Origin of the sequence: Veronia nyctiphanis (assembly GCF_004116385.1) — a bacterium.
In the GTDB taxonomy this organism is placed as follows: Bacteria; Pseudomonadota; Gammaproteobacteria; order Enterobacterales; family Vibrionaceae; genus Veronia; species Veronia nyctiphanis.
Genome location: NZ_PEIB01000024.1, coordinates 1 through 57,671 on the forward strand (window position 1 = coordinate 1; position 57,671 = coordinate 57,671).

The 57,671-nt window shown below is 42.0% G+C and carries 60 protein-coding genes and 3 pseudogenes; 35 read left to right on the forward strand and 28 right to left on the reverse strand.

All coding sequences use genetic code 11. The features are described from left to right. Positions 1-199 (reverse strand): IS66 family insertion sequence element accessory protein TnpA (gene tnpA / locus CS022_RS16645; protein ID WP_145964521.1); only part of this gene is annotated, 199 nt, incomplete at its 3' end. A gap of 194 nt (positions 200-393) precedes the next feature. On the opposite strand from tnpA, the gene CS022_RS16650 reads away from it, so the two are divergent. The 4 genes from CS022_RS16650 to CS022_RS16665 all read left to right on the forward strand — a co-directional run bounded on the left by CS022_RS16650 (position 394) and on the right by CS022_RS16665 (position 2,958). Then, positions 394-699, forward strand: coding sequence for an NIPSNAP family protein (locus CS022_RS16650; RefSeq protein ID WP_129123221.1), 306 nt, complete (start codon positions 394-396; stop codon positions 697-699). 202 nt (positions 700-901) lie between these two features. Then, positions 902-1,774 (forward strand): alpha/beta fold hydrolase, encoded by an 873-nt coding sequence (locus CS022_RS16655; protein WP_161569655.1) that lies wholly within the window; start codon positions 902-904, stop codon positions 1,772-1,774. Between the two features lie 58 nt (positions 1,775-1,832). Continuing rightward, a complete protein-coding gene (locus tag CS022_RS16660) occupies positions 1,833-2,447 on the forward strand; it encodes a LysE family translocator (RefSeq protein ID WP_129123223.1) in 615 nt (204 codons plus the stop codon). Between the two features lie 40 nt (positions 2,448-2,487). Continuing rightward, the gene (locus CS022_RS16665) at positions 2,488-2,958 is read left to right on the forward strand and encodes a GNAT family N-acetyltransferase (RefSeq protein WP_129123224.1); all 471 of its coding nucleotides are present in this window, start codon (positions 2,488-2,490) and stop codon (positions 2,956-2,958) included. A 153-nt stretch (positions 2,959-3,111) separates the two neighbouring features. Here the strand turns inward: CS022_RS16665 and CS022_RS16670 are convergent, their stop codons facing one another. After that, the gene (locus tag CS022_RS16670) at positions 3,112-3,468 is read right to left on the reverse strand and encodes a YibL family ribosome-associated protein (RefSeq protein ID WP_129123225.1); all 357 of its coding nucleotides are present in this window, start codon (positions 3,466-3,468) and stop codon (positions 3,112-3,114) included. 504 nt (positions 3,469-3,972) lie between these two features. Between CS022_RS16670 and CS022_RS16675 the strand changes: the two genes are divergently transcribed. Next, the gene (locus CS022_RS16675) at positions 3,973-4,851 is read left to right on the forward strand and encodes a LytTR family DNA-binding domain-containing protein (RefSeq protein WP_129123226.1); all 879 of its coding nucleotides are present in this window, start codon (positions 3,973-3,975) and stop codon (positions 4,849-4,851) included. A 126-nt stretch (positions 4,852-4,977) separates the two neighbouring features. On the opposite strand, the gene CS022_RS16680 is transcribed toward CS022_RS16675, so the two are convergent. After that, a complete protein-coding gene (locus CS022_RS16680; protein WP_129123227.1) occupies positions 4,978-5,715 on the reverse strand; it encodes a CPBP family intramembrane glutamic endopeptidase in 738 nt (245 codons plus the stop codon). Between the two features lie 1,012 nt (positions 5,716-6,727). Between CS022_RS16680 and CS022_RS16685 the strand changes: the two genes are divergently transcribed. The 21 genes from CS022_RS16685 (at position 6,728) to CS022_RS16785 (ending at position 23,566) form a co-directional block, all read left to right on the forward strand. After that, positions 6,728-7,303, forward strand: coding sequence for a DUF998 domain-containing protein (locus CS022_RS16685; protein ID WP_268967907.1), 576 nt, complete (start codon positions 6,728-6,730; stop codon positions 7,301-7,303). A 919-nt stretch (positions 7,304-8,222) separates the two neighbouring features. After that, positions 8,223-8,744: an NAD(P)H-dependent oxidoreductase gene (locus tag CS022_RS16690; RefSeq protein WP_129123229.1), complete on the forward strand. Its 522-nt coding sequence runs from the start codon at positions 8,223-8,225 to the stop codon at positions 8,742-8,744. A gap of 266 nt (positions 8,745-9,010) precedes the next feature. Then, complete coding sequence (locus CS022_RS27785) at positions 9,011-9,343, forward strand: hypothetical protein (protein ID WP_328590401.1); 333 nt, start codon at positions 9,011-9,013, stop codon at positions 9,341-9,343. A 499-nt stretch (positions 9,344-9,842) separates the two neighbouring features. After that, a complete protein-coding gene (locus CS022_RS16700) occupies positions 9,843-10,127 on the forward strand; it encodes a 2TM domain-containing protein (RefSeq protein ID WP_235869569.1) in 285 nt (94 codons plus the stop codon). Between the two features lie 308 nt (positions 10,128-10,435). After that, on the forward strand, positions 10,436-10,804 hold the full coding sequence (locus CS022_RS16705; protein ID WP_129123231.1) for a VOC family protein: 369 nt from the start codon (positions 10,436-10,438) through the stop codon (positions 10,802-10,804). Then, positions 10,804-11,064 carry a hypothetical protein gene (locus tag CS022_RS16710; RefSeq protein ID WP_129123232.1) on the forward strand — a complete coding sequence of 87 codons (261 nt, stop codon included), beginning with the start codon at positions 10,804-10,806 and terminating at the stop codon, positions 11,062-11,064. The genes CS022_RS16705 and CS022_RS16710 overlap by 1 nt, the downstream gene beginning before the upstream one ends. Beyond that, positions 11,061-11,294 (forward strand): DUF1772 domain-containing protein, encoded by a 234-nt coding sequence (locus CS022_RS16715; protein WP_129123233.1) that lies wholly within the window; start codon positions 11,061-11,063, stop codon positions 11,292-11,294. Before CS022_RS16710 ends, CS022_RS16715 begins: the two co-directional genes overlap by 4 nt. Positions 11,295-11,756: 462 nt before the next feature. Continuing rightward, positions 11,757-12,131 carry a hypothetical protein gene (locus CS022_RS16720; RefSeq protein WP_129123234.1) on the forward strand — a complete coding sequence of 125 codons (375 nt, stop codon included), beginning with the start codon at positions 11,757-11,759 and terminating at the stop codon, positions 12,129-12,131. A gap of 333 nt (positions 12,132-12,464) precedes the next feature. Further along, positions 12,465-12,938: a GNAT family N-acetyltransferase gene (locus tag CS022_RS16725; RefSeq protein WP_129123235.1), complete on the forward strand. Its 474-nt coding sequence runs from the start codon at positions 12,465-12,467 to the stop codon at positions 12,936-12,938. Positions 12,939-13,038: 100 nt separating this feature from the next. Continuing rightward, positions 13,039-13,710, forward strand: coding sequence for an HAD family hydrolase (locus CS022_RS16730; RefSeq protein WP_129123236.1), 672 nt, complete (start codon positions 13,039-13,041; stop codon positions 13,708-13,710). A gap of 104 nt (positions 13,711-13,814) precedes the next feature. Beyond that, entirely contained in the window at positions 13,815-14,411 is a 597-nt protein-coding gene (locus tag CS022_RS16735) for a DJ-1/PfpI family protein (protein WP_129123237.1), read from the forward strand. A gap of 520 nt (positions 14,412-14,931) precedes the next feature. Next, on the forward strand, positions 14,932-17,547 hold the full coding sequence (locus CS022_RS16740; RefSeq protein ID WP_129123238.1) for a chitinase N-terminal domain-containing protein: 2,616 nt from the start codon (positions 14,932-14,934) through the stop codon (positions 17,545-17,547). A gap of 263 nt (positions 17,548-17,810) precedes the next feature. Next, a complete protein-coding gene (locus CS022_RS16745; protein WP_129123239.1) occupies positions 17,811-18,209 on the forward strand; it encodes a hypothetical protein in 399 nt (132 codons plus the stop codon). Between the two features lie 181 nt (positions 18,210-18,390). Beyond that, positions 18,391-19,272 carry a DUF1996 domain-containing protein gene (locus tag CS022_RS16750; RefSeq protein WP_161569656.1) on the forward strand — a complete coding sequence of 294 codons (882 nt, stop codon included), beginning with the start codon at positions 18,391-18,393 and terminating at the stop codon, positions 19,270-19,272. A 248-nt stretch (positions 19,273-19,520) separates the two neighbouring features. Next, complete coding sequence (locus CS022_RS16755; protein WP_129123241.1) at positions 19,521-20,018, forward strand: GNAT family N-acetyltransferase; 498 nt, start codon at positions 19,521-19,523, stop codon at positions 20,016-20,018. Between the two features lie 82 nt (positions 20,019-20,100). Then, positions 20,101-20,640 carry a DinB family protein gene (locus CS022_RS16760; RefSeq protein ID WP_129123242.1) on the forward strand — a complete coding sequence of 180 codons (540 nt, stop codon included), beginning with the start codon at positions 20,101-20,103 and terminating at the stop codon, positions 20,638-20,640. Between the two features lie 176 nt (positions 20,641-20,816). Beyond that, on the forward strand, positions 20,817-21,005 hold the full coding sequence (locus tag CS022_RS16765; protein ID WP_129123243.1) for a hypothetical protein: 189 nt from the start codon (positions 20,817-20,819) through the stop codon (positions 21,003-21,005). Between the two features lie 102 nt (positions 21,006-21,107). Next, a complete protein-coding gene (locus CS022_RS16770; RefSeq protein ID WP_129123244.1) occupies positions 21,108-21,557 on the forward strand; it encodes a GNAT family N-acetyltransferase in 450 nt (149 codons plus the stop codon). Positions 21,558-21,731: 174 nt separating this feature from the next. Beyond that, positions 21,732-22,262, forward strand: a complete 531-nt coding sequence (locus CS022_RS16775) for a chloramphenicol phosphotransferase CPT family protein (protein WP_129123245.1) — start codon at positions 21,732-21,734, stop codon at positions 22,260-22,262. Positions 22,263-22,365: 103 nt separating this feature from the next. Next, on the forward strand, positions 22,366-22,872 hold the full coding sequence (locus CS022_RS16780) for an AAA family ATPase (protein WP_129123246.1): 507 nt from the start codon (positions 22,366-22,368) through the stop codon (positions 22,870-22,872). A 373-nt stretch (positions 22,873-23,245) separates the two neighbouring features. Beyond that, positions 23,246-23,566 carry a RidA family protein gene (locus tag CS022_RS16785; protein WP_161569657.1) on the forward strand — a complete coding sequence of 107 codons (321 nt, stop codon included), beginning with the start codon at positions 23,246-23,248 and terminating at the stop codon, positions 23,564-23,566. A gap of 267 nt (positions 23,567-23,833) precedes the next feature. Here the strand turns inward: CS022_RS16785 and CS022_RS16790 are convergent, their stop codons facing one another. The 6 genes from CS022_RS16790 to CS022_RS16805 are packed head-to-tail and all read right to left on the reverse strand — an operon-like array spanning position 23,834 to position 30,717. Further along, positions 23,834-24,430: a hypothetical protein gene (locus CS022_RS16790; RefSeq protein ID WP_129123248.1), complete on the reverse strand. Its 597-nt coding sequence runs from the start codon at positions 24,428-24,430 to the stop codon at positions 23,834-23,836. A gap of 1 nt (position 24,431) precedes the next feature. Then, a complete protein-coding gene (locus tag CS022_RS16795) occupies positions 24,432-25,865 on the reverse strand; it encodes a hypothetical protein (protein WP_129123249.1) in 1,434 nt (477 codons plus the stop codon). Positions 25,866-25,873: 8 nt separating this feature from the next. Beyond that, positions 25,874-27,868, reverse strand: a complete 1,995-nt coding sequence (locus CS022_RS25465; RefSeq protein ID WP_201746308.1) for an ATP-binding protein — start codon at positions 27,866-27,868, stop codon at positions 25,874-25,876. 32 nt (positions 27,869-27,900) lie between these two features. After that, the gene (locus tag CS022_RS25470) at positions 27,901-28,410 is read right to left on the reverse strand and encodes an AAA family ATPase (protein WP_201746309.1); all 510 of its coding nucleotides are present in this window, start codon (positions 28,408-28,410) and stop codon (positions 27,901-27,903) included. 8 nt (positions 28,411-28,418) lie between these two features. Further along, positions 28,419-29,690: a protein kinase domain-containing protein gene (locus CS022_RS25475; RefSeq protein WP_201746310.1), complete on the reverse strand. Its 1,272-nt coding sequence runs from the start codon at positions 29,688-29,690 to the stop codon at positions 28,419-28,421. A 43-nt stretch (positions 29,691-29,733) separates the two neighbouring features. Continuing rightward, positions 29,734-30,717, reverse strand: a complete 984-nt coding sequence (locus CS022_RS16805; RefSeq protein ID WP_129123250.1) for an FHA domain-containing protein — start codon at positions 30,715-30,717, stop codon at positions 29,734-29,736. Positions 30,718-31,317: 600 nt separating this feature from the next. On the opposite strand from CS022_RS16805, the pseudogene pyrC reads away from it, so the two are divergent. The 4 genes and pseudogenes from pyrC (at position 31,318) to CS022_RS16825 (ending at position 34,371) form a co-directional block, all read left to right on the forward strand. After that, a pseudogene (gene pyrC / locus CS022_RS16810) lies at positions 31,318-32,345 on the forward strand (dihydroorotase). A gap of 158 nt (positions 32,346-32,503) precedes the next feature. Next, positions 32,504-33,126 (forward strand): annotated as a pseudogene (locus CS022_RS16815) (MarC family protein). A gap of 314 nt (positions 33,127-33,440) precedes the next feature. Continuing rightward, positions 33,441-34,052, forward strand: a complete 612-nt coding sequence (locus CS022_RS16820; RefSeq protein WP_129123251.1) for an FMN-binding negative transcriptional regulator — start codon at positions 33,441-33,443, stop codon at positions 34,050-34,052. Positions 34,053-34,077: 25 nt separating this feature from the next. Further along, positions 34,078-34,371: a hypothetical protein gene (locus tag CS022_RS16825; RefSeq protein ID WP_129123252.1), complete on the forward strand. Its 294-nt coding sequence runs from the start codon at positions 34,078-34,080 to the stop codon at positions 34,369-34,371. Positions 34,372-34,415: 44 nt separating this feature from the next. Here CS022_RS16825 and CS022_RS16830 read toward each other — a convergent pair whose 3' ends face one another. The 7 genes from CS022_RS16830 to CS022_RS16860 form a co-directional block, all read right to left on the reverse strand. Next, complete coding sequence (locus tag CS022_RS16830; protein ID WP_129123253.1) at positions 34,416-34,949, reverse strand: GNAT family N-acetyltransferase; 534 nt, start codon at positions 34,947-34,949, stop codon at positions 34,416-34,418. Positions 34,950-34,985: 36 nt separating this feature from the next. Further along, entirely contained in the window at positions 34,986-35,324 is a 339-nt protein-coding gene (locus CS022_RS16835) for a cupin domain-containing protein (RefSeq protein WP_129123254.1), read from the reverse strand. A gap of 151 nt (positions 35,325-35,475) precedes the next feature. Further along, positions 35,476-35,694 (reverse strand): DUF6434 domain-containing protein, encoded by a 219-nt coding sequence (locus CS022_RS16840; protein ID WP_129123255.1) that lies wholly within the window; start codon positions 35,692-35,694, stop codon positions 35,476-35,478. A gap of 147 nt (positions 35,695-35,841) precedes the next feature. Further along, positions 35,842-36,147 carry a hypothetical protein gene (locus CS022_RS16845; protein ID WP_129123256.1) on the reverse strand — a complete coding sequence of 102 codons (306 nt, stop codon included), beginning with the start codon at positions 36,145-36,147 and terminating at the stop codon, positions 35,842-35,844. 70 nt (positions 36,148-36,217) lie between these two features. Beyond that, positions 36,218-37,327 (reverse strand): MBL fold metallo-hydrolase, encoded by a 1,110-nt coding sequence (locus tag CS022_RS16850; protein ID WP_201746311.1) that lies wholly within the window; start codon positions 37,325-37,327, stop codon positions 36,218-36,220. A gap of 323 nt (positions 37,328-37,650) precedes the next feature. Beyond that, positions 37,651-38,382 carry a 5-oxoprolinase subunit PxpA gene (locus CS022_RS16855; protein ID WP_129123257.1) on the reverse strand — a complete coding sequence of 244 codons (732 nt, stop codon included), beginning with the start codon at positions 38,380-38,382 and terminating at the stop codon, positions 37,651-37,653. Positions 38,383-38,481: 99 nt separating this feature from the next. Further along, positions 38,482-39,195 carry an SDR family NAD(P)-dependent oxidoreductase gene (locus CS022_RS16860; RefSeq protein WP_129123258.1) on the reverse strand — a complete coding sequence of 238 codons (714 nt, stop codon included), beginning with the start codon at positions 39,193-39,195 and terminating at the stop codon, positions 38,482-38,484. A gap of 132 nt (positions 39,196-39,327) precedes the next feature. On the opposite strand from CS022_RS16860, the gene folM reads away from it, so the two are divergent. Next, on the forward strand, positions 39,328-40,041 hold the full coding sequence (gene folM, locus CS022_RS16865) for a dihydromonapterin reductase (protein ID WP_129123259.1): 714 nt from the start codon (positions 39,328-39,330) through the stop codon (positions 40,039-40,041). A gap of 18 nt (positions 40,042-40,059) precedes the next feature. Then, positions 40,060-40,422 (forward strand): dihydroneopterin triphosphate 2'-epimerase, encoded by a 363-nt coding sequence (gene folX / locus CS022_RS16870; protein ID WP_129123260.1) that lies wholly within the window; start codon positions 40,060-40,062, stop codon positions 40,420-40,422. 72 nt (positions 40,423-40,494) lie between these two features. Here folX and glgA read toward each other — a convergent pair whose 3' ends face one another. Continuing rightward, entirely contained in the window at positions 40,495-41,976 is a 1,482-nt protein-coding gene (gene glgA, locus CS022_RS16875) for a glycogen synthase GlgA (protein WP_129123261.1), read from the reverse strand. Beyond that, positions 41,969-43,191: pseudogene (gene glgC / locus CS022_RS16880) on the reverse strand (glucose-1-phosphate adenylyltransferase). The gene glgA and the pseudogene glgC overlap by 8 nt, the downstream one beginning before the upstream one ends. Before the next feature lie 415 nt (positions 43,192-43,606). On the opposite strand from glgC, the gene CS022_RS16885 reads away from it, so the two are divergent. Continuing rightward, positions 43,607-44,731: an amidohydrolase gene (locus tag CS022_RS16885; protein ID WP_129123262.1), complete on the forward strand. Its 1,125-nt coding sequence runs from the start codon at positions 43,607-43,609 to the stop codon at positions 44,729-44,731. A 69-nt stretch (positions 44,732-44,800) separates the two neighbouring features. Here CS022_RS16885 and aroG read toward each other — a convergent pair whose 3' ends face one another. Further along, a complete protein-coding gene (aroG, locus tag CS022_RS16890; RefSeq protein WP_328590404.1) occupies positions 44,801-45,853 on the reverse strand; it encodes a 3-deoxy-7-phosphoheptulonate synthase AroG in 1,053 nt (350 codons plus the stop codon). A gap of 573 nt (positions 45,854-46,426) precedes the next feature. Here aroG and CS022_RS16895 point away from each other — a divergent pair. Then, positions 46,427-46,996: a hypothetical protein gene (locus CS022_RS16895; protein WP_129123264.1), complete on the forward strand. Its 570-nt coding sequence runs from the start codon at positions 46,427-46,429 to the stop codon at positions 46,994-46,996. Between the two features lie 40 nt (positions 46,997-47,036). On the opposite strand, the gene CS022_RS16900 is transcribed toward CS022_RS16895, so the two are convergent. Further along, the gene (locus CS022_RS16900) at positions 47,037-47,471 is read right to left on the reverse strand and encodes a hypothetical protein (RefSeq protein ID WP_129123265.1); all 435 of its coding nucleotides are present in this window, start codon (positions 47,469-47,471) and stop codon (positions 47,037-47,039) included. Between the two features lie 403 nt (positions 47,472-47,874). Continuing rightward, positions 47,875-48,174 carry a DUF6916 family protein gene (locus tag CS022_RS16905; protein WP_129123266.1) on the reverse strand — a complete coding sequence of 100 codons (300 nt, stop codon included), beginning with the start codon at positions 48,172-48,174 and terminating at the stop codon, positions 47,875-47,877. Positions 48,175-49,178: 1,004 nt separating this feature from the next. Between CS022_RS16905 and CS022_RS16910 the strand changes: the two genes are divergently transcribed. Beyond that, positions 49,179-50,141 (forward strand): TDT family transporter, encoded by a 963-nt coding sequence (locus CS022_RS16910; RefSeq protein WP_235869570.1) that lies wholly within the window; start codon positions 49,179-49,181, stop codon positions 50,139-50,141. 75 nt (positions 50,142-50,216) lie between these two features. On the opposite strand, the gene CS022_RS16915 is transcribed toward CS022_RS16910, so the two are convergent. From CS022_RS16915 to CS022_RS27385, 7 genes are all read right to left on the reverse strand, one after another. Beyond that, complete coding sequence (locus CS022_RS16915; protein WP_129123267.1) at positions 50,217-51,098, reverse strand: AAA-type ATPase lid domain-containing protein; 882 nt, start codon at positions 51,096-51,098, stop codon at positions 50,217-50,219. Between the two features lie 88 nt (positions 51,099-51,186). After that, on the reverse strand, positions 51,187-53,331 hold the full coding sequence (gene sctV / locus CS022_RS16920) for a type III secretion system export apparatus subunit SctV (protein ID WP_129123268.1): 2,145 nt from the start codon (positions 53,329-53,331) through the stop codon (positions 51,187-51,189). A 1-nt stretch (position 53,332) separates the two neighbouring features. Next, on the reverse strand, positions 53,333-53,857 hold the full coding sequence (locus CS022_RS16925) for a hypothetical protein (RefSeq protein ID WP_129123269.1): 525 nt from the start codon (positions 53,855-53,857) through the stop codon (positions 53,333-53,335). Then, positions 53,785-54,525 carry an HrpJ domain-containing protein gene (locus CS022_RS16930; RefSeq protein WP_129123270.1) on the reverse strand — a complete coding sequence of 247 codons (741 nt, stop codon included), beginning with the start codon at positions 54,523-54,525 and terminating at the stop codon, positions 53,785-53,787. The genes CS022_RS16925 and CS022_RS16930 overlap by 73 nt, the downstream gene beginning before the upstream one ends. A 150-nt stretch (positions 54,526-54,675) precedes the next feature. Beyond that, a complete protein-coding gene (locus CS022_RS16935; protein ID WP_129123271.1) occupies positions 54,676-54,903 on the reverse strand; it encodes a hypothetical protein in 228 nt (75 codons plus the stop codon). After that, entirely contained in the window at positions 54,900-55,562 is a 663-nt protein-coding gene (locus CS022_RS27380) for a hypothetical protein (RefSeq protein WP_268967908.1), read from the reverse strand. Before CS022_RS27380 ends, CS022_RS16935 begins: the two co-directional genes overlap by 4 nt. Before the next feature lie 11 nt (positions 55,563-55,573). Next, the gene (locus tag CS022_RS27385) at positions 55,574-57,019 is read right to left on the reverse strand and encodes a secretin N-terminal domain-containing protein (protein WP_161569658.1); all 1,446 of its coding nucleotides are present in this window, start codon (positions 57,017-57,019) and stop codon (positions 55,574-55,576) included. Positions 57,020-57,671 lie beyond the last annotated feature (652 nt).

The following is a 57,671-nucleotide window of genomic DNA, read 5'->3' on the forward strand; positions in this document are numbered from 1 at the left end:
TCTTCAGACGTGTATTTTCTTCTTCTAAAGCCTTTAATCGTCGGGCATCAGAGACGTCCATACCTTGGTATTTTTTACGCCAAGTATAAAACGTCGCATCAGAGATGTTGTGCTTGCGGCAGAGCTCTTTAACGGAAACACCGGCTTCTGCCTCCTTGAGAATGGTAATGATCTGCTGTTCGTTGAATCGCTTTTTCATGTTCATCTTCCTCACTGATTGATGAACATTACTAAGTTAACGATGGATTAGAAAGCGGGGGCAGGTCACTGAAGGCGAAAAGATTAAAGACTTGCAAACGATCGCAAATTTGACCCTTTATTTAGTTTGAACATATTTTGTTCGATTAGTCTGTTACGCACGAATAGGAAATGTAGATATATAGAGTTCTATAAATGGTTACTTGCTATCTTAGGTATATTATTGATCCATCAAAGGTTACTGATTTTGAAGAGTACGCCAAAATGTGGATTCCACTCGTCACTAAGTTTGGTGGACAACATCACGGTTACTTCTTGCCTTCAGAAGGCGCCAATAATGTAGCACTTGCGCTATTTTCATTTACTAGCCTCGCGACGTATGAAGCTTATCGCACCGATTCATTGAAAGATTCAGAGTGCATAGCAGCATTTCAATTTGCTGAAGATACAAATTGCATCATCAGTTACGAGCGCAGCTTCTTTAGACCCGTCTTCGATTAAGACTCGCAAAGAAAGAGCTAACTTAGACTTTTATGACGCAATTTTCATGGAAGTAGTGTGGTTCAAACGTTGCAATTAGTTGGGTGCAATAAGCACCTGTTATTCATACGTCGTATACCCTAGGGCTTATATGTTGAAAACGAAGTATATATTTTTGTTCATTTTTATCATGACGACATTCAGTTTGTTTACAGTTTATGAAATGAACAATGAAGATAAGTCTGAACTTGAGCAAGCAAGAAGCAACTCCGGCGTATCACTAATAGAGTCAGAGAAAGGGGCTACTCGATACCAAGTTTTTGGAGAAGAAAACAGCCCAACAGTTGTTCTAATTCATAGTTTTAATGGTTTTTTAGAGTCTTGGGACTCGAATATTAATGCCTTGGTAAACGCTGGTTACCGCGTTATTACTTACGATCTTTTTGGACGAGGTCTCTCTGACCGTCCACACGTTGACTATGATCTTTCGCTTTTTCGACACCAGCTCGATGGCGTATTAAAGGCAGTCGGAGCTACAAATGTTCACCTTGTTGGTTCATCGTTTGGAGGTGTCATTGCGTCTGATTTTGCCTACCACTATCCTGATAGAGCTATCAGTCTTGTTCTTGTGGGGCCAGCAGGCTGGTCTGCTCAGGAAGGGAGAAACCCACTTCTTGATATACCTCTTCTTGGTGATTTGGCTTTTCATTATTTTGGCCAAAAGATTCTTAGGCCAAAAGTCGAAGCATACCTATTTAACCAATCAAAGTTTTCTGACGTTGTTGAACAATGGGCGAACTATGCAAGTTACCCGGGTTTTACACGTTCGGCACTTTCTACGCTAAGACATTCTCCCGTTCTTGATTACTCTAACGGCTGGATACAATTAGGAAAGCTAGGGAAGCCAACACTATTCATATGGGGTAAGCAAGACGTTAGCTTTCCTTTTGCTAACACGGAAAAGATCCCAACGCTTATCCCGCATGCGAAAATCATCGGAATCGAAGATGCCGCGCATTGGGTAAACGTTGAGCAAGCCCAACAAGTCAATGAAGCAATAGTTTCATTTTTATTTGCCAGTGACAGCAGTTCGTAACCTCACTGAAAAGCTGAGATATTTTCTGATTCTGTAGCTTAAGGCTTAAGGAAAATCTATGACAATTTCGTCCAGCATTGCTCTTTTCATAGCAATGCTCCTTTCAGCTGCGATCCCCGGCCCTAGTGTTTTAGCCGTTGTTTCTAGATCAATGGCATCGGGAAAAGTAAATGGGTTGCTGGTGGTTGCCGGAGTATTGGTTGCAGACTATATCTTTATATTTCTCGCTTTAAGTGGGCTTTCTGCAATCGCTGACGTTTTGGGCGAATTTGCGAGCTTCATTAAATTCGTTGGTATCAGTTATTTGTTTTGGTTGGCGTTTGTTACGTGGAACTCTAACCCGATACCTACTGATAAAGCCAGTAATAGTGACAAACAGAGACACTCTAGTTTCTTTGCAGGTCTGCTAATGACGCTGGCTAACCCAAAAGCCATTCTGTTTTATATGGGTTTCTTCCCCGCTTTCATAAATATTGAGTCCATCGGTATCTTCGATATGTTTTTAATTATTTTAATATCAACTGTTTCGGTTGGTAGCATATTAAGCTTCTATGCTGTGCTGTCAGCACATGCAGGAAACCTTTACGAGAGTAGCTTCTCTCAGCGTTTCCTGAACAAGCTATCAGGTGGAGCCTTCGCAACATGTGGGGTTGTGCTGGCTACAAAAACCTAACAATCATGGCCCCTGCTGTATTTTGTTTTTGGAGAATCATGTGAAAGTAAGACTGGCAACCAAGGAAGATTCTGAAACTTTACTCGCTCTCATTCAGCTAAAAGCTGGATTTGATCGAAACATGAAAGGGTTCAATGGTGAAGTTTCTACAACGGTAGAGAAGATTGAACGCACTCTATTTGGAGATTTACCTTTTGCACATGCCCTTCTGTTGGAGATAGAAGGTAAAGCGCAAGGGTTTGCCCTTTTCCACTATCGGTACTCCTCATTCAGTGGTGATCCCTCTATTTGGCTGGATGATCTTTTAGTTGTCGATGAGCAACGCTCCAAAGGCTTGGGGCTGGCTCTGATGAAAGCCATTAAATCGCAAGCAGAGTCGACATTGGCTTCTCACATCGCTTGGACAGCGAGCCCACACAATACAGGAGCGCACCAATTCTATGAAAAGTTAGGTGCCGAAATAGAACGGATGGAGGGAGCACGACCCTTCTTTCGTTGGTCAGTTTCTTAATAAAAAGTCATTCATCAAGATAAAAACTTTGTGTGTCTAAGAGACAACAACAAAAATCAACTGGAACAAGTACTTTTGGGGTAAAGAATGGTAGAAGAAAAGGAGTTGAGCATTGCCTTTCAAAACGGTCAGGAAAGGCAATGCCCTTGGAAATCAGAATTGCTTTGGCGCAAAGCCAGTAACCACTTCTAGCTTCAGCTCTTTACCGAGTTTAGTAAGTGGGTGAACGACGACAAGACCTCGAACAGACTTTTTCAGTTTGCCCATATCTGCCTGCTCTTGCTTCGTAATCTCACGAGAGAAAGGCATATCAAGCAGGGCTTTACGTTCTTTATTTAGCGTATAGCTTTGCTTGTGAGTGAGTTGATTGACCTTTTTCGTCAAATCTTCTATCTCATCAGTGAATTTCGTCACCATTGGATCGTCACCACGAGATCTGGCGGCATTAAGCTTTACTTGGCTTTTGTTCAGACGGTTTTTCAGTTGTTGAAGTTCTTGTTTAATGCTCATGGTAATCGACCACTCAGATTGACTTGGGCGCGGAGTGTACCACAAGCAATGAAAGATGGTATACCCAGAGCCATTAGGCCGTTTGCGTTTTATGAATGTCCTGAAACGCAAAACATAAATGTTTGACGCCGTTGGGTGACTAAAATCCCTGTGATTAGGATTGCTTTCTGGGTTAACTTTTGAATAATTCGCCTTGCCAACAATATAACTGTCCCAGACCAGGTCTATTTGGTCGAAAGCATTCGAATAGCCGTCATTTAATTCAATAAGGGAAGTTGGAATAACTCTATTTCGCACTTTGACGTATATTCAACAGTGATGTAGCGATCGTCATGACGAGTAATCATTTACTCAGACTTGTTTGTGTTTCTCCGCAATTATTATTAGTTGTTTGTCTATTTTCTAATTAAAGAGCACTAAAAAGAGTAGACTTCTCATATCGCTCGACGGCAACATCGCCGGCACCGACGTAGTTGGTTCTCTTCATGCCTCAGAAAATGATTGGTGGCCACTACTATCTCAGCGATGACTCAGTCTATTTTTACAACAGGTTATCAATTGAACCATACAAAAATAAGCCTCAAACGCTTACCCAAGCGTCTGACCCAGTACATCCCTCCTGTGAAAAATTTAATGGCAATTATTTTGGTCGGTGTGGTGTTAGGGGTTTTAGGCCCTTTGGGTAGCCATGAAATTCCCCGCTCAATATCGATCGTATATTGGGTCACAACTTGCTTTGTTGGTTTTGCAATCTACCAACCCATAATCGCCATAAGCCATCAAAAGCTATCTCCTCTCATAACACGAGTTTGGATAAGAACTCTTATTGCCTGTATTCCAGCAGGTATATTCATGTCTGGCGCTGTTTTGATACTCGTGCGGTTATTCTTCGGCAGTCATGTGCTAAGTGGTATAAGTTTCCAAGTCGTATTATTTAATACAGGGTTTGTTGGCGCCACCATTGCATTACTCCACGAGGTGTTTGAGGAAAAGGGACGTCAAATAAATCAATCCGCGCGACATTTAGAAACCCTTACCGAGCAAAAAAATCTAGAAACAAGCTCTGGCTATGAGGAATTCATGGCCAACATTCCGGTTGAAAAGCGCGGCACACTGTTGTGTTTGGAAATGGCCGATCATTATTTAACGGTACATACCGACAAAGGCCGTCATATGATGCTGATGCGGTTAAAAGATGCTACTGCATTGTTGAGGCAGTATCCGGGGTTGCAAACACATCGTTCTTGGTGGGTTGCTCACGATGCAGTAGTGAAGGTAGTAAAAAGTGGTAGAAAGTTTCACCTTGAGCTGAGTAATGAACTCAGTGTGCCAGTGTCCAGAAGCTTCATCGATAACGTAAAAGCGGCTGGATTGGGACAATAAAAAAACCAGTACAGTAACTTATATCGCTACTTTTGCCCAAGATATATTGGTTATTCATCAATAATGTGCGGCACCCGATATTTGGTTCGGATGCCGTATGCGTTGCTATGTCGCGGTGTTTATCAGTTATGGTACCAAAACTAAACTGACGTTAATGAAAAAGTGAGTAACGATCAAAAATTCCAGCCTTTTCATTTTCATCAAAATAAACGGTATGCCGAAGGCACATCCACCCACAATGTAATACAACGACCGGCCTAAGTTGTCAGGCTGACCATGAATAAGTAAGAACGACACTAATGTAATTGGCAGGATGAACCAAGGATTATCAATGACACGTTTTAGTCGCGTAAATGCAAAACCACGAAATAATACCTCTTCCGTGATTCCAGTTGTCAGCGCCATAACTATCATGAAAAGTCGTTCATTTGTTGATACGGCTGCGAAGTATATTGATTGCGAACTTCGTGGAAGATCGTCAGCATAATAGATATTGGGAAGAACAAACGCTGCCAGAACCAGCATCCCGAGCACACCAATAAACCAATATTTCCTCTCTACATACCACGCTAAGCTAACCCCAATACTGCTCCATGCTTCCTTGTTTTTATAAAGACAGAACCAAACGAATAAAAACGGTACCCAGTGATAAACAAAGTTTCCAAGCCAGAAGCTCCACCAGCCCAATCGCGGTAAGTCTCCGAAAGCACTACAAGGCCAGCCTTCAGCGACCAGCGGGAAAATAAACTCCGAAAAGAAATCCAAACTATAGAGCAGTGGATAGAGAACAAGCGATACGACTAACGCTAACACCGTATACTTATCAAGCTCAGTTTTCACACCAACAGTTATCTCTTGTGTCATCCCTTTACAACCTCTTATTAAATTATCTCGATAACTAATTAAGCAGCATCCCAGCAAATAAGTGCCCGGCCGCCCTTTCTGAATGAGCAGTAAAACTAACTAAGCAAAGTTCATCCACCGAAGCTTCGTGATTGGAGACAGAAACTTCGTGAATGGGCGCGTTCTGGTGGTGTTCCCATTGACGAATCGTGAAATGACCAACGCTTTAAATGCAGATGAAATAATCATTAAGAAATGCTTTGAGGAGAAGAGGTTAAAGATATTTGGTTACACGCCTCAATTTTGTGGTCTGCTGTGGGTCACAAGAGTTATGAAGCGCAGAAATTCGTACCTAAGAGTGATTTCATTCCCTTCATGGAACAATGGAATATAATTGAACGCACCTTGTTTCCAAAACGCTCACCACCATTTAATACCGAATCATTCAGCAGCACATATTTCACTTGCTCGACCACTGCCTCGCCACCGATGATGAGCTTAAAGAGGAGTACTCTTCATTTCCTGATCCCTTCCCTGCATGGGGTGGCGTGTGTTCAGTTTAATGAAATGAGTCAAAAATCTCTTAAACTCAGCAAAAAATCAAAAAAAGACACGGTATAAGGTATGTCTTATGCCGTATCTTTTTAGCAGGGTTTGAAAAGTCATCATCCGACTGGCTCGGAAACGAGCGCACTATCCGCCGTTAATTTCAGGCATCAAAACGGTATTTAATCACTATTCTCCCTTATTAATATTCTACGATTTCAGTCAATATCAGCATCCGTGCGTTGTTTACACGCTATGTCTGAAACTCCATCATTACACTTGCGATGAGCATTAAACTACTGTTTATTAAGTAATATTGTGGGAGTCTTATTCATGGAGGTTGTGTTAGTGTTCATAAAATAATCAGCGCTCATTCCAAGTAATATTTCTAGTCTTACACAACAGGTATTGAGCAACCATTTACGCTAACAAGAGGATCAACTCTTTGAATACTCGATACTTACCGCTCGTTTTGCCGTTGTTTAGTTTGCTTTGGTTAACAGGCTCCGTGGCGATTGCGGGACACTTTTACCCAGACTACAGCCATATTGCACAGTTTATTAGCGAGCTGGGCGCAACTGGCTCCCCCTATGGGTTTTATTTAAACTATTTAGGCTTTATACCCACGGAACTGTTCATGCTTGGTTTTGTGGTTGTCAGTTACTCTGCGTTGCCGCGAACAAAGTTGAATATTATTGGACTCATATTTATTACTGTCTATGTTGTTTCCCTTTGCGCCGCAGCCTTTTTTCCTTGTGATTTTGAGTGCCGGCCTGACAAACCAACACTTTCCCACATCGTACACATGGCGATCACTTTACCAGGGTACATTTGCGGAATCTTAGCCGTAGTGTGCATATCATCGGGTTCGCATTCTTGGTCAAAGTCAAACCTACTCAAGGTTGTAGGCTATACGGCGTCAGTATTGGCTGTTATCGCATTTTTCAACCTAAATCCGAGCTCAGAAATAGTAGGTTTGATTCAGCGATTATTTGAACTAACCCTGTATTCATGGTTTATTTTCATGGGGTATTGTTTGAGCAAAAAGGCACAAATGAATTAAGCCATATCGTTAGCTAAATATTTGCTACATTTTTACTTTTCTTCCAAACGTAAATGGTTACTTAGTAGAGCACCCTCAGATTATCCAAGGGTGCTAAACATATTGGTTATTTAGCTATTAATGATATTCTTCGGTGTCTTTTAAACTAATCAAAGACGTCGGTTCAAGCTCAATATAGAATGCTCCTTTCTTTACCCCATTTAAGTACTCAGCGTATATGGAACCCTCAACAGGTGATTCAACATCTATGTGAAGTTGTACCAACTCATTGTATTTATTGTAAAAAACCATACCTAGTCCTTGTGTGTTGTGAAGAACTCTATTTAACTCTCGTGTAAGCAACTCTTATTGACCAATAAGTTAGTCTTTTTATTTTAATTTAGTATGAATATAAATACATATCGAGTCTTTTGCGTGTCTCGTTTATGAGATATTTTGTCTTTATGAGTAGAACGTTTTTTTTTAAACACACAATAATCAGGTGTTTAGATCAAAAAATTCTCAGAGACAAATGATACTGGCTTTGACTTCATAAGAGATCGCTTAGTACGTGTGACTATTGATCGGTTTTTCATTGAAATGCCAGTCATCATTAATGTCGAGCATGAAGGCATAACCTCTATGCTTGTACCTTACGCTCTACAATTTTTGCCAATCACCGTTGGTTCAGGTTGAACACAAGAAATTACGACCTCTGACCCCTTTTTCGATTGTTCATCAACAGAAGGCTCCTTCATAATCCGATAATTTTCGTGTACTTTTACGAAAATTTTATCGTTGTACTTTTTACTTTAAATAGATTGATAAAATATATGAATCGAAAAGAGTAATACTAAATAATTTTTTATATAAAAGGCTTTACCTCAACCCAACTTGAGCTTTTAAAGTGCAGTCAGTGTTAACAAAGGACTTCACTTTCATGAAAAAATTAGTGTTATTTTCAAGCGCAAATAAGCAAGGGTTTACCGCTCAGTTAGTTGAACATGTCGCGCAACATCATCAATTTGAAATCGTTGATGTTGATTCACTCACTATCACGCCTTACAGCTATGAAAACGATTATCCCGAAGATGACTTTCATCCATTAGTAGACAAAATCCTCACGGCAAATGCATTAATCTTTGCTTCACCCGTCTACTGGCATGCGCCGACTGCACCAATTAAAGCACTTATAGACCGCATCACCGAATTAACCGATGTGAGCTCTCATAAACCTAAAGCGCGTGCCCTTGCGGATAAAAACGTTTTTATCTTAGCCACATCAGCCAGCGAACAGCTTTGTCCAATTTATGATGGATTTTTTACTAAGATATTTGATTATTTTAAGATGAATTACGTAGCCAGATTACATGCGAATTGTCGCGATGGTTTCGCAGTCGATGAAAAGGATCTTTCCGAATTTAACCATGCACTCAATAACGCAATGAGTAACATTGACTGAAGGAATTGAACAACTTTCTCTGCGATTAGATTCGCAAACTCTCTCAACACTCATGTTTAGGCCCCGCAATCGCGGGGTCACGGAAAACGTAGGAAACATCTTGCTTTTCAGCCCCGTTTTATTTTCTTGGAGTCAAAATGTATATTCTTATTTTAATTTCAAGCCTTGATCCGAACAGTAAAAGTAGAAAACTCGCAAAAATGTGCGCTGTTGAAATCTGAAAGCTCGGATATAAATCTAAGTTCGTCGACTTAGCTGCTTTGAATGTGCAAAATTTCGATAACAACAAAATCTATCACACAGAGCAGTACAAATTTCTTCATCAAATGACACGTAACGCATCTGGGATAGTTTTGTGTAGTCCAACCTACAACTGGAATTGCTACTCTGAGCTAAAAAATATATTGAGTATGTGGGATCAACGACTCCTGATTGCAGTGTCACTGGCGCCCTGTTCGATAAAGTCATCACTTTCGTCAATTCTGCTAGCTTACCTCACAGCTACATGGCGCACTCTGCTTTGTCAGTTTCTCTGTCTATCGATTTTAAATGCATCATTAACCCCTATAACGTGTACGTGCATGATCGTCATTGGATAAATAGCGGTTTAACTGAAGAACGAAAACCGAGATTAACGAAATCGATGAAAGTAATGACTGAGTTATGTGGACTGTTAACCACCCGGACTTACAAATCAAGTTGGGAAATATAATTTTCTTTTAATCGTCATTATTGAATTAAAATATGTTTCTTTGAAGTAAGTAAAAAATAGAGAATATTGCGATGAAAATCAATATTGATCTTTCCCTCTATTTTATAGGTATTTATAAAAACATCTATTTATATATAATTTATATGTCAAGAATACAAAGGTGATTTTATTTTTGGATCACGCCTGAAGTTTTAAATATCTATTTGAAATTACACTTGGCTTAGTTTCTCTTATTAGTCTAATTCATGGTTTATACAAAATAACTGAATTTGTTCTTTATTGGTGCTGACGAGTCCCATGTAAAAAATGCATAACGTAAATGTAATCAGAAGGCATCATATATACATCTTTTTTAGACCCTTACCTGCCTGAAAATGGAGCCGAAAATGAACGAAGAGACTGAACTAACTGCAGATGAACAAAATGTATTAGAGCAAATCAGAGAAATAAAGGCATTCTATTCTTATTTACTCAATTATGGGTTAGTCATAGCATTACTTTTTCTGATCAACTTCATCGCAATGCCTGACTATATCTGGGCAATTTGGCCTGCTTTGGGCTGGGGTATTTATGTAGCCTGGCACGGCCTAAATGCTTTTGATGTGGTCAATTTCTTTGGCCCAGAATGGGAAAAAAAGCAGTTGGAAAAACGCCTAGGAAGAAAGCTGTAATTGCTCCAGAACACCTTGTATATTTGCTCCAAAAAGATAAACCCTCGACTACACGAGGATTTAACCTTCTCTTCTCTGCATTTCTACAAATAGCTACATCGCTGAAAAAAGACTCAAACACGCATTTAATTCATAGCACCCAACCATGTCACATTGATAAGTAAAAAGGATAACCCACAAAGAGTCTCCCTATTTTTGGAGGCACTGACGTGTTGACGGTCGCAAATCTTTTCTTCTCGCTTTATGAGGCAGAGTCCCGAGACTACATTGGGAACCTTGCAATTCATTTCGCTGCAAAGGAGAAGAAAATGACACCATCAGCAGTTCTTGTTCATGTACCTGATGTTGCTAAAGGGCTTGAATGGTATAAGCAAGCTTTCCCTGACGCAGTGCCAATTTATCTCCCAGAGTTTGATTTTACTGTTCTCAATCTACATGGTGTATATCTGGAAATTGTTCAGGCTGATGAAAAAGTAGGCTCGGGTAAAAATGGTACCGTCATTTATTGGTCTGTTGAAAACTTATCAGTAGCTATCGCTCACTTTGATTCCAAGGGTGGACAACTCTATCGTGGACCAATGGACATCGAGAATGGTCTTTCCATGTGCCAAGTCGAAGATCCATTCGGCAACTTAATCGGACTCCGAGGGCCTAATACTTTTCAGGAGAATAAATAATGATCTTCGATGTCGCCTTAGTTTTATCAGCATTGCTATGTTCGCTTGTTTCGGGGCTTCTTTTATCCTACGCGATACTGGTAATGCCAGGGATTAAGAGTTTTGATGACAAAAACTTCATCAAGACATTTCAGGTGACGGACCGCATTATTCAGAATAATCACCCCCTATTTATGATGATTTGGCTTGGCTCAGCAATTTCAGTCATTGTTTCTATGATTATTGCTTCGACAAATTGCACGGTATCGATTTCTATATGATGCTATTTGCTACAGTCGCCTATATTTTGGGTGTTCAAGGGGCCACATTTGTCATACACCTGCCTCTCAACAATACATTGCAGAGAGTTGATGTCGATAATTCCAGTGACGAAGAGCTAAGTACAGCACGCCTTGCTTTTGAACAGCGTTGGAATCGCTCAAATGAACTCAGAACAACCCTTGCATCGCTTGTTTCTCTGACATTGATCGTGTTGGCGCTAAAACAATAGTGCAACTGTAACTCTCCCCCGGTCCCCTGAAGCTCAATTCGAACAAATACTAAGTAATGTGCATAGGAGAAGGAGATAATTGCGCTTAAGACGTATGAGGTGAAAAAAATGAAGCTGGTAGATAAGTTTCACCTTATTCATTAAGTGAAAAGTGCAATTACTAACATATCGTACATGCCGAAATTAACCTCTCTAATATTCAGAGAGATTGTATTGTCATTTAGACAAATATTGGACTTTGATAGGCTATATATATTAGCAAGTCATTGATTTTATTTTTTTCATAGGTTTAATATACATTTTTGTTGATTTTTCTTATCCATACAGCTAATTTCCGCCATCAAAGCAACAATAATAATAACAATGCACTTAGATGAGTATCAGTCATATTGTCACTCAAAAAGTCTATAATTACATTTGGTAAATTTCTAAAGTTTTTAAACCAAAGTGAAAGGAATAACTATGAAAAAATGCTGTTATAACATCGCGCTTGCTATCAGTTTATTGTTCTCTAGCCATACTTTGGCTTCAGATATTGGAATTACTTGCCAAGAATTTTATGACACCACAAAACAACTCGAAGAATTGCGCGACATGGAGTACAGGGACGATTTAAGTGATGACGAAATTCTACAAGCATGGGAGTTAGCAGGGTATATAGCTGGAGGAATATTTAATATTGCTGAAAGAGTTGGTGATGAAGCATTGCTTCATGATGCACAAAGACTCGCTCATCAAGTAGTCGCCCCGGAAAATTACTATCCTGAAGAAGCTGGTGAAACGTTTTCAGATATCATTGAACATTTTCAACGTCTACTAGAAGAAGGCTGTTATTAGCCCATCCGGTATTTATGTTTACTTTTTTGGTGATGAGTATTTTGTAAAATTTTGAACGTTTGCACATTTTATCCTGATTTCAAGTTTGTATTAAATATTCATCACCTCTTCATCCACCAACTCTATCTAGACAAACTTAACTCACTCTACTTTCTCAAAGGCATCACGTAGATCTTTCATCTACCACCGATTCTCCCTACGATAGTTAAACGTGTAGGGGATCGCAATTTGTTGAATCAATTTATATTGAAGCACTTACAAGTCATATTATTCCAAGTCAAACAACCCATCTGACGTTAAATAAGTTTCTAATCGAAGCAATGTTATTTGCCCATGAGAATACGTGTAGCCACAGAAGAAGATCTCGCTCAAATCAGCGAGCTATGCAAGCAACTCGATGATTACCACTATAGAAACGATCCTGACAACTTTGTTAAGGCCACAAAAGCTCAACTAAATGGTAAAGACGCGTTAGGCAGAAGCATCCATGACCCCGAGTGGCTCATAGCTGTTGCAGAAGATAAAGGTGTCATTATTGGCTTCATAAAAGCATGTGTGTTTGACGTAAAATTAACTTTCTTGCTTCCCAAAAAGTACTGCGACGTGAATACGATTGTCGTGGACCACACATTCAGAAAACATGGCGTGGGCGTAGCCCTCATGGAGGCAGTGAGTTCATGGGCTTCTTCTCAAGAAGTAGATCGCATATCCCTTGAAGTCATGGAATTCAATACTGAAGCAATGGCGTTTTATGAAAAGCTTGGTTTCACAACAAACTCTAGGTATCTGACAAAAGACATCGTGTAACTGTGTGGCAAAGCGCTATTTCGAAACCAGTGATGACTAAAGGCTAATTTCTCTCAACTCACCAGATCACTGTTATAAACAGAAAGATAAAGACATCGACATGAATTATCAAAGATCATCATCAAAAACTCATCATTATTCTGCCCTTTTATGGGATAACGATGGTGTGCTGGTTGATACCGAACGACTGCATTTTCAATCGACCTCAGATGTATTCGAACAAGCGGGCATCAAACTTACGCTACAGCAATACGTGGATTATTTTCTGAAGCAATCCAAAGGGACGTCTAAATTCGCAGCGGCTCACGGACTCAGTGTCGCTGAGATAGCAGACATTAAGGAAGCTCGAGATACACGTTACTCGCAACTACTCGAGAAAGAGCCAATCGTGATAGATGGGGTGCGTGAGACTCTGAACGAATTACGCCCCAACTTTACGATGGGGATCGTGACAAGCTCTCGCCGTCATCATCTGGAGGCAATGCATGAGCGCACTGGCCTACTTGAGTTTTTTGACTTTATAGTCTCGCGTGAAGATTACACCAACAGCAAACCAGCGCCTGATCCGTATCTCGCAGCGATTACCCGCAGTGGCTCTCCAGCCAATAACTGTTTGGCAATCGAAGATGCCCTAAGAGGACTTATTGCAGCCCAAGCCGCAAACTTAGACTGTTGGATTATTCCGACAGAGCTAACTCAAGCAATACCCTTCTCAGGTGAAAAACGAAGACTAAATACTATTTCTGATGCAGCCAATTTGCTTATCCGATGAGTTTTTAACGCATTTATTAAGATGTAAGCCTCTCGCCAGAGCGTGCTTTAAATTGACAAACTTACCTTCTAACGAGTGCATATTACAGAGTGGACGAGGTAGATGTGGACATTGCGATACTGACTTTTGATGGATTTAATGAACTAGATTCGTTTATTGCATTGGGCATCTTAAGCCGAATGCAAGATTCGGGATGGAATGTACAGATCGCTTGCCCATCGCAATCAGTCATATCGAAGAATGGCGTCATTATTCAGGCTCAGCAGCCCCTTGAATTTGCCAACAGTGCTGACGTTGTCTTATTCGGTATCAGCTCACAAACCCGGCACATTCTGCAAAACAGTAACATGCTATCAAGGCTCATCCTAAACACTGAAAAGCAGCTTATCGGCGGCCAATGCTCTGGTGTGTTATTGATGTATGCACTCGGTTTACTCAACCAAGTTCCCGTGTGTACAGACTTAGCGACGAAACCTTGGGCCCGAGAGTCTGGTATTAAGGTGCTAGATCAGCCCTTCTATGTTGCTGGTAATATTGCGACGACCAGTGGATGTTTGTCATCGACATATTTGGCTGCATGGGTAATCAGCAAATTGGCAGGTAAACCCCAGGCTGAATCAGCGATTCATTACGTTGCGCCGGTTGGAGAAGAGGAAAATGCGGTGAAACATTGTCTGTCTGTGGTTAGCGCTTATCTTTAATTTTACCCCGTCATTACGGTAACAACACATGTAACGTATTTAAGGAGACAATCTGTTTCTTTCTTAATTATCTATAACGTCAGCTATTAATAATATGTTAATGGGTTAGAAAATTATGATAAAAATTGTTAATCTATCTTTCCAGAATATTTAACTTGTGTTTAATTATTTCATAAAATACAAAAAATAACATATTTAAACATTCAATAACAATAAAATATTTTATTACTTTTCATTAACTCTTAAACTATCTTTTTCTAATCTATTAATATGCAACATTAATAATGTTATTTTAATAAAATCGTTAATTCAACAGCTTATTAAAAACACACATTTATTTTTTAATACAATTAAATGATTTTATTTACAAAACACCATTCAATTACTCTGTAATTTTCATGATCTGGAAAAATATAAAATAATCAATATCGAAATGATTAATCTTTGAATGTAATATCCTCTCCGCTCCATCATCATAATTCAAAAATAATAACTCTCGAAAATATTACTTAGGAAACTCATGAAATATTTATTATTGCTGTCGGCGATATTCTCGACATTTGCTTTTGCTGAACAGGCACCAGCAAAGCCGAAAATAGGCTGGCTTAAAGATATCTACGCAGAGAATGAAACCCTGACCGTCAACTGGCAAATACCATACGGAAAGAATGGTGATCATTGGTATCTTTTCGATAACTCTGAACAAATTCATCAGGAAAGTCTGATAGATACAGGTAACGCGACACAAACCGGCTCCTTCAATTTTTCCGCCGTTTTTCCGGGTGAACATTACCTACAGGTTTCACTTTGCCATGGTACTGGCAATCATGAAGTCTGCACGCGAAGTGACTTGGCTAAATACATCGTCACCTCTCAAGATAGCGTTAATATTCCGGCCAAACCACAACTTGGCCAGCTCGCCAGCGATATAGAAACTGCAGGTGAACATGATTTAAGTATTAGTTGGAACAAATGGTGGGGTAACAATGGTAATCATTGGAACCTTTATATCAATGACCAAAAAGTACAAAGTCACTCACTCATAAAAAATAACTCGCAGCAACAAAGCGACAGAACTACATACACCATGCTAAACAGCGGTAAATATAACGTTCAGGTTGCGCTTTGCGATAGCAATGGTTTTGAAGAAAAATGCACATTGAGTGACAGCTTCACAGTTAATTTTACTAACACCGAAGCTCGCGCTGACTTTAAAGTTGTCACAAAGGCGTTGACGAGCAAGTTTGATAAACTCGGCGATACCGTCAAGCTAACATCGACAATCACGAACACAGGCACAAAGACGCTTACGAGCTTTGTGCTCAACAACAGTGATATTGTTTCAGATGACGCCTTGCCAGCAAAACTTGAGGCTGGGCAATCTGCTACGTTCATTGCCTCGCACCAAATTAATGCTGAGAATATGGAGAAAAACGAATTCCTCACTAATATTCATCTAACCGCCAGCGAACCAAATGGCCATAGCCTTTCACGCCTGTCTGATGACCCAACAAATCCGGCAGATATCGACAGCGACAACGATGGTTACCCTGATGATCCAGTTGTTATTTTGCGTAAGCAGAAGGTTACGGGCCTTAAATTCAGCGAAATATCAATGGCGTGGGCTGAAATAGTCAACACCAGTGACAAAACAATCGATCTCTCAGACGTAAAATTTATCGCCGAAAACTTTATGGACGGTGCGATAAGGTTTGATCTTCCAAAAAGGAAAATGCGCCCTAATGAGTATCTCGTGATTCGTTTTAGGACTCCCTACTACGAGGAAAATGCTGGACAAAAGGGAAAAAGCATCTTCATCGATAGCATATTTATCAACCAATCTGTTGGACAAGGCATGTTTGCCCTTGAATCTGACAACGAACTGTTAGATTACGTACAAAAAGGCGAAACAGACACAAATATCGCGACAGAAAAAGACTGGCAAGGGCTAAGCATATACCCGCTGGGAAGTATTCCGCGTACGACCGATATTCTCATTCGACGTGGCGATATTGATCATAACGATCGCAGTGACTGGGAAGTGAAACCACTCACCTACTCGACCGTTGGCGGTCCTAACGACGTTTTCGATGACACCGACACCGACAACGACGGCATTCCCGACAGCGCAGAGCGACAAGGCGGCAGTCTGGCAGGCATTTCTTACTACGATTTAGGTGCGCGGGTTGGTCAGCGTGACTTGTTCATCGAGATAGATTGGATGAAGTCTGACGACCCAATGCTTTCGCCAATGTATCCCTCATTGAAAAAAGTACAAAGGGCGTTTGCCAACCAAGGAATTAGCGTTCATTTTGATACCGGAAATTTGTTCGGATCCGAATTCAATTTAGCAGGAGGGGAAGAAGTCCCATTCAGACGTCGCATCAACATGGATTTAAACCCGAGTGACCACGATGCGAATATTTATGAATATAAAGATCGATTTATGGATATCAGACGATCATCAGTTTTTCACTACCTGTTGATTGCGAACACCGAAGACATTAATCAGCGTAATAGTGGTTCTGGACGTGCCGAGATAGGTGGCAATGATTTCTATGTGACGCTCGGCGAGTGGACCTGGGATGAACTCCACGATGCGAAAAAGCGCAAAAACAGACAAATAAATGTGCAAGCAGCGACCATCATGCATGAACTAGGACATAACCTTAACCTGCGTCATGGCGGTTTTGAAAATAGAAACTATAAGCCTAACTACTACAGCATCATGAATTACCTGTATCAAATTAATGGTATGCCAGACGCTCAGGAAAAGAATAATTCAGATCGATATGCATCGGTAGCGAGAGCATTATTGAGCCATGGTCCATACAGCGATCCTAATCAGTTTATTATCGATTATTCGCATGGCCTCAGCCCGGCCATTGACGAAAAGCATATTGACGAAAATGCGGGGATTTTTGGTAACCATATTCCTTTCGATGCAAACTTTGACGGTCATTATGATTCGGATGTAGCGCGAGAACTTAATCGCGACGGCTCACTCGATGTGATTAAGGACCATGATGACTGGAATAGCATTAATCTAGAGTTCCAGATCGATTACACCGAGGGCACGTACTCGCTATTCGATATAAACACCTCAATCTGGTCTGATGAAAGTAGCCTCCACTAACAATCAGTGTCCGCACTCTGGCGACGATAAAGGTTCAGGGTAACTCAGTAAAAGCAGCCTTTGAGTAGGCTGCTTTTTTTGTTCATTACAAATAAACGCCCCAGTACCGCCACATTAATATTGATAGGTTTCACCTTAGATGACCGTGTTGTTTATCAGTTAACAACCCTCTAGCGGGAATTATCTGATACTACTGATGTTGGTTACTATTTTTCACTTCAATCAGGTATGCTTTTTTATACACAAGCAGAAAAGTGTTGAACATGCCTATTACTCATAAGATCAATATTTTATATATCGACGGTGGCGCAGGGTTTACTGTTGGTCTTCTGTTACTGCTCTTACTGGATAGGATAAGCAGTTTATATAATTTACCCGTCTCAGTGGTCATGTTTCTGGGTGTGGCAAATGTATGTTATGGCCTTTATGGCATAACAATCGCAGCTTCACGTTTTAAAAACTCTGCCTCGATTTCATTGCTTGCCATTGCCAATGGTTGCTGGATGGTCATTTGTACTCTCCTTGTTCTTTACCATCTTAAAACTGCTAGCCTCATTGGTTTGAGCTTTCTATCCCTTGAAGCAATCTTCGTCGGTTTTCTTGCTTGGTTTGAATGGGAAAACAGATATGCCTTATCAGAGGTTTGTGCGGCCGAACCCTAACGCCTAATCAACTTCTTACACATTTCTCAGTCGGCCCTGTGTAACTGCATGTTAGACAAAGAGTGGCTCTAATCTCCCTGATGAATCATTCATGATCGTATGAGTTCGATAGTATTGAAGGACATTAAAACACCTACATTGACCATAGAAACAACAGCTGACATCTCTCACTCAGAGTGTATTGCCGATAGATGGCAGCGGTGCCTTCAGAACACATTGTCTCGAATCTCATCAAAGCAATGACGATCCGCTGGTTTATCCAAATCAACCAAACGCCACTCACTCACATGTGTTTTTTGGTAATCCATCGGTCGATGCCTTCACCAAATCGAAAAGTTTAAGACGAGCAACGAAAACCACCTGCGACGGCAATACTCTCAATCGTTCGGCATATTGGGTGCCCGCGCTTTATGGCGCAAATGGTCAACGTATACCTTACATCGAGCCACTTTTTTACTACAAAACGGGTTATCACCTACCCGCAAGTTCCATTCAAACACCACCAGAAAACCTGAGAATGATTGCTGGCCAAGCAATGCCAACCGCGTTGCAGAGTACCCAAGCGGTTAAATTTCGTTGTGCCAGTTGGACTTCAAAACAAGCATGGTTTGATGACGGTGACCCGCTGGATCATATTGCTCATTTCCCTGCCTGCAAAATAGGGGATTTGGTGGAAATGCGGATTGTCTTTCCGCAGTGTTGGGATGGAAAAAACCTTGATTCAGACGACCATCAAAGTCATATGGCCTACCCAAGCGAAGCAAGGCCACCAATAACGGGCAAAGGCGCTTGCCCTGCCAGTCACCCTATCGCGATCCCCGAAATCTCCTATAACTTTGCTATTTACGTTACCGACGAAACCGGTCCGTCGACAGCGTGGCGCTTATCCTCAGATATGAATCCCAAATTACCTGCAGGCCATAGTGCCCACGCCGAATGGATGAACGGATGGGATAACGACATTATGCGAGCTATCGTCGAAAATTGCCTCAAACCCGCTTTCGAATGCAGTGTAGGCTTGTTAGGTGATGGTACTCGTCTGGTGTCAGTGATTGAAGAGTAAGTAGGCACACGCTTCTGTTGTTCAGGCAAACGCGGTTTTGACAAATATTCTCGCAGGGATATTTCCCGCTTGTTTGGTTTATCACTTCCCGATAAAGCGAAATATCACCCTACCAGACTGCTTCGAACTCGTGAATGATGATTCATCGTTTACTCCTCTCAACATTTAACAGCGTTATTGAATGTTAACGTCAGCTGTTATCTTAAAAGCCCAACGGATTGAATTTACCCACGTCGGAGACATCGAGCATGGCAGAAGCAGTAACGACATATTATCTAGAAATGACATCGCCTTCAGACCTGAAGGATAAACCGGATTCGAAGGGCCTGAATGTTGTAGAAGCTGAAATTGATGAGTTCAGACTGAACAAATTTCTCTATGAATACGTCGGCGGACCTTGGCAATGGAAAGACAAGCTGTCACTCCCTGATTCAGCCTGGGTCGAGTATGTTTCAAATCCAAACCTTCGTACCTGGGTCGCTTATTTCAAAGGGGCAATTGCTGGTTACTTTGAACTACATGCTGAAGATGACGGCAACACAGAGATCATGTACTTCGGCTTAGCCGAAGCCTTTATCGGCAAAGGGTTTGGCGGTTATTTTCTCTCTCAGGCAATTCAATCCGCGTGGAGCATTCCCTCAACCAAACGTGTATGGGTTCATACCTGTAGCCTTGACCACGAGTCTGCGCTTAACAACTATCAAGCGCGAGGTTTTACTCTCTATCAAACCGAAAGCGACACCTGAATACCGATTAAACCTTTGAGCAGTATTGCTCGTTGGGGAGTATTCGAAGAAGAACAAACATATTGACGACGGAACGCGTGAAATGGATATCTCTGCAAACTTTAGAATGCTCGCTGTATACAATCAGCGAATGAACAAACAACTTCTAGAGGTATGTCAGCAGTTAACAAACGAACAGTTGCAGCAAAATACCAATGCGTTCTTCCCAAGCGTAATGGCGCACTGGAATCACATCTTGTTCGGCGATTTAATCATGCTTCAAAGGCTGATAGCGGGTCGTTTGGTTGATGTCGAACCCTCGATAATAGAACGGCTACCTATTGCAAAAGCAGTTGATGATCAGTTTGTGGCCGACCTGAAAGAGCTTTCCATATTGCGGCCTTTAGTGGACTCTATCTACGTCGATATTACCCGCTCACTCAAGGTTACAGACTGTAATAATCTCGTTCGGTATACCACGACGGAAGGCAAAAAAATCGAACGTAATCTTGCCGAGTTTTTACAGCACATATTCAATCACCAAACACACCACAGAGGCCAATTAACCTGTGTGTTAAGTCAGTTAGGTATGGACTTTGGCTGTACCGATTTACCCATCATCGTTCCAGAGGGCGCACGCTAGCTAACTGCTCTTTTAGGCAGTAAGCCTCCTTATCTTTGTGTTGTGCGCCTGAAAATCCTTCGTGATATTTGAATTAATTCATAGCTTATTGTTTTTTAATAAACGACTTAACTCTCTGATTAAGCGACTGATTGGCACTAGCTTCGTTTATTGAAATAAAAGGCAAGGATTGAATTATGTGGGACGTTGTTTCTCTTATGTTGGCTATCGGCGTAATGATGCTGATCATAAATTATTGGATGGATCCGAGACAAATCATTGATGACATTCGAACCCTGAAAGGCTCTAACGATCGCGTTGAAAAACTAGAGAGAAGGATTGAAGAGCTGGAAAAAATACTGATGTCCGAAAGGAAAAGTGACTGAGCAGCTTGTTTGATTTACTGGCAGTAACAACAACAAATATAAGACGATACTCCTTTACTCAGTAGCGCATTTTCAGCACCAACACCGAATCAGGAATAAACAATGTCTATCATGTTAAAGGACATTTCGTCTCAGAACTACCAGGCAATCATTGAGCTCGAACTGGCAGAGCATCAGAAACAGTTGGTCGCTCCCAATGTATATTCATTGGCTCAGGCAAATTATGAAAAGGGAATGACTCCTAGGGCTATTTACGCCGATGACACGCCAGTCGGGTTCATCATGTATATTTCATTGTATTTCGAAAACACACCCAATAAGTACAGCATTTTTCGTTTCATGATTGACAAACATTATCAATCTAAGGGGATTGGAAAACAGGCCCTCGAACAATGCATTCAGGAGATCTCATCAATTCCCGATGCAGAGGCAATTGAGCTCAGTGTCCCCCCGAGCAATACGATTGCCAGTCATTTTTATCAAAAGTTTGGTTTTATCAAAACTGGTCTTATTGATGAAGACGGAGAGTATGTTTTCGAATTACAGCTATAGATCATCCACAAACGCCTTGAATATGTTCGAATCCGGCCGTTCTCCAGTGTGTAGATCTCTTTAAACCTTTTTGACTCTAAGGCGGTGACACGTGAAAAGACTGCGATCTAGCTGGAGGTGTCTACAGCGCTTTCAGGATAAATTCACCGAGCCGGTAGAACGTCGGAGGTAGCCATGTATCCTGATATTATCTTATTAAACGGCACCGGAAGTTCGGGTAAGACAAGCTTAGCGAAAGCGCTGCAAGAACGTTTGCCCGTTCAGTATTTGAATTTCAGCATCGACAACATTTTATATGCATTGCCACCCTCTGACCTGCAGCGAATGATAGCTGGTGAGTCAATTGATCGGGAAGGATATGATTACGGTCAACTGACTACTGCATACCATCGTTCCATTGACGCCATTTTGCGTTCAGGCTGTAAACTCATTATCGACAATGCATGGGTCAATAAAGATGAACTGGATACGCTCGAAGAATTACTGTCTGGTTACGATATCGTGCGTGTGAAAGTGAAGTGCAACTTGGATGTTTGTATCGCTCGCGAACTTGCTCGCGGTGACCGTTCCATCGGGCTGGCTGAATGGGAGTATCCGTTAGTGCACAAGCACATGAGATACGATGTTGAGGTTGATACCAGCAAAATAACACCTGACGACGCAGCAATGTACTTACTCGACAAATTAACATTGCACCCTGTTTAGGCTCGACCTGTTTAGACTCGATAAGAAGCTATATAAAATTTCGTTTGAGGCAACTCAAGTGATCAATAAACGTCAGCATGAATCAAAATAGAGGACAAAACTCATGGCTAGGTTGATATTGGTATGTGGGCCAATTGGCGTTGGCAAAACGACATACTCACTCTCACTGTGCGAAGAGATAGGCGCAGTAAAGTTTTCGATAGATCCTTGGATGCAAACATTATTTGCCAAAGATATGGTGTCCCTTGATTTCACCTGGATGATGGAGAGGGTACAACGATGCTACGTACAGATATGGGAAGTTAGCACACAAATCCTCAAGCTTGATGGAAACGTTGTTTTAGATCTAGGCTTCACCAAAAAGTCGCAACGAGATTATTTTGTTGAAAAGGCATCAGAACTAGGTATTGAGGCAGAAATCCACTACCTCGATGCACCAATAGACGTTCGAAAGCAACGGGTAAACAAGCGAAACATCGATAAAAATCCAGAGCTTTACGCTTTTGAAGTCAACGACATGATGTTTAACTTTATGGAGCCAAAATTCGAAAGGCCGAGCGATATGGAGCTTAAAAATGGTCAAAGCATTGATACAGCTCAAAGTAATTAGGGTAAAAAACCTCTGAAATCTAAGCCCCTCTAATACTAAAATAGGGCTTCCGACAGCCATACTAAGAATTGCGATTAAGCATCAGTAAAGGAACAACAGTCGACTACACAAGTAGCCAAGACACCTGAAACCGCCTCACAATACTTCCGATTATCACAGGCCGACCCTTCATACTTGCACGACATTCCCCACTTATACACGAAATGTAGTCGGCTCGTGTAATGTCGTGTAATGGTGGGCTATTGAGTAGCAAGTTAGTATTTCAATCAAGTTATCGGGATGTCTGACTGGTTGAATGATTTATATGCTTAACGTTAAGACAAATTCATCTGCTTTAAACAAGCATCGAAAAGGCACTGTTTTGACTCATCGTATGAGTACAAAAGTCAGTCGCTCACACGGCAGTAGCGATGTGACGGAAAAGGCAAGAGATTTACTTTTGAACTTAAGCCGTGAGCTTTCTTTGAAGGGTTGTGATTTGTCAGATGTCATCAGAGTAAAAGTATACCTGTCAGACGAGTCAGACTTTTTCGAATTCGACAGAGCTTATGCAGAATTCTTTCACAACGGTAACAAGCTACAACCAGACCGATATGTCGTCTTCGGCGCAAATTTTCAGCCTTTCGACAACGAGTCTTTACTGGGTATTGAGCTAGTAACTAAGTTTGATGCTGATGCATTTGCCTTTTCGTAAGTAACGAAAATATGCAGGTTAAAGATACAATAAAATTATGATGCCAATGCGGCCTCTAAACTAAAGAATAAAGAAGGCGACGTAAACAAAACGAACAGCAGCCTTCGACGTGTTCCATCTTCACTTCTCATTTGCTACTTGCTCTGCACCTTATTGAGAAACCAACGTTTGCCCTCCCTCGGAGGGCTTTTTTTATTATAATCTTTGTTACTATTGTTATTTCAGTGAATCTAGAAAGTAATCTTTAAACTAGTTGCGACCTATAAGTTACCATGTAGCTTTATATAACCAATATCCGATGTAGTTTTTCAGACCTAAAGCATCGTCTTCGTTAAATAATTTCGCAATATGACTACACACATCTTCTTCAAGATTCAGATTATCAACGGAGATTTTTTGCAAGAATTCACTTTTATTGTCTGAGCGAAGAAAGTTACCCCTCTCTCCATCATTCAAAGCAAGATGCCATAATACTAACACAAGTGCTTTCTGTTGTTCCTCGGTCAGGGTTGGCGCTTCAGCATCAAAGATACCATCCGCTAAAATGAACGAAGGCTCTCTATTTACAGAGAAAACACATCGGTAGGCTACTTCGCCTAACGCTTTATTTACAAGAACTGATGCAACAGGTGAACCACTTATTTGAACAAGGTTATCAGCATAAGACTCTGTCATCGTTATTTTAGTTTTAACGATATGTAACGCTGAGTTTGGAACATAATATTCGTCACGTAATGTATCTCTACTATCTGGATTACGGACAAGCCTTCCATATAGGTCGTTTGTACGCTGCCTCAAGTCTGGCTGAGTTGCCTGTGCATATAACAGTTGCATACAACATAGATCATTAGCTAGTGAATTCATCTTATTTATCTCCGTTAATGATTTTTTTTACAGTGAACATGCCATCATACTTTGAGCGTTGATGGCAAGAAATACAGTTTCTCTCTTTACTTAAAACCTCTTTACTAGACTCTTCAAAATTAATGAAAGGCTCCATAGAAGTATTTCGAAAAGTGTTGTCAATAGTTCCATAAATATAGTCTGATGGCTTAATTTTCTTATCAGGCGTCATCCAAATGGAGTCTATCAATCTATAATTCTCTAGAGGACTTTTTTTCTCTAAATCGTTATATGCTGCAATCATCGTACATGTTGATTTATCGAGGTCTTTTGATAATGAAGCCTCCTCACATGTATTTGGGTCAAGATTTTCAATTTTTATACTTCTCAGCTCTGAAGGAAATGTTCTTATTATATTTGATGGTATATTGAACTTACTCTTGTTAAAGATACAATCTGTTGAAGTAGGATCTAGCACCTCACCATTAAAACAACTATCTATTTGCTCTTTACTAATGTTTTTATCAAATAAATCCCAATCATTTATTAAATATGATTGAATAAAGTCTTTCTTATTTACAACAGTAGGAGCGTTATATCGATATTCATATGTAGACCACGTCCAAGTAGACAAGTCATTATCTTTGGGAGATAAATCTCCGTTTGGATTAGACTTGTTGGCAACATGTAAACCAAGAAGGCCAACAAGTTCCATTTTACAGCTAGAATTCTCTCTAAAGATGCATGCTAAAGATGTATGATATTTTCTTTGTTCTTCCGGAGTAAGGTCTGTAATTAATCTCCAGGCAGCCTTTACAAGAATAGCACCCCGAACTTCTTGAGCATATGACACTCCGCTCTTACCAGTAGTAAAACCAACAAATTTTTTAGATTTTAAGTCCGTGACTGCAACACTATTATAATATACTTGGTAATATACTTCTGATTTACCACTAGTGACAATAGACTTATCAGATACGTTACTTTCTTCAGGGACATATATATCGTGTAAAAATTCAATATGTGAATTAAAAACACTTGTAGTCATAGGACTTAGGGAGTTTGCTAAAAAAGCAGCATTATTAATATCCACTTTAGTTAACTTTGGTCGAGTAATTGAATTGAGATCGTCTTTATTTCTCCAAGTTTGCCAAATAAGTATATCGAATTGGGCTGGTTTAATGTCAATATTTGGAGATTGGGATTCTAGATCTTTTACTGGCCAATTCAAAGCATAAAACTGCTTCAAAGCATAGTTTCTGACACCTGCTTGAGTCCCTGCAGAGCCAGCGAACATACCTCCGGAAAAACAATATGAAACTTCATCTAAGCTACTCTCGCACTTGTCCGAAGGCAGCTGATCTTGTGTGTTTCTTGATTGCTTATCTGACCCGATTGATACTTGAGTAAAAAGGATTAGATATATAGCAATAACAGATTTTACTATACGATTCACTCTAAAATTTACCTATTATTTACTTTATCAATGAAAAATTTCTCGCCTGTTTTACTGGATATCTTCCTTGCCTTTTCCATAGCAGACATTTCTTTGTCAGCACTATTTAACACCGAGTATGATTTTGCTAAAAATATATAATATAAAGGAAGGTTTGCTAGTGCACCAGAATCTTCATATAGCGATATTGCTTCTTCAATAAAAACTGTATCTTTCTGTACTCCAAGGCTTATCATACAGTATTGTTGCATAATTTTAGCAACAGTAGCCCAAAGAAATATATCACTCTCTTCTGCAAGATTTAATGCTTTATTTGCAAATTCTAAAGCTGTATCAAAGTCACCACAAATTATGTAAACCAAAGAAGAACGAGCAAGAGCATGAGATATTGAGAACGGGTTTCCTATATCTTTCGCCGTAGAAATAGCCTTTTGTGATAATTTAATTGCATCTATACTTCTCCCTTGAATAGCACATGTTAAAGCGTAATAGCTAATTTCTGCTATTGAGATATTATATGAATATCTTCGATTGAAAATAGGATCATTAGCGTCATTGATTTTATTATATGACTTCTCATATATTCTTTCAGCTTGCTTATACCTCCCAAGCCATAAGCTTGAGCCAGAAATAAGTGCACTCAAGGCTATGTTGTCAACATCATCTATATTTTCGATAGTGTTAAAGGCTTGCTCTGCTGTATTTATACTTTCTAGGAAATCACCAGTCACCATATAGTAAACACCAATCCCCCAAAGAATTCTTGGCAAGTCTGACTTATTTTCAATAGTTTTAGCTAATATTATTGCCCTACCATACCTATCTCTAACTTCATCATCGCCATAACCTTTCGTTGCTAAACATAGACTTGCCTGACCTAATTCAAGTGCTAGTTTCTCTGTTGCTTCAATAGTTACTGTAGGTATATTTAAAATAAATTCTGCTTTTGAAAAAGCTATTTCACAATGATGGTATTTACAATCTTCAAGACACTTCTGGCCTAACCTCGCCAAGTAATCAAATGCCTTAGAATACTGTTCAGCAAACTGAAGATGTAAGGATTTAGTTAATTTAAAATCAAATTCTAAGTTATCATCAATTGAATCTGCTATTTGAATATGTAGATTTTTTTTAGAAACCCTATCTATACTGTTATATACAGCATCTCTAACTAAAGCATGCTTAAATACATAACTAAAGTTATTAACTCGCCTCTGTTGAACGATTAAGTCATTAACAATTAGTTCAGTTAAGTCATTTTGAATCTGATTTTCACTCAAAGGAGAGGCAGAGACTAAAAGATCCAAATCAAACTCGCGACCAATAGTAGCGGCAAGTTGCGCAGTTTCTTTTGCGTGTCTCAATGAGTCAATTTTTTGCTGTAAGGACTCACGAAGACTTGTTGGTACTTGATCGAGTTTTTCAGCATTAACAAAATCAACGATGCCATTTTTCTCGTGTACTAATTCTTTTTGTTTCAACATACCCACAAGTTCTTCTATGAAAAGTGGTATACCATCGGTACGATTAATGAGGATATCTAGGACATTGTGGGCAACATCTTTTCCTTCGAATAACGTGAAGATAAAGCTCTCTGTTGCTTCTTTAGTGAGTTTTGTTAGGTAAACATCCTTAAGACGAACGTCTTTAAGTTGCTCTGGCACTTCGTTCCTCGAGGTCATTAATAACGCAAAGTTGTTATCTATACTCTCAGAAATATGTCTCAAGAACTCACGCGTCGAGCTGTCTGCCCAATGTATGTCCTCAACTATGCACAACTTCTGATCTTTCAGGTTGAACTGTTGTGACAAAAGCAAAGCGTTTAGTGTGGCAAAAAGCAATTCTTTTTGAGCTTCCGGCGGCAGCGCAGAAGGCTGCATCTCATCGGTTAGTTCTATATTTAACCAAACAAACAGAATGGGCAACGCTTGGTTAATATCGAGTTGATTTTCTTGTTTACAGAGAACGTCAGTGAATAGCTCTAATGCTCTAGTGCCATTCAAATTCGACGTGTTATGTAGGTTACGAACCAAGGTCAGTATCGGTATAACGCATTGTTTTGGTGTTCAGGGAGACACTGCGCCACCAGATGTTGGTAACTTGCTGCGTTCGCTCTGACTTCTTGCAGTAGGCGAGACTTACCAATACCTGCCTCACCATGAATATGAACCACTTTTTTGACGTCATTGGGCTTGTTGAGCAAAGAAACGACCGTTTCAAGCTCTTTCTCCCGGCCAATCAACTCATGGTGGTTTCTTGTGCCACGCATAAAGCCAAACGCTTCTATTAAGCGTTCACCCACCATCCTGAATACAGGTTCGGTTTGTATCGATAAACCCAGGTTAAGTTTGTCATGCGCTTTGAATTCAGTGTGTGGGTCTAATATTGCCTGTGCATCTGACGTGCAGAGAATCTGGTTTTGTTCCGCATATCGGGAGAGTGCCAGCGCAGCGTTGGCGACATGCCCTTCCGGTGTGCTGTCAACGTAAGTGGTAAATACGCCAGTATGCATACCCAAATGTACATTGAGCGAAGCACCATGCATGTCACGTGTTAATGCATTTCGCTTGGATAAATCACCAACAATATCAAGTGCGGTGCGTGCACAAAGGCGAGTATCATTGTCACTTGCTGTCGGGTATCCAAAATAGAACAGCGTTGTATCACCCAGACTGCAACGTAATATGCCCCAAAGCGCGTAGCCGTATCTAAGCAGTGTTCTCGGTGTGATTTACAGATGGTATCAAGTACATCAAGGTCACTGTCTCTCTCTTCCAACAATGACACACTAAATCGAACGGCGAGCACGGTGATTTGTTTACGTTCAGTGAATGACGTGTAATCAACATGATTGGGGTGGTCAGGCTCATCATCACGCAGAATGACGGTGGTATCTTCATGTGACGCAGGGCCTTTAAAGGTGCCGATTTGCCCCACCAAACTGGCCATATTCACATGGCTTAGTGCCTGATACGTTTCCTCTCCAGTAATCACACGCTCAGTCGGGCTCTTTTGCAACACACGGCGGAGTAACTCAGAGATTGGATGGCCAAGCAGAGCATTGGGCATCGGTACCTGTGTGTTACTCAATTGCTTGTGATACACCGAGGCAATACTGGAGCCAGTAATCACCGGCGTGCCCGTCAAGCACTCAAGGAACACAAGTCCCCATACGTAAAGGTCTGTGCTCTCTGTCGCTGGCTCCCCACGCAGTTGCTCTGGTGCACTGTAAGACGGCGTACCCAGTGTTTCCTGCGTCAGTGTCAGTGTGTTGAATTCACTATGGCGCGTCTCTTTCGTCAGCGTACCAATACCAAAATCGAGGATTTTGGCATGCAGCTTTGCTCCCCCCTGACTGAGCATTATGTTCGCAGGTTTGATATCGCGATGGATAACGCCATTTTTGTGCGCGTGGATAAGAGCATCCAACACTTGGCTCATAATGTCTTGCGCTTCAGGTGCTGACATCGCCCCGTTTGCGGCGAAATAGTCTCTCAGAGACTGACCATCAACGTACTCAAATACTCCGTAGAGCAGGTTTTCACCACAGTGGCCCTGATCAAGCAATCTGACGATATTTGGGTGATCAAGCTTGCTGCTTAACAATGTTTCTCGTTTGAAGCGATCTACATAACGGCGCTTCTGTGCTTCTTCACTGTGAGGGTCTAGCGCTAGGAATTTGATAGCCACCAGCTGACCGGTATTAATCTGTCGGGCTTTGAATACTTTACCAAACCCACCCTCGCCGATTTTTTCTAATAACTCATAGTGCGTCGAGTCGAACGTGTTCCTAATGTGGCTATCTGATGTTTGTCGAAAGTCCATAATCCGTGTCTTAATAAATGTGGTATCTAGTGGCGTCGTGTTATTACTTGGGTTGTTCTTCAACACCATTTTTGAATATGCTGATGCTGGTCGTATTTAGCCTCACATCACCGCTCTGCAGCTGAATCAACTCACAGGCATCTATACCGCCAAAGTTGACGGCGTCTCGTAAGCGAGTGCGCAAGCGATGAAGACGAATGCGGGTATTTTCAGGCTCTATGAGCAGCGACTTAGAGAGTTCATCCACATCCAACCAGCCACAATGAGCTTCACCGTAACCTGCAGCTGCATCTTTAAGTGCTTTTCTTGCAAGGCAAAGAAGTAGATAAAGTTGGTTCTGTAGTCGGGCACCCGCAATAGTGGTGCTGTTTTGTCCATCATCAATTCGCAGGCTTATTTTTTCTTCGTCGTCTGATACATCTAGACAGAAAGAAAGATCTTCAAGCGTTTTAACCATTGGTCGAATCTGTTGTGTCTGCTCATCAACCCGGTTGGCTTGCATTCTGTAGATTTGGTCGTTAATGCTTATTGTGTCACCATCTTTCAGATACCTTTCTGGCTCTTGCGACGCTCGCGTGTCGAACAACTTCCACAGCCCGTCTTGATGATGAATCTCTTGATGCTCTGAGAGCTTGGTGAACGGTTTTTCAAGGCATATTGGCTGGCGAGAGGTATTGATGTTAACCAACATATCGAGTGGCGCGTTGTCTGACGCCATGGTAAAGGCTTCGTAAGCACGTGATGCCAAAATTATTCGATCATCTTTTTTGATTTCGAACGGTTCGTCTTTAACGAGTTTTTTGTCGTTAACCCACGCACCGTTGGTGCTTTTGTCAAAGAGATACCATCGTTCGTCTTGCCATACGACGACAGCATGAATTCGAGAGACACCAGCGAGATTAAATAATGTATGGCAATCTGATGAGCGGCCGACGGTATGATACTGTCGAAGAAAAACGTTATTACCGTCTGAAGTTGTCAACAAACCACCTAGTTGTTGAGGTGGCGACATGGTATCAATCGTCATAATGTCTAATCCTTTAGACCAGATGCCTACGAGAACATATTTAGTACATTCTCTATACTGACCAAATCATCCAATAAAAAGGTATAACTAACATTACGATGCATGTTTTTATACTAAATCGAAGACATATCTTTAACTACCTCGCAAGAAATTGAATTTGTTTTCACTTTTTTCTCATCGAGAAATATCGACTTCAAAGTCAATATGAAATCATAGGGTTTCCATACAAAAAACTTGTCGTGACCTAAAGATTTAATGCATTCATATCTGGACATTTCGCATCAGATTTTATTCGTTAGATTGCAAAGTAAAAGTGAGCTTTTAGCGTTATATTGCTCCATTGATTCATGACAAAATTACTTTGTTTGACCACAAGAAAACCCGGCGAGATAGGTTTCATTTTTTGACATTTGTAACAGGAGAGTCTGGGTGAGAGGAAACAGCCAACACTTTTAGAAATGAATCAGATGTAAAAATAGGATGAAATGTAGGGCTTTTTACTCTATTATCCTGCCGCCTGAGCGCAAGCGTTTGCTTTACCTTGCATATTGCTTGCTCAAAGGCTCCAATCCGATATTTTTTCTATGGAGGGAGGCCTTAATGACCACACTTACAATCACTCGCCCTGACGACTGGCATGTTCACCTTCGCGATGGAGACGTACTCGCGGATACCGTTCGTGATATCAGCCGTTATAATGGTCGCGCCATTATCATGCCTAACACTGTCCCTCCGGTAACCAATGCAGAAATGGCGATCGCCTACCGTGATCGAATCATGACGCAAAAGCCTTCTTCACAATTCGAACCACTGATGGTGCTGTACCTCACTGATAACACCACACCTGATGAAATCAGAAAGGCCAAAGAGAGCGGCGCCGCTGTTGCTGCAAAACTCTACCCAGCCGGTGCAACCACAAACTCAGACTCTGGCGTTACATCAGCAAAGAATATCTACCCTGTACTTGAAGCCATGCAGGAAGTTGGTATGTTATTGCTAGTACACGGCGAAGTAACACATGGCGATGTTGATATCTTCGACCGTGAGAAAGAGTTTCTCGACTCTGTGCTCGCACCGATTGTGAATGATTTCCCTGATCTTAGAATCGTACTCGAGCACATAACAACAGCTGAAGCAGCGACCTTTGTTAAAAATGCCAATGAGAACGTCGCAGCAACGATTACCGCTCACCACCTAATGTATAACCGCAACCACATGCTGGCTGGCGGAATCAGACCTCATTATTATTGCCTGCCGATCCTCAAGCGTAATACTCATCAGAAAGCACTGGTTGAAGCAGCCACCAGCGGCAGCAAAAAGTTCTTCTTAGGAACCGATTCTGCACCCCACGCAAAAGGATGAAAGAAGCCGCATGCGGCTGTGCAGGCTCTTATACCGCCCATGCTGCACTTGAGCTTTATGCGGAAGTGTTTGAGGAAGCGGGTAAACTCGACCAACTTGAAGCCTTTGCCAGTCACAATGGCCCTGACTTCTATGGTTTACCTCGTAATTCAGATACTGTCACGCTGACAAAAGATGAATGGGCAGTACCGGAGACCATGCCATTTGGCTCTGACATTGTGGTGCCAATTCGTGCCGGTGAAACAGTAAGCTGGAAGGTTAAGTAGTCTTTTCGCAAAACCCTTGATTACCGTTTTAAGCCCGGAAATTTCCGGGCTTTTTGATACTTTATTTTCACTGTCCAACCCTCCCAGAAACCACTCAGATGACAGTGTATAATCTCGCCTTCAACTCCCTTCTAAGACAACAATATCGGAGACTTCTCTTGCTCAGTATTTTGATCACTCAATTTATTGTCCTTTGGGCGGTGATTGACCCTGTCGGTTCAGTGCCCGTTTATCTCTCACAAACCGAACACCTGAATGCTAAACAGCGTCGACTTGTCGCTTTGAAAGCCGTCGGCATCGCAGCGGGCGTGCTCTTATTTTTCCTTATCGCTGGACAGATATTATTAGAAGCGATGCAAATACCGCTGCCCGCTTTTCAGGCCGCTGGCGGATTGGTTCTTTTGCTCTTCGCACTTACGATGATCTTTGGTGAAAGTAAACCTGAGCAGGAAACCAAAATCTCCGAGGAAGTCAGTCACTCTGAACTGGCAGATCTTGCCGTGTATCCGCTGGCGATGCTTCAATCGCTTCGCCCGGCGCCATGATGGCCATTGTGATGTTGACAGACAACTCTCGTCACTCTCTGATTGACCAAAGTATTACCGCAGGCATTATGATTGTTGTACTGATGTGTACCTTGTTCTTATTGCTTGGCGCAACGCATATTTCAAAGCTGATTGGCAATGTGGGCGCAGCAATTATAAGTCGGGTGATGGGGCTAATTCTTGCTGCCGTTGCACTTAATAACCTGCTTATTGGTATAAGAGATTTTTACATCTAGGTACCCTATCAATTAAGGCCTCACGCCAAAATTTTACTCAGAACAAACAAGGCTGACGTAGCAGCCTTGTTTGATTTGCTTTCATTACCCCTTACCTATCGCTAATTTACTATCAAGTAACAACCTCATTCTCTCGTCGCTATTTTTCGACCAGCACCACAACAAAACACCGCTATATACATGTCGCTTTTGTTATTCTCGAATATCTTCATAGCGTACATATTGCTTCTTTGGAATGGATATATTCCTTATCTAGATAAGCGTCCATAAAATCTGCGTAAGTAAATTGACCACCGCTTTTGATAAAGGTAACTATGCACATTCCAGAAAAATGGAAAATAAAGTCTACAGACAAGATTCAATCATTTATTCATCAATATGGTTTTGCATCCGTCATTTCTTCTGATTTAGAAGCATCACATTTACCCTTGTTACTTAAAGCAGATGAAGGTGAGTTTGGGGTGTTGTATGGACATTTTTCCCGCGCTAATCCTCAATGGAGAAACATTGATAACACGGAGGTTTTGGTCATATTTTCAGGTCCGCACGCTTACATTTCACCGCAATGGTATGTAAACCAACCAGCAGTACCTACCTGGAATTATAGTGCGGTTCATGTCAAAGGTATCATTGAGCTGACAGATGAAAAGTCAACAGGTGAAATGCTCAGTAACTTGATAAGAAAATATGAGCCAGAATTGCTGATTGAGGATTTCATCCCGCAGGAATATAAAAACAAACTGAGCAAAGGCATTGTGGGCTTTAAAATTCGCATTACGTCAATGGAAGGAAAAGAAAAGCTTGGTCAGCACAGGTCACTCGTAGATCAACAAGGTGTTGTTGCGGGCCTTTCCCAATCAAACATCAACGACGCAATAAGCCTGCTGAAATATATGAAGGATGAAAACATTGGTACTGGAAAATAACCAGTCAATAAAGGAGAAATAAACTATGTTGTTCACCTTTCTTCTGGCGTTAACTCTCGCCTATGCTTTTCGCCTTAAAAAGTTGGAGAAACATATCGCTCAAAACCATTGTCAGGAATGGGCCCGAATTAGCAACCGTGAAGAAGGAATGGAAAGCGGTCTCCTCAGGTTCGTTTCGCTGAATGAGTCAATAAAGCGGGGCTACCTTCATCAGCAGGATGATGCTGAGATAAGGCTGTTTATTCGAATCGAGCGCTTCATGACTATCGCGGCAAGTGTTGCCATTATCAGCTATTTGGTGAGTTTGGTGCTCAAGTAATAAAGAGGGGGTTGGCATAAAAACAGAACACCCTCAAAGTAACATCAATGCTGACGATGAATGCCATAAACAGCATGATTGAGAATACGGTCGCCCACTTTCTCCTGATTGGTCAACACGCCTTCAAGCGTCATACCTAACCTCTCACAGACCGCTCGACTTGGCAGGTTTTCTTCTGCCGCTGAGATCTGGACCTTCTCAAGATCCAAAGTCTTAAAGGCATAATCAATCAGAAAACGGGTTGTGCGCGTGATGATTCCCTTACCCTGATATTTCTCAGCAAGCCAGTAGCCTATGACGGCCATTTTTGTATCTTGATTAATGGTGTTAAAACCAGTATTGCCGACAATCTCGCCCTTATACTTGATGGCGCAATTCATACTTATACCATCGGCATATTTATGGACTGATCCTTTAATAAAGCCCTCAAAATCCTCTTCTGTCTTACAGAATGCAGGCCAAGCAAGCCACTGAGATAAGTATGCGAAGTTTTCAAACGCCAACTCGGCATATCTTGCCGCAAACGTCTCATGAGGAAGGTAGAGGCTGATTTCTTCATCAACAGTTATTTTAAACATCAAGAACTCCTTTCTCTCGATTTACAATGACTTGGTTTACGCCCCGAATCGGTCACCATGGCTTGGCGGTGTGGACGTGACAGTAAAAATGACATCAGTGTCGTGGGTGTTTCTCATTTGATGGGGCACGCCAGCGGGAACGTGGAAACCATGCATGGGGCGAAGCTCGTACACGGTACCGTCAACCTCAAGGGATGCAGTGCCAGACAGTACGAAGAAAAATTGCTCGGCATGAGTATGATAATGCCTGACTTCTGACGCACCTGGCGGCACACGCTCTTGAATAACGCTGAGTGTGGGTGACTTTACTAGATGCCAGCCATCGCATGCTTCACCCCAGGTGTAATGCTCTGCATTGCTGACTGATTTTATCATTGCTATTCCTCACATTATCCCATCAGATTCGGCCAGCTCGTTGGGCGAAACATTCACTATCAATGACGACAGAGGATTTACAATCAAAAGCAAAGGATACTGCGGCAAAAAGCACAATCTGAAGAATATTTGATAAATAAAATTCGGGGTTTTATGTCTCTCCACTTTGTTCAGAGAGCCAGTAATTAGCCGCCTCTCTCATCGTTCTGCCTTTAGACTTTTTCATCCATGCCATGAAGTGCCGGTTAAACCGGAAATGATCCCCGCAGACTTCTTCAAAATAGCGACGGGCATTTTGTGTATTTTTATAAGTACTAGTGATAACAGTCTGATCATCTATTGGGTCTTTATGCCAATCAAAAGGGGTCATGCGTTTTCCTCTGTGCTGCGATTCTCTCTGTCGACTTCTCTCGCTAAAGCAATCAATTCAGTGACAAGAGGGAAAAGAGCGAGGTCTACCTCATGAATCGAGATAGTCTCGCTCTTTGAATAAAAGACTCTTTTGCTGTGAAGTGAACTAGCCTTCTTGCTTGGCTGATGGGCTTAGTTCAAGTTTCGGCGGCTTCATTTTTCTTGGGTCAAATTCCTTTGGCGCACGAACAAACGCTAAAAGAACTTCTCTTTGCGCTTCAGCGTCCATTTCTTCCGTGATGAAACCCTTCCGTTTAAGATAAGCAACGATTTTTTCTTCATTTTCAATCGGGGTCTGCGCGCTACCGTGCATCTCTTCACATGCTATCGACGCTCCGCTGAACGACATTACAGCCGAAATGAAAGAGGCAAGCACAACTTTTCTGAAAATTAACGAACTCTTAAAGTTCATGTTCCATCTCCCTCGATGCTGCTAGATACGAATACCATTTCCATAGTAAATCCTCCTGTCTGGTGATCCACTAAAACAGTTGCTTTTCACCCTCATTCATAACGTAAATTGATGTTTGAGCGTTCATTTTCTTTTGCATGTGTAGCAAGCGGAATAGTGCGGAGTGCGAAGTGTGATCGCCCATACGCCAGCTTGCATTGCCATATCCCCAAGGGATCATGATTTTACAATTCAGATCTTGTGCCGCTACGAGAGCATCTTCAGGTGTCGTATGCACCTTTCGATACCACTCCGGACGGCTTTCGCTAAAGTATGATGCGATAGGAAGCAAGCACACATCAATTTCACCATAGCGTTCAGCGATATCGTTGAAGTGTGGCGAATATCCAGTATCTCCGGCAAAGAACAAACGTTTACCTGCGTGTTCGAGTACCCAACCGCCCCAAAGGCTTTGGTTCTGATCTAACAGTGTCCGGCTACTGAAATGGTGTGCGGGTACAAAATGCGCGGTTACATCACCGATTTTCTTTTGAGAGTACCAACCCATTTCGCTGACCTGATAATCGCCGCCGGGGAAACGCTTTGCTAACCCTAAAGGCAACAGGAACTGTGCTTCGTTGTTTATTTTCTCTATGTCTGCTCTGTTGAAATGATCATAGTGATTGTGTGAATACATTACCGCATCCACTTTTTCCAGTGTCTCAAACTCCACAGCATCGGCAGGCTGACGGTTGAACCCTTGGGTAACACGAAATCCCCAATTCACAGGCCAATCAAATTGCCCAAATACGGGATCGAAGAGAAACACCTGTCCATTGTCCGTTTGTACCCTGAAACTTGCGTGCCCCAACCAGTGCAGATCGAAACCTGCCACATCTTTAATGGTCGGTTGTGCTCCTATGTACTGACAGTCGTGCATGTTCTCGCTGCACTTGATGTCGTCAGTCGGTGGATAACAATCGCCCTCACAGCTGATTGGATACTCTTCAACATCAGGGAAAAGGTTAATGAAATAACGGGTGGCATCCTCAGTATCGCCCTTCTGTCGAGAGTATTTCTCTATCGGCAAATCTGTGTTGACGATTTCAACCTGATTGCTCGAATTAAATGAAGGTAAGAAGATGGTGACGCACACAGCCAAAATGACTGCCAAGAACATCAAAAGAAACCACTTTTTCATTACAAATCCCTTTGTTAACCACGAGCACACATTTTCAAGACGCCCTCGTTTATGACATAAGAAAGTGTGCTAGATCAAAACCTATACCAAACTGTGCAAGGAAAATGTCAACGCGAAATCCCAACAGTTTCCCTTGCTAATCAGCACAGTAGATAATGACGACGCTCGAATCGACCGCACTCGTTTCAGACATTCTAGGCGAAAAAGAAATGAAGCGGCTATGGTGGAGAGGAGCCGCTTTCATAAAGATGGAATTAGATAGGATGAAGTGCGAGGCAGTTAAACAAATATATGTATTAAGCGCATGGTTTATATAGCCTTCTCTACCCAGTTAACGCTTTTTTCAATTGCTCAATCATCGCTACTGAATGATCGTTGTCACCATGTACACATATGGTGTCAACGTTTAGTGTCAGCGTCTTTCCGCTGTGACTGGTAATCGTGCCCTCTTTGGCCAACTGCAAAACCTGCGCTTCAATAGCCGTATTATCTTTCAAAACTGCACCTTCTCGACTGCGAGGCATCAAACTTCCTTCATCGGTATACGCCCGATCGGCAAACGCCTCTTTGATCAGCGTGACGCCGTAGCTGGCTGAAATCGAATCAAACTCGCTCATGTCTGATTTAGCCAGCATCATGAGATTGTTGGTGTACGGAAGTGATGCAACCGCACCGACGACAGCTTCAAAGATTCCTTTATTCGCCATCATGTCGTTATACAGAGCGCCATGCGGTTTTATGTAAGAAACTTGAGCACCGTATTGTCGACATATCGCATCAAGCGCACCGGCTTGATAGGCAACAAGGTGTTTGATTTGATTTAGGCTGTGGGGAATCGAACGTCTACCAAAGCCAACTTTGTCATCGTAGGAAGGATGAGCACCAATTGTGACACTATGTTGAACAGCCAAACGTACCGTTTTCGCCATGGTGTCTGGGTCTGAGGCATGGAAACCACAAGCGACATTTGCCATATCAATCCAAGGCATCACTTCTTCGTCCATACCCATTGACCAAGGGCCAAAGCTTTCGCCCATATCACAATTCAGTTTCATGGTTCTCTCCCGTTTTCTTTTAATTGTCGGACAGGATTAACGCCTCTACCAGCCCGAAAAACTGCAAAGCAGGAGTATTCCACTAAGCCATTGTTTGTTCTACCAAGGAATGACAGTTCCGTCGTGATGGTACAGTTTTCCCGAGCTGTATGGCGTTTGAGACGCGAAAATAGCGGCAATTCTCTGCGCTGTTAATGTGTCCTCATACAGCTTATCTTTCGGCCAATTTTTCGTGAAAGGCGCAGACAGCGCTGAAGGCGTTGTACCGGGGTGAACAGCAATCACCGAACAGCCCGGTGCTCTTCGCTGCCACTCTATGGACAGATTTTTGAGAAACATATTGAGAGCAGCTTTGCTCATGCGGTAACTGTACCATCCCCCTAACTGGTTATCTTCAATACTGCCCACTTTGGCACTGAGAGACAGCCAACGAATATTGCTCTTTGACGATATAAAACCCGCGACGCCCTGAGCCAGATGAACATGGGTAGCTACGTTCACTTTGAGGCTTTCTTGCAACCAATTCAGTTTAAGCTGCTTAAGATTTTTCTCAGGGAGGTTTGTTTCATCGTATAACTGACCGCAACAACAAATAACGCCACTAAGCTTTATGTTTTCCTTTTTCAGCCAGTTTTTAACATCGTCTACTGACGTTTCATCTGCAAGGGCTGTCACAAGGTGAGAAGAAGAAAGGTTGTGCGGCTCAGGGTACCGACTGACCGTTACAATGCGGTATCCGGATTCATATAATCTCTCAATTAATGCTTTTGCTATTGTCCCATGTGAGCCAGCCACCATTAATGTCTCTGCCATCCATCCGCCTCCTCTAAATTTGCTAACATTCGAAATATTCGCTAATTTTTATGCGCCGTTAAGCCTCATTGGTGTTTTCTACGTACAACTCAAATCAAAAGCTTACATACAAGACGGGAATACTAAAAATTTATGGGAAACCCTCACATTCTCATCACCGGAGCAGGGCAACGCATCGGCCTCTCACTCGCTGAAAACTTTCTGGAACAAGGCTATCAGGTTATTGCCTCGTATCGCACGCGCCGTGCGTCAATTGAACGCCTTGAAACTAGAGGAGCCAAATGCATCCAAGCTGACTTTTCCAGTGATGATGGTATTCGTTCGTTTATTGAAAACGTAAAATCAGTGACCAGTTCGCTGCGAGCAATTGTTCATAATGCTTCCGACTGGAACGCAGAAAAATATGCCGACTGCCCTGCTTCACTGATCAACGACATGATGCAAGTACATGTTAAGGCACCTTACCTGATCAATCTGGCGCTCTCAGCATCACTCGATGCGGATAATGGGTCCTGCGCCGATATCATTCACATGACAGATTATGTGGTTCAAAAAGGCAGCCATAAGCACATTGCCTACGCGGCTAGTAAAGCAGCATTGGAGAACCTTACTTTATCGTTTGCCCAACAACTCGCACCCACCGTCAAGGTAAACAGTATTGCACCGGCCCTGATTATGTTTAATGAGGGTGATGATGAAACCTATCAGAAGAAAGCGCTATCCAAGTCGCTACTTGGCATTGCGCCGGGTGCAAATGAGGTCGTTAAAGCAGTAAATTACCTATTAGAAAGTGACTACATGACAGGCCAGATCTTAAAACTTGATGGCGGCCGCGCCCTCAAGTGAAAAAATAAGGAATAAGAGATGCATAACGCCATTATTACAATTACAAACCTTCGTCTGAGAACATATATCGGCTTTAACCCTGAAGAGCAAGAGAAGCGTCAGGATGTAGTGCTAAATATCGAGATTCACTACCCGGGTGAAAAAGCTTGCATGAATGACACCGTAGACGACGCTCTTAACTACAAAGTAGTGACTAAAGCGATTATTGAGCATGTGGAAAACGGACGATTCTTGCTGCTCGAAAAACTCGTGTCAGACGTCCTCGATATCTCCACTGAGCATTCGTGGGTCACTTATGCAAAGGTTACTATCGATAAGCCGCATGCCTTACGCTTCGCAGACTCAGTTTCTCTAAGTCTTAGCTGGTCAAAACCTGAATGATGAAGCTATTCGGTTTAGAAAAGTAAAAAACGCGCCCTTAAGGCGCGTTTTTTATCGGTATTGACTCAAGGTTTATGCTGTTTGGCCTTGCTGTATCCCAACTCTCGCTGACGCATATAGGTCGAGATACTGTTGGGCTGAATCATCCCAATCAAAACGACAGCTCATTGCATTCATCTGCACACGTTTAAACTCAACAGGATTCTGAGCATGTAGCAAAAGTGCACGCTGCATAGCAATCAATAATGCTGAAGGCTCCGGTGATTCAAAAATGAAGCCAGTTGCAAATTCTGGGTTAGCATCATAATCAATCACAGTGTCTTTTAGACCACCTACGTTTCTTACTAGAGGCAGTGTGCCATAAACCATGCTGTACATTTGATTCAAACCACATGGCTCAAATTCAGACGGCATAAGGAATACATCAGCACTGGCTTCAACCCAGTGAGCAAGCTTATTGCTGTAGGCCTCTACAAACGCAAATTTTTCTTTATATTCTGTGGCTATCTCATTCAGCTGATGCGCAATCGCAGGGTCACCCGTTCCAACAATCACTACTTGAACATCATTCAACAGGAATTGGCGCAAGATAGGCACCAAGTACTGTAGACCTTTTTGCTCTGTCAGGCGGCAAACCATACCAAACATAGGCAAATCTTTTTGCGGGAGCGATACTTCAGCTTGAAGCGCTTTTTTACAGGCTTTTTTGCCACGCGTCATGCTTGTTTTGTTGGCTTTGAATTTCTGGGGGATCAGTTCATCAATCTCAGGGTTCCAATCGCCGTAATCACAACCGTTAACGATACCGACAAGATCATTTGCTCTCGCAGAAAAATCCCAGCCCATACCTTGTGAGCCAAGATCTGTCAGCAGCTCTTTAGCATAATTTGGGCTTACGCCATTGATCTTGTCTGCGTACGCAACACCAGCTTTGAGAAAAGCAATGTGGTGGTGATCAATCTCAATGTGAGCAAAGCGTTCACGCGTGAGTTCAGGGATCAGTTTCAATTCAGCGTATGAGAACACGCCTTTAAATACGGCATTGTGGATGGAAATAACAGAGCGGGTGTCAGCAAAAAACTCATTATGCTGATAACGATTTTTTAGCAGAAATGGAACCAGACCAGTATGCCAGTCGTTGGCATGCACAATATCAGGACGAAAGTTTAATTTCTCCGTCAAATCCAGCGATGCCACACTCAGGAAAGCGAAGCGTTCACCGTTATCGTGGTAAGCCTGATTATTTTCAGCGTAAAGAGACTCTCTGTCGAAATAACGACGACAATCAATAGCCCAAACCTTTACGCCATCCGTTTCGAGTTCACGAACCTGATAATCGATATAGGTGTCGTTGTCTGCCAGCAGCGCAGTATCAAGCACAACAGGCGCGTCAAACGAGCCTGTTATAGAACGGTAACAAGGGACAACAACATGTACATCGTGCCCCTTGCCCTGCAGAGACTTCGGGAGTGATTTGGCTACATCAGCCAAACCACCGGTTTTTGCCAGCCCCTCAATTTCAGAGGCAACAAAAAGAATATTGAGATTACTCAAAACCTACCCTCTCACCTTTCGGGATGGTGACGATGCCATCGGCCGACACATCGAAGCGCTGACGGTCCAAGTCGATGTTTTCACCAATCACAGTGCCTTCTGCAATCTCAACATCTTTATCGATGATGCAGCGGCGCAGACGGCAATTCTTACCAATTTTGGTGTCGCCCAGCAGCACACACTCGCTGATCAAGGTACCGTTATCGATGTTGCTGCGGAAACCAAGGACTGATTTGTGAATTTGCGCACCCTGAATGTAACTACCTGCAGAAATCAGGCTGTTTGTTACTTTCACCTTACTGTCGCCCGCGTCAGTAAATGTTGCAGGTGGTAGTGGCGGGTAATAGGTGTGCAGCGGCCACTGACGATTGTATAAAGAGAAAGGAGGATTCTCTTCTAACAAATCCATATGTGCTTCCCAATAAGCATCAATGGTACCTACATCGCGCCAATAAACGTTTTCTTTTTCACCCGGAATAGAGTTTTGCGTAAAGTCATAAACGAACACTTTACCTTCAGGGAAAAGTTTCGGAATGATGTCTTTACCGAAGTCATGGCTTGAATCATCATTCTCAGCATCTTCTGTCAGTTCTTTCGCTAAGACGTCAGCCTCAAATATATAGTTACCCATAGAAACAAGCGCATGTTCAGGATCGCCCGGCACACACTTGGGGTTAGCTGCTTTTCTTCAAAACCAATCATACGCCCATCTTCATCGACTTCAATCACACCAAACGCCGACGCTTCGCTGATTGGCATCTTAAGTGCCGATACTGTCAGCGCTGCATCCTTTGCACTATGGAAATCCAGCATCTGACGAATATCCATTTTATAGATATGGTCACTACCAAAAATCGCTACTTGTGCAGGGTCCGCAAGTTCAATAAAGCGGATGTTTTGATAGATAGCGTCAGCCGTTCCGTCATACCAGCGTTTACCCATTCGCATTTGAGCAGGAATAGTATCTATAAAACGACCAGAAAGGCCTGTGATGTTCCAGCCTTGTTTCAGGTGATGATTAAGTGACTGAGACTTGAATTGGGTGAGAACATAGATTTGAAGCAAATCAGCGTTCAGAAAGTTGTTAAGTGCGAAATCGATGAGGCGATAAGACCCACCGAATGGCACAGCTGGTTTACTTCGGTTTTTTGTTAGCGGACGAAGACGCGACCCCTCACCACCAGCCAAAATCATTCCGAGTACACCCTTAGCCATAAATCCTCCTGCAGCAAAGCAAATAAATAAATCCGTTTTTAGTTTTAGTCGGCAGTATACACTGACCAAGAAACTAGACGACCATAAACAGAATCAAACAGACGGGAAATAAGACAAAACTACGACATTATTTTTAAAAGTGTGACATCGAATACATTAAGCATGTCAATCAAATTTGGTGTTACGATCAGTAAGTTACGAATTCGTAAACTGACTACAAGTACCAAATATAACCGTCAATTCACACAATTAACATAAAGCAATCATTTAGCCCACAAAGCCGCTGAAAATGTAAAATTTGCCGAAAGAAAGAGACAAGGCAAGAATGAGATCTTAGTCACTATCCTCTGGAGATTGCTTGCGTAAAGTAACAAGCCACCTAAAAAGCACAACAAATAAATAACAGGAAGGCAGCATGGACTTCAATCCAATTCTCTTTCGGCATCAACTTCACAGACACCCCGAGGTTTCCGGAAAAGAGAATTGGACAGCCAATTATATTGCCAACACTTTACGTCAACTCGGCTATAAACCCGTTACCGGTATCGGTGGATATGGCATCGTTGTGTCAATAAAAGGCCCTTCACCCGGGCCAAATCTCCTCTTTCGTGCAGACATAGATGCACTTCCCATACCAGAAAGGTCAACACACGATCATATTTCTGAAAATAAGGGCATCATGCACGCATGTGGCCATGATGGACATGCTGCAAGCCTTATGTCATTGGCGCACCAATTGAGGCAACAACAATTACAGCGAGGCAGTGTCCACATGATTTTTCAACCAGCAGAAGAGAATGGAACGGGTGCTCGTGCAATGCTGAAAGACGACAAATGGAAACAGGTAGATATTGACTACTGTTTTGGTTACCACAACATTCCTGGTTATCCCATAGGACAAATACTCACGCGTACTAACACGTTTTCTTATGCCTCAACAGGTATGATTGTCGAATATGAAGGGTCAGAGGCGCATGCTGCTTACCCTGAAGATGGCAATGACCCAACCCAACCTATGATGAAGTTTATTGAGGCAACAAAGTCTTTTGAATCAGCGGAAAAATCAAAATTTTTCATCACACTTGTGCATCTCCATATCGGCAAACCTGCTTTCGCAACGACCCCAGGAAAAAGCAAAGTGATGGTGACCATCAGGAGCAACAGCAACAAGGTTTTCAGACAAAAATGCACCAAAATAGAGCAATTAGCACGAAAGATTGCACAAGAAAATAACCTTTCAGCCGTTGTTCAATGGAAAGATAAATTTAGAGCGATAGTGAACCACAGAGAGGCAAATCTTATTTTATCGCAGGCATGCAAGGAGCTAGGATTTGATACCGAGAATTTACCTGAGGCGATGAGGTGGTCGGAGGACTTCTCACACTTTTCAGACAAATGGCCAGCGGCATTTTTCGGCATTGGCAGCGGTTCTCAACACACCGCTTTGCAAGAGCCTGATTATGATTTTCCAGATACCTTGATTGATATATCCAGCAAGGTATTCGAGAAGATTATTCGCAATCTCAATGGGCTAAAGTAACCCATAAAAAAGCCCGCTTGTGGCGGGCTCAGATATTCATTACCAAATTAACGTTAGCATGTACTAATGTTATTTGTTGCGACGCTCTCTCACTGCTTCAGCAAGTTGACGCAATACATTTTCAGTATCGCTCCAACCAATACATGCATCTGTAATGCTCTGACCATAAGTCAGTTCTTTACCAACAACTAAATCTTGACGCCCTTCAACAAGATGACTTTCGATCATTACACCAAAGATGGCATCATTTCCAGAAGCAATCTGAGCTGAAACATCGTTAGACACGACCATCTGGCGCTCGTATTTCTTGCTGCTGTTAGCATGGCTGAAATCAATCATCAGTTTTTGTCGTAGTTTTGCAGACTCCAACTCACTGGTAACCGCATCAACGTCTTCTTTCGAGTAGTTAGGTGCCTTACCACCGCGAAGGATAATGTGACAATCTTCATTACCCGCAGTTTCGACGATCGCTGAATGACCGTATTTCGTCACTGAAAGGAAATGGTGTGGTGATTCGGCCGAGCGAATCGCATCAGTAGCGATCTTGATGTTTCCATCTGTACCATTTTTAAAGCCAACTGGGCATGAAAGACCAGATGCAAGTTCACGGTGAACCTGTGACTCTGTAGTACGCGCTCCGATTGCACCCCAGCTGATAAGGTCCGCCATATATTGCGGAGTGATCATATCGAGAAACTCACCCGCTGTTGGTAAGCCCATGTCAGTGATATCTAACAGAAGCTTGCGGCCCATACGCAGGCCATCGTTAAGATTAAAGCTATTATCTAAAAACGGGTCGTTGATTAGACCTTTCCAGCCTACGGTGGTTCTTGGTTTTTCAAAATAAACACGCATGACCACTTCGAGGTCATCAGACAGCTCTTCACGAAGAGCTTTCAACTTACGGCCATATTCAACCGCAGCATCAGTGTCGTGAATTGAACAAGGACCGACGACTACCAGCAGTCTGTCGTCCTTATCGTTAAGAATATTGTGAATGGCCTGGCGAGCTTTAAATACCGTTTCAGACGCATTCTCTGATGAAGGATAACGCTCCAGAATTGCAACCGGAGGCAGAAGTTCTTTAATCTCGCTAATGCGGACGTCGTCAGTTTGGTAAATGCTCATCTCTTTGTCCTGCTTTACATCACATCTGATGCTCTCACGTTGATTTTTGTAGAGCATCCTTCCATTGCCAAGTAATAACCTAACGTTATCGCCTTTAGAGTGCAAACATATTTTTACAAAGTTTTTGCTTTAAATTCATCCTGTAAGCTTGCTAATCGTACTTTTTGTGTTGCTCAGGCCTCCTGAACAGTGCATAGAGAAAAGATGAGTTTTACAAAATTGTTACTTTGAAATGGCGCAGAATAAGTGTCACAACAGAAAGAAAACCATACTAAACCATTGAATTAAATAATTTAATATTAAAAATAATCGCAATTGTACTCGATGACTTTTGGCGTTATAGAAGATAATTGCAAATAAGTAGCACTTTCATTTCATTAATATTTGAATACGTCATTTTTACTCATCTTGAGTGTTAACAGCTTTTAAACGTTTGTTCACCGTTGTGAATTTGGCTGCGACGAAAAATTACTTTTTATGACTCAGGCATCATTCTCATATTCGATACATTTGACCATCATTGTCTACACTGAAATCTATCAATAGTATTTTGTGAAGGGCAATGCTATGTTTTTTAGACTAAAACGCATGCAACATCAGCTTCTCACTTTGACCTTTTGTCTTCTACCTTTTCAGACATTGGCCTATCAGACATCAGGAACTGCGTTAGTACCTGCAAACTCTAAACTGGATATTGGGCTTATTGACGGCGGTTCAAGCTTTTTGGTTGAAGGGCAATTTCCCTTTTCGAGCCTCGGTCATGTATCTCTGACTGCAGGGAGTCGGCTTGAAGGAGATTGGGTGATCGCAACAGGTTTAGGGTTTACGACGCCTTTCACGGAGTTCATCGATATTTCCGGAGACGCACAAATCTATAGTGTGAAGTTTGAAAAGGAACAAGAAGAAGAGTTTGGAAAGTTTGCCGTTGGGCTCAGTCTCGAGGCAACAACCTACCTATCACAAATGCTGGATGCGAGTGTAAAACTAGGAAATGTGTCTTTTGGCGGGGAAGACTCTCAAGCTGTATTGGAGTTCGGTGGAAGACTATACATTTCTAACCATTTCTCTATCGGGCTGTCTTACCTTGCCAACGGTCTATACGAAGATACATTTAAGCTAAGTATCAGTAGCAAATAGCAAATAGCAAATAGCAAGACATTTGAATAAAGCTGTGGATTCACCACAGCTCTTCAGCTGCCTTATCAACACTCGATTTTTGTGTTTTGACCAACTGCTTATGTATTGCGAGAGCAGCATTTTGCAGGCGGGGATGAATTTGGTCTTTGTTTTTAGCGATTTTATCTCGATTCAGGTTGATAATTGATGCCGTGATACAAGCCGCAACCTTTACCTTCTTTGCTTTCTGCGCATACATAGCGGTCTTTATTGCCATGAACACTTTCTGGTCATCCTTCTTATAGTTTTTCTTTGCATAGCGCTCAAAACGAACAAAGTCTGACATATAGTTAGAGTGAAGAATCGTTACATTCTTATCGTAGTAATCTTTGAAATCTTTGTAACTGCCAGCATTATTTTTACGTAGTAACGACAGCACCCAGTCAGTCGACTTGACCGGAGTACCAATCAGTAACAGCTTTAGCCAAGCAAACATGTGCACCTCCATTTACGTCCGAAAGCCACTCACAAAACCAGCTTATCGAAAGCAAACTTCTAAGTAGGTAAATTGAACAATTAAGAGTAAATATTTGTGAGTGATCACACGCTTTTTAATGGATGTAAACGAGTTGCGTATAGGGAATGCAGCTTAATGAAAACAGGTTCGCGAATAAATAAGCAGATGGCCAGCTCTAAGCTAACAACAGCAAAATTGAATATACACACATCAAAAATCGGGCTAAAAATACTGATTTTTTGATAATGGTGCAAGAGAATTGGCTCAAATGAAGGGTAATTTACGCCACCTGAATGACGAATTAATGCTAATAGAACATATATCCGCGAGCCGAATGTGAGGTAATTAATAAAATCAAGGGGTTAGATTAAGACAGAAATATTTACGCTGTTGTGTCAATGGTTATCGAATATCGGTTTTCTTCACGTGGGATCATATAGAGAATTTGTTGGCCCATCGATGGGTGAGAGATAATGTAATTACCTTGGGGGAATTCCGCATGATTAGGGCCAAGTAACACTATTGTGTACCTTTCTATGTGAAGACCCTCATGGATTTCGCCATTTCTGTCATGCTCTTCAACAGACTCAATCATAACGTCGAATTCATTCTCAGCACCATCAAGGACCATCACATTTTGTCCTTCAAGTTTTGAAATATTTTCCCACGACAAAACGTTCATCTATCACCTCAAACTGCGTTTAAAATCATAAGCATGGCTGAATACCAACACTTTAAGCATAGACATTTTTTCAGCAGAATCTAACTAAATGATGCTTTTGTGTTACTAATACAAAAAATTAACAGCGCAATGCGCCCCCCATCACATCAGATACCACTAGCATGCATGATTAGCGTATTGTGTACGTAATAAACGCACACGTTAAAATCGTCTTTTCTTATAATAATTTTCTTTTTTTAGTTATTTGAAAATACCAAAGACGTCGGTGGCGACTTTTCATCTAAATCCTTAAAAATTAAAAGCTTAATTAAATAAACATGATTTGATAGGTCGTCAGTAGATTAATTTTCTCTACTTAGATTCTCACCAATATAATTTCCTGTACATCCAATATTTAATGACGAGCGTCACTACGATGATGATAAGGCGTTATTAATTTGTTACCGGAATACTATATTCATTAACTATCGAGACAAAAATAAGAAAAGCCACCAACTAGTGGTGCTTTTTAGTACTGATTTCTAGATCTAAAAACCTTTTGCAACCTTGCTATCTGCTCACTATGTAGAGCCTCCAGGCCTCGCGCCCGACCGTCTAGGTCAATTGACTATGGGCCACCAATCGAAGCAAGGTAATATCATTTTTGCGTATTCACTACGCGGTCTAACATTCCAAATTGTCATGTAACCTGTATACTTTCTCGACTGAGAAATAGTCCTCCAATGGTGACGCGACGCTCAAGGCATCATGAAACGGAACAGGTTACGATTAAAATAAAGCATCAACCGCTCTTTAAAGCCAACTGGTCGCACCAAACCTGTGAAATCGATCACATAAAGAGACTTGGATCACATTTTAATGAAATTAAGGCAGGGTTTATGCTTATCTTCTGTTCGTCGGCCTGAGGCGATAACCTTTTATTTTTTGACCTTATACATTCAATAACATATAGCTCGAGCGACTGTCTCAAGCATTAATGGCAGACCGATACGACAAAATTATTAATGAAATTACACTCTCCTTTCCGTTCTATACCTACCTCGCAAGCATCGCTGGGCATGGCTGTCATTGGGCTTGGCATTGTATGGTCACTTCACTTACCGTCTTTTGCAGGTCAGCTGCAGTTAGTAAGTACAGTGATTGGCGCCCTGTTGGTTTTACCTGTTTGCGGTAAATACCTTTTAGAGCCAAATCGATTTCTCACCGACATTAAACATCCTTTCTATGGAAGCTTGATGGCGCCGATGTCGATGTCTTTGATGCTCATTGCTGACTATTTAACGCAAGTACATGTAGAGTCAGCCGCTGTTCTTCTTTATTCTGCGTTTGCTCTTCATCTATTCATGATGGTGATGTTTTTTAGTTGGCAGCTTACACATTTCGATATGAAGCAGTTGTATCCAAGCTGGTTTCTGTATCCAGTTGGGATAATCAGTAGCACGCTTGCAGGCAGCAAATTAGGTTTTGCCGCTGAATCGCTCCAACTCATGCACATATGTATCGGAGCCTATTTCTGCATGTTGCCTGTTATTTTATATCGACTGGCATTTATGGGACGGTTACCCAAACACTGCAGACCTGTTGTTGCAATCATGGCAGCGCCTGTCAATCTCTCGCTATCCGCATACCTGACAAATTTCAGTGACCCCAATCCTGTTTTAGCTGGGGCACTAGGAGCAGTCGGTATCGTGATGACAATTTTTGTCTACCTTTGTTGCATCAGCTTACTGAGGCAAAAGTTTCAACCTGGACTTCTCGCACTGACATTCCCATCTGTCATTAGTGCAGTTGCGATTGAAAAGCTGTCGCAATGGTTAGCAACTCGCTACGAAGATTGGCAATGGTTATCATTGTTTGGGGCGATCGAGCTATTCATTGCGACATCAATTGTCATTTGGCTCAGCTATCAATATGCACATCATCATCGAATTTTTTCGATAATTAAGCTGCGCATAGCCCGCACTTGAAAAACTCATTGGTGATGATAAGAATGAAAAAAGCCACCGTTCGGTGGCTTTTATACTATTTCAGACGCTAGAACATTAATCTCTAATATTGAGTGCTTTAAGACGATTGTATAATGTTCTTTGGGTCAGCCCTAAATCCTCCATTACAAGATTCAGCTTTCCCTGATTCTTGTTAATTGAATCGAGGATTATCGCTTTTTCTACTCTGTGTAATTTTGTTTTCAGACTACCCTGAACATCATCTGATTCTGCTGCTTTCAGGTCGCGTGTAAGAGGCACCTCTCCATACAATATAAATTGTTCAGCGACCTGCCTGAGTTCCCACAAGTTTCCGGGCCAGTGGTAAGCCGCGAGCTGCTCTCTGATCGTGGCTGGTAATTGTGGGATCTGCATGCCTTGGTTGTCAGCAAACTTCTCTGCGTACTCGTAAAAAAGCCTGAATATACAATCCACCGAGCATTCGCGCAGTGAAGGTAGTTCAAGCTGATTGGTTCGCATGAGGAAGTAGAGACAATCATGAATCTTCTTGTCTTGGTAAAGCGCATCGAGAGAATACTGAGACGTACAATAAAGTCTCGGTTTCTTTATACCTGTATCTGAGTCGCTACTCACACGCACACGCGGGAATAATTTTTCCACGATACGCGCCTGAATAAATAAAGGTATTCTTTCGATCTCTGTAATAAGTAATGTGTAATCTTTATTTGCGTCCAGTGTTGGCTCTGGCAAATTAAAAGATTCATATGAAAGGTCGCTGTATGCAGAGCTATCAATAATGATGAGGTCGCCTTCAGTACCAGACACTCGATGCACAATACTTGCTACATTTAATTTCCCTGTTCCATATTCTCCTGAAATAAAAACTGTATAGGAACGACTCAAAATATCGACTTCTTGCCTAAGATTCGAGGCTATTCTTTTTTCTTCGACAAACTGAGATTCCCTCAACTGTTCCATGAAAACTCTCCCTATAGATCTGTCTTACTATTAATAAACCAGTAAGATTTACTAATATATTCAGTCCGTGAGTAAAATTTTTGCTTTATCAGGCGGAGTCTATTTGATGAACGTTATCTGCTCCTAAGCCTTGATCTACATCTATGTAGTTATATACCGTCAGCTCAATTGTAGTCGGAACTTCATTAAATGCAACAACTGGCAACCGTTTATCATAAACTTCTTGCATGTCCCAGAGGGGTCGTCTCAAGTCAGTGGCAGCTAATAGAATAATGGGAACTTTAGAATGTTCTACATAATCAGTTATTTCTTTAATTTGTCGATGCATCATCTCCATATGTTCATTCTGTAATGCTAAGAAAGCTTCCCCAGAATTAAGTCTTAAAAAAGTTCTACATAATTCTTCTAATTCTGGAGACAGTAATACCACATGTAAGATATCGTTATATAGATAGGTCTGTGTTATCTGTTTACCTAGACTATACCGTACATAATTTGTTAATACCGTGGGGTTTTTTTCTGAGTTACCAAATTCAACTAATACTTCAACAATTGTCGAAAACGTTCGTATAGCAACTTGTTCTTCAGCCAAAAACCTTAATACAGCCGAAATGGTAGGTATTGGAATAACACGCGTTAATTCTTCTATTAAGTCTGGTTTAGTTTCTGCAAGGAAAGTTAGATATGTTTTCGTTTCTTGCAATCCAAGGAAACTTGCACTGGTTCTAAATATTGTGTCTCTAAAACGCGGCACTATAAGATCTTTTGCAGTAAATCTGTGGTCTTTTTCAATATCGAGTGTTTCGCATTCACTCTCCATTAACCAGTAATAGTCGGTTTCTTTTCTTGTCTTGTCTTTCATCGATGACGAATATATATCGACTTTGTCGCTACTTTTTGAATCTACGAGTGCCCTTTTAACCGCAAACTTATCTTCTTCAACAGGAAACGTTGCTTTCATTTCGACAATTTCATTGACGAAAAATGCAAACTCATCATTTGATACTCGGTCTCGGAATACCACCAGAATTTCAGGCAGAAAAATACCGTAATCGATAACCAGTGTATTTCGGCATCTCCTAATATCTGAAATGAGTTCGTGCGCCTTTGTATCGTTTTCTCTGTCTGAGTGAAAACATAGAATATATGGGCTCGTCACCGACACATCCATAATATCTCTGTCACCAACGGTTCTTAAATCGACAGATTGATCTTGGTGCGCTGCCATTGCAGCCTGGAATGCACGTTGTTTTGCGATAATTGTTAGCCAAACACCCGAAGAGGCGGTCGACAAAATAATAAACACCACTGTTGGCATGCCTGGTACCGCAGAAAACGCAATCAGCACCAAGGTTGTAATTAACCACGCATTCGGTTGTGCTAAAAATTCCTTACCAATTTGAAGACCGACACTCTCTGGGGCTTGTTCATTTTGTGACGATGTAACACGCGAAACAATCAAGCCAGCGGTAAGCGATATTAAGAGTGCGGGAATCTGACCAACCAACCCATCACCAATCGTGAGAATCGAATAGATTTGAATCGCTTCCGAAAAATCGAGGTCAAACTGTAAAATACCGACGCTCAATCCACCGATGAGATTTACAAACACGATAATCAGACCAGCAATGGCATCACCCTTTACAAATTTCATGGCACCATCAAGCGCACCATACAAGCCACTTTCTTCTTGTAGCTTTGTCCGTTTATCCTGTGCTTGCTCACCAGTGATAACACCAGCACGTAAGTCACCGTCAATCGACATTTGCTTACCAGGCAATGCATCAAGGTTAAAGCGAGCCGCAACCTCGGCGATACGCTCAGAACCTTTGGCGATAACGATAAACTGAGCAATCGTAATAATAAGGAAGATCACAAGCCCGACGGCCAAGTTACCACCGGCAACAAAATTACCAAACGTGTCAACAATGTCTCCGGCGTCAGCCTGAAGCAGAATCTGTCGAGTTGTAGAGATAGTAATCGCGAGGCGGAAGAGTGTCGTCACAAGGAGGATTGCGGGGAATGTAGCAAATTCCGTTGGCTTAGGAATATACATCGCCAAGATGATCAGAAATATTGCAAAGCTTATGTTTAGCCCGATCAAAAAATCCAACATGACAGTTGGTAGTGGGACGATAAACATAAAAACGATAAAAACAACAAAGAGGATCAGTGCCAGTTCGGCACCGAACCCCCCACGAATGGACATCCGGTTAAGGAATTGTCTTATCATATTACCTCACCCGAAGCATCTGGGTCGTTTTTCTGGGTTGCCCCAAGTTGTCTTTGTCTATGGCAGACGTAATTCTCGTCACAATGTTTGTGATGTTCTGGCGGGTGCTGAAACATTCTGCTGGGCTCTCCCACAAGCACTCTTCCATATTATTGATAGCCTGATGAATAAGACACGCAACCCATGACATGTATTTTTCCTGTCCATTAGACAGCTGATAAACGATCTGGTTGACGTCGTTTAAGAAGACTGAATTTTTGGTTGCCTGGATGTAAAATTTAATCAGCTGAATCACACTCATTTGAACATCACCGACACGAATCTTTACTTCACTCAGCAGCTTGTTGCCGCTTTTCATCATGTTGGTCAGTTCATTCGTTCTGGACAAGTCAGCATACAGGGTTCTCAATTCGGCCCTTGAACGAAAGTTAGCGTGCTCATCGATGTTCTTAATCAGAGCTGCAGCAGTGGTAGTGCAACCGAGAATAAAACCTTCTTCGCCAAACTCAGAGATAATGAAATCCATGATGGTCTGTATAGACCTTTGCCGAGTACTTTATCGTAGTACATTTTTCTTGCCTGACGGCGCTTCACGGGGTCTTTTGACAGCACAGCGTAGAAGGAAGAGACTGAAAGCGATACCTGTACTTCTTTACCAAACCGGCCCTGTAACTCATTCGCCATGACCTGAAATTTATCAGCAAGCTTGGGATTGTCAGCATCAAGCGCACTAAAATATCCGCATTTAAGTGCGAGAAAACACAATGCTGGATCGTTTTTACAGATCTTGAGCATGTCGCGGAGGTCACCGCCGTTAAGCATTTTGTTTTCTAGTGTTTTAGCGAGTTTAAATATACTCTCGCAGACATCGTTACCCAGCTCCTTCGCCTTCAGCGAAATCCCTTTTTTAATGAATTCGATGTCTTTAGGCGACATATTCTGCTTATCTTTCTTAAAGCCCTGCCCCATGAAGAAGTCTTTAAAATCAAGCTCACGACCATCGACTTTTTTCTCTCGGCTTAAGCGAATCTCATTGAACTTCATTGAGACTTCTTCCAGCGAATCGAACGAGAAAAAGGTGTTTTGCATCATATTGCTAGACTGCGATTTCGCCGCATCTGGCTTCTGCTTGTTTTGAGAGTAGAGCATGTCATAGGCTGTTCCGCTGCCTAAGCCATTCATTCCGCTCAGCATGATTTCAATCCCCGTAAAACTATCGACTGATACTGAGTGCTTTTCAAGGGCGGTTAGTTACCAAAATTTCTGAATTTCTTGCTTATTTTTAGCGGCGACAAGCCCAGTCACCGCTAAATAACTCTTTACTAAAACATTTATGCACACCGCTTAATTCCTGTCGTTGATGACAAGTGCCTGATCGACTTCATCGTCGTTCAGCCAAATGATAAACCGGTCTTCCAGCAGCGATTGAGTATCCTCATCGATATAAACCGGCTCCAGACTATCGCGGCCGTAATAGCGATCAATCATATCGTTTGCATAGTGATCAAACGAAAGTACGCCACACCCTGAAACGATGAATACAGTGGCCAATAACAAAATTTTTCTACTCATCGTTTCGTTTTCCCTGTCGTTTTCTTGATGACTATAAATATCTCACCGGATTCACCAGGTGCCAGTTTATTTCTTGGCCACAAACCTGACCCGATCACGGCCTTCTTACGGCAGAAAGATCGGTCGTAAATAACATCGGTGGTTTTAAAGTTGACGGTGTGGGCAACCAATACATTGAAGTCTTCGCCGACATAAACCGACGCAGAATCATAATCGATGAACGAACCGAGACCACTACACCACTTCTTATTTCTGTAGGTCGGATTTTGACGGATATATTTGCTCAGTGGCACCCGTCTGAAACCAGCAGGCACGGCCTCAAGCGTCAGAGTTTTTACCGCTCTTTGTACATCGTCTAAAAGCTCTTCTGACGTTGGCTCGAGTCGTTCAGTGGGGAACTTCTGCGCAACGGTGTCCAACGCTTTATTAATGTAACGCGAGTTAAGATCAGTAGCGTAATCGAGAGGGCTTTTATCGATTTCCACTTTTCTCGGTGTCAGCAGAAAGAGACGCTCACGATTTGATCCACCAGCACTGTTATAAGTGAACAGCGCACCTAGCCAAGGGATGTCACCAAGTAAAGGGATCTTTCTTTCTGAATTCGAGAGCCTTTTAACGTTGAAGCCACCAAATATCATGGTGTTTTTGTCTCTGACCATAGCCTGAGTGTTTAAAGTGTTGGTCTTGGATGACACATTCGCAGCTTCATTTTCTCCCCGAGCACGGTGCCATCCTCAATCGTCACATCAAGTTGCACCAAGTCACCACTTTTGGTCTCAATAAGATGCGGTGTAACACGTAAGCTTGTTCCTGCCGTCACAGGTAACACCTGAACAGCTCTTTCCGCAGACGCAGTTAAAAATTCAGTTTGATTAAGATCAATCACTGCAGGGAGGTTATTTTGGGTGAGTACCGATGGGTTAGCCACAATAGAGGCATCGCCCTGCGTCTCCAAGAATCGCAGATTGGCAAAGAACTTATCGGCGTTTTTGATAAAGAAAGAGGCTGCAGAGTTTGCTGGGATAAAAGGGTTAAACTGCGAGGCATTAAACCCGAATTCCGTATCATCTCTTGTAACCCCCCACTCCAGACCCGCCTCAAGAAGACTGCTCCGCTCTACATCAATAATGATGGCGTTTATCTCTATCAACTCAGCAGGTATGTCTATCGCGGTGATGATATTTTCAAATTCGGTACGCTTGCTCTTGGGTGCATAAACCAAAAGTGCGTTGTTTCGTATGTCTGCTTGTACCCGCATCTCTGAAAGATCAATAGCACGCTGATCAGCAACCGCATTAGCCACAGATTCTGTACTGTTTCTGCGCTGTCGATCGAGGATTCCGCCCTCTCCTTCACTTTCAGCAAGCGACTGCAGAGATTCTGAAGGTTGATTACTTGTTCGGTAAGGGGAATCGGCACTTTCGTCGATAGACTGTTGGCTTGAACCCGGCTTGGGCGACGACCCGGTTCCAATCAAGTTGTTAAAAATTGTGGCAACACCCGGAATCGTTCTATTCTGACCGCGGTAACTTACCGAGCGGTCACCAACATCAGCGTGTTTCAATCGAAAAACCATTAATTCGTATTTATTTTTCTCTTTTTCCGCCTTGATTTCGTTTTCTTTATTGAGGCCTTCAGTGACCCTTTCTATCAGAGAGATATATCTCTCGGGCGCATTAACAATAACTGCCCCCTCTTGCTCAAGCACACCCCAGCCAAACTTGTCTTCAAACAGCCTGATTGAAACCAGTGCTTCTCGGAGATCATCAATGTTGCGCTTACCGACTTTTATTCTTTCAGTGACTCGTTGGGTTGAATCACTGATGTACAACGCATTACCGTATACAAACCAGTCAAATCGGTACTGAATCCCAAGACGGTCGAGAAACGCTGCCGCATTTTGAGAACGCACTTTTGTATTAATAGTCTTGTTGAGATCGAGACCCCGCTCAATCACCAGCGTAACCGCGAATGTGTTGGCAAATTCTTCTAACACGTCTTTCACAGAGCGATCCGTTACCTCAAGTGCATAGCCGCTTTTTTCCCATTCCGGAGGTGTATATGCCGAAGCGTAAGAAGCAAACAGGACAATTGGTATCAGACTTATCAATGTCACCGACACTCTTCTGCATGAGTGCAGAAAAGCCCCTGATATCCGTGTATAAAATTTAATCAGCAACAAGTTAACGAAGTCCATGTACCTACCTGATATTTACCTGTCTCTATTTCCATAGAGCGTCAGACCGTCACGACTAATATGCGCAACAGTATGCTTACAAAAATGGTCTGCCTTAGTGTTGTTTGAACGTGACCTGATAGCGCTAACCTCAAACGTGCAATAAATCCCTAAGACATCAGACGCGAGTTCACGTCAGGGAGTAGGCTTACAAAACCGTGTACATATTAGTGTAGACAATCTCACATAAACCTATCATTTCGTTTCATATTGTTGCGTTTCATTGAGTCCGCACCAATGATGATAGACATTGCTCCTGCGTGTTTTACCGCTCAAAGATTGTCAGTAAAAATCTCGCCAAGATAAGTGCGCAAGCTTGCTAAAGAGTTTCAAAACTTTTTTTTATTTAAGCAATTACTTTGATCGACTAGACACTTTTGGCAATGGTGAGCAAACCAAGCGCAACATGGCTTAACGTGCTTGACGGAATAAAGACGAAACGGCAGCTTTTCAGTTTGGAGATGTACAGCACAATCGCCTTTGCTTTTCTAATGGTGGTAAGTAGGAAGGCTGTGCTGGTCTTCCACCAGCA

Bases quoted from the DNA above. Each gene is read 5' to 3' on its own strand.
- CS022_RS16650 (WP_129123221.1), top strand. From the start codon at position 394: ATGGTTACTTGCTATCTTAGGTATATTATTGATCCATCAAAGGTTACT.
- CS022_RS16655 (WP_161569655.1), top strand. From the start codon at position 902: ATGAACAATGAAGATAAGTCTGAACTTGAGCAAGCAAGAAGCAACTCC.
- CS022_RS16660 (WP_129123223.1), top strand. From the start codon at position 1,833: ATGACAATTTCGTCCAGCATTGCTCTTTTCATAGCAATGCTCCTTTCA.
- CS022_RS16670 (WP_129123225.1), bottom strand. From the start codon at position 3,468: ATGAGCATTAAACAAGAACTTCAACAACTGAAAAACCGTCTGAACAAA.
- CS022_RS16680 (WP_129123227.1), bottom strand. From the start codon at position 5,715: ATGACACAAGAGATAACTGTTGGTGTGAAAACTGAGCTTGATAAGTAT.
- CS022_RS16690 (WP_129123229.1), top strand. From the start codon at position 8,223: ATGAAAAAATTAGTGTTATTTTCAAGCGCAAATAAGCAAGGGTTTACC.
- CS022_RS16700 (WP_235869569.1), top strand. From the start codon at position 9,843: ATGAACGAAGAGACTGAACTAACTGCAGATGAACAAAATGTATTAGAG.
- CS022_RS16705 (WP_129123231.1), top strand. From the start codon at position 10,436: ATGACACCATCAGCAGTTCTTGTTCATGTACCTGATGTTGCTAAAGGG.
- CS022_RS16710 (WP_129123232.1), top strand. From the start codon at position 10,804: ATGATCTTCGATGTCGCCTTAGTTTTATCAGCATTGCTATGTTCGCTT.
- CS022_RS16715 (WP_129123233.1), top strand. From the start codon at position 11,061: ATGATGCTATTTGCTACAGTCGCCTATATTTTGGGTGTTCAAGGGGCC.
- CS022_RS16720 (WP_129123234.1), top strand. From the start codon at position 11,757: ATGAAAAAATGCTGTTATAACATCGCGCTTGCTATCAGTTTATTGTTC.
- CS022_RS16725 (WP_129123235.1), top strand. From the start codon at position 12,465: ATGAGAATACGTGTAGCCACAGAAGAAGATCTCGCTCAAATCAGCGAG.
- CS022_RS16730 (WP_129123236.1), top strand. From the start codon at position 13,039: ATGAATTATCAAAGATCATCATCAAAAACTCATCATTATTCTGCCCTT.
- CS022_RS16740 (WP_129123238.1), top strand. From the start codon at position 14,932: ATGAAATATTTATTATTGCTGTCGGCGATATTCTCGACATTTGCTTTT.
- CS022_RS16745 (WP_129123239.1), top strand. From the start codon at position 17,811: ATGCCTATTACTCATAAGATCAATATTTTATATATCGACGGTGGCGCA.
- CS022_RS16755 (WP_129123241.1), top strand. From the start codon at position 19,521: ATGGCAGAAGCAGTAACGACATATTATCTAGAAATGACATCGCCTTCA.
- CS022_RS16760 (WP_129123242.1), top strand. From the start codon at position 20,101: ATGGATATCTCTGCAAACTTTAGAATGCTCGCTGTATACAATCAGCGA.
- CS022_RS16765 (WP_129123243.1), top strand. From the start codon at position 20,817: ATGTGGGACGTTGTTTCTCTTATGTTGGCTATCGGCGTAATGATGCTG.
- CS022_RS16770 (WP_129123244.1), top strand. From the start codon at position 21,108: ATGTCTATCATGTTAAAGGACATTTCGTCTCAGAACTACCAGGCAATC.
- CS022_RS16775 (WP_129123245.1), top strand. From the start codon at position 21,732: ATGTATCCTGATATTATCTTATTAAACGGCACCGGAAGTTCGGGTAAG.
- CS022_RS16780 (WP_129123246.1), top strand. From the start codon at position 22,366: ATGGCTAGGTTGATATTGGTATGTGGGCCAATTGGCGTTGGCAAAACG.
- CS022_RS16785 (WP_161569657.1), top strand. From the start codon at position 23,246: ATGAGTACAAAAGTCAGTCGCTCACACGGCAGTAGCGATGTGACGGAA.
- CS022_RS16790 (WP_129123248.1), bottom strand. From the start codon at position 24,430: ATGAATTCACTAGCTAATGATCTATGTTGTATGCAACTGTTATATGCA.
- CS022_RS25470 (WP_201746309.1), bottom strand. From the start codon at position 28,410: ATGCATGGTGCTTCGCTCAATGTACATTTGGGTATGCATACTGGCGTA.
- CS022_RS25475 (WP_201746310.1), bottom strand. From the start codon at position 29,690: ATGGACTTTCGACAAACATCAGATAGCCACATTAGGAACACGTTCGAC.
- CS022_RS16805 (WP_129123250.1), bottom strand. From the start codon at position 30,717: ATGACGATTGATACCATGTCGCCACCTCAACAACTAGGTGGTTTGTTG.
- CS022_RS16820 (WP_129123251.1), top strand. From the start codon at position 33,441: ATGCACATTCCAGAAAAATGGAAAATAAAGTCTACAGACAAGATTCAA.
- CS022_RS16825 (WP_129123252.1), top strand. From the start codon at position 34,078: ATGTTGTTCACCTTTCTTCTGGCGTTAACTCTCGCCTATGCTTTTCGC.
- CS022_RS16830 (WP_129123253.1), bottom strand. From the start codon at position 34,949: ATGTTTAAAATAACTGTTGATGAAGAAATCAGCCTCTACCTTCCTCAT.
- CS022_RS16835 (WP_129123254.1), bottom strand. From the start codon at position 35,324: ATGATAAAATCAGTCAGCAATGCAGAGCATTACACCTGGGGTGAAGCA.
- CS022_RS16840 (WP_129123255.1), bottom strand. From the start codon at position 35,694: ATGACCCCTTTTGATTGGCATAAAGACCCAATAGATGATCAGACTGTT.
- CS022_RS16845 (WP_129123256.1), bottom strand. From the start codon at position 36,147: ATGAACTTTAAGAGTTCGTTAATTTTCAGAAAAGTTGTGCTTGCCTCT.
- CS022_RS16850 (WP_201746311.1), bottom strand. From the start codon at position 37,327: ATGAAAAAGTGGTTTCTTTTGATGTTCTTGGCAGTCATTTTGGCTGTG.
- CS022_RS16855 (WP_129123257.1), bottom strand. From the start codon at position 38,382: ATGAAACTGAATTGTGATATGGGCGAAAGCTTTGGCCCTTGGTCAATG.
- CS022_RS16860 (WP_129123258.1), bottom strand. From the start codon at position 39,195: ATGGCAGAGACATTAATGGTGGCTGGCTCACATGGGACAATAGCAAAA.
- folM (WP_129123259.1), top strand. From the start codon at position 39,328: ATGGGAAACCCTCACATTCTCATCACCGGAGCAGGGCAACGCATCGGC.
- folX (WP_129123260.1), top strand. From the start codon at position 40,060: ATGCATAACGCCATTATTACAATTACAAACCTTCGTCTGAGAACATAT.
- CS022_RS16885 (WP_129123262.1), top strand. From the start codon at position 43,607: ATGGACTTCAATCCAATTCTCTTTCGGCATCAACTTCACAGACACCCC.
- CS022_RS16895 (WP_129123264.1), top strand. From the start codon at position 46,427: ATGTTTTTTAGACTAAAACGCATGCAACATCAGCTTCTCACTTTGACC.
- CS022_RS16900 (WP_129123265.1), bottom strand. From the start codon at position 47,471: ATGTTTGCTTGGCTAAAGCTGTTACTGATTGGTACTCCGGTCAAGTCG.
- CS022_RS16905 (WP_129123266.1), bottom strand. From the start codon at position 48,174: ATGAACGTTTTGTCGTGGGAAAATATTTCAAAACTTGAAGGACAAAAT.
- CS022_RS16910 (WP_235869570.1), top strand. From the start codon at position 49,179: ATGAAATTACACTCTCCTTTCCGTTCTATACCTACCTCGCAAGCATCG.
- CS022_RS16915 (WP_129123267.1), bottom strand. From the start codon at position 51,098: ATGGAACAGTTGAGGGAATCTCAGTTTGTCGAAGAAAAAAGAATAGCC.
- sctV (WP_129123268.1), bottom strand. From the start codon at position 53,331: ATGATAAGACAATTCCTTAACCGGATGTCCATTCGTGGGGGGTTCGGT.
- CS022_RS16925 (WP_129123269.1), bottom strand. From the start codon at position 53,857: ATGGATTTCATTATCTCTGAGTTTGGCGAAGAAGGTTTTATTCTCGGT.
- CS022_RS16930 (WP_129123270.1), bottom strand. From the start codon at position 54,525: ATGCTGAGCGGAATGAATGGCTTAGGCAGCGGAACAGCCTATGACATG.
- CS022_RS16935 (WP_129123271.1), bottom strand. From the start codon at position 54,903: ATGAGTAGAAAAATTTTGTTATTGGCCACTGTATTCATCGTTTCAGGG.
- CS022_RS27380 (WP_268967908.1), bottom strand. From the start codon at position 55,562: ATGGTCAGAGACAAAAACACCATGATATTTGGTGGCTTCAACGTTAAA.